The sequence below is a fragment of the Nocardioides bruguierae genome (genome assembly GCF_023656415.1).
Lineage (GTDB): Bacteria > Actinomycetota > Actinomycetes > Propionibacteriales > Nocardioidaceae > Nocardioides > Nocardioides bruguierae.
On the sequence record NZ_JAMOIL010000016.1, the window covers coordinates 1 to 57671 of the forward strand.

Below are 57671 nucleotides of genomic sequence, written 5' to 3' on the forward strand. Positions count from 1 at the left end.
ACACGAAGGCCTCCTTGGTGGCGGAGCGGTTCCTAGACAGCTCCACTCCACACCCGGGAGGCCTTCGTCCACCTACACCTCAGACCGTGTCGTCACACGATCTCGACCAACGTGCCTGGGCATCACACCTAGGAGGCGCGGAGTTGCCCCGAGCACGCCCCGGACACCACGAGGCCCCGGACGCTGCACAGCGTCCGGGGCCTCGTCGCGGACGACGGTGGCACACCGGCGTTCTGTCTCCCGCGTGCGGCATCGGGCGCCGCACGCGGGCAGGTCACGTGAAGAGCGAGACACCGCCCGGGCCGACCAGGAGGCCGACGATGACGAGCACCACGCCCCAGAGGATCTGGCCCCTGAAGAAGTTGACGATGCCTGCGACCACGAGGATCACGGCGAGGATCCAGAGGATGAATGCCAGCATGACTGCTCCTTTCGGTTCCCGGGAGCTCCCTGTCCCCGGGGGTGCGGAGTCGCCCGCGTGGCAGGCGCTCCGCGATGCGCGAGGGCTCCCCTCAGCCTCGCGTCACGATGGGTGGGTCGAGCGCTAGTCCTGCTCGACCACGTGCACGGCCGCCTCCTCGGCGGACGCGGCGGCGCCGTCGATGCCCACGTCGTCGCCGACGAGGTCCTTCTCGGTGTCGGCGGCCAGGCCCTCGTCGGGCGCCACCAGGCGCCCGGCGCTCTCGTCGCCCACCTCGCCGTCGGCGAGGTGCTCCGTCTCGGAGATCTCGGTCGTCTCGGCGTACGGGTCGGGCTCGGGGACCTCCTGCTCGACGCGCTGGTCGAGGGTCTCCCCGGTGGCCTCCTCGTAGGCGGTCGTGCCGTGGTCCTGCGCCGTGGAGTACTTCTCCGGCGGCGAGTACCCGCGGTCGAGGGCGTCGGCGACGTCGTCGTCGGCCAGCGTGTCCTCGGTGGGCAGCTGGTCGCTCTCCTCGACGGAGTGACCCTCGTAGGTCTCCTCGATGTCGTGCGGTCCGGTGCTCATGGCTCCGACACTAGGGCCGCGAACGGGCCCCTCCACTCACCCCGGCGGGCACACCCGGGAGCAGGGTTTGGCGTGCCCGCCGCCTGGATACGACCAGGTCAGAGGTGTTGTCACCAGGCGGACGCGGTCAGGCCTGGTGTGACGCCGGCGGCTCGCCGACACCCGGGGGAGTGAGCATCACGCGCTGGGTCGGCAGGCCCTCCGGGTTGTGCTCGCGCACCCAGCGGATCAGCCCCTCACGCACGTGGCAGCGCAGGTCGTAGAGCGTCGGCGCGTCCACCGCGGTGACGAGGATGCGCACGTGCACCCAGCCGCCGACGGCGTCGGTGATCTGGAAGTGGCCGACGCGGCCGTCCCACATCGCCCCGGCGTCCTCCAGGAGCGGGGTCAGCGCCTCGCGCATGCCCAGGGTGTCGACGCGCCAGTCGAGGTCGAACTCGACGGTGCCCATGAGCTCCGAGGACTTCCTGGTCCAGTTCTGGAACGGGTTGGAGATGAAGTAGGTGGACGGCAGGATCAGCCGCCGCTCGTCCCAGATCCGCACGACCACGTAGGAGAGCGTGATCTCCTCGATCCAGCCCCACTCGTTCTCCACGATCACCGCGTCGTCGACCTTGATCGCGTCGTTGAAGGCGAGCTGGATGCCGGCGAAGACGTTGGCCAGCGTCGACTGCGCGGCCAGGGCCGCGACCACCGAGATGAGGCCGGCCGAGGCCAGCACCGAGGCCCCCAGCGCGCGAACGCCCGGGAAGCTGAGCAGGATCGCGCCGACCGCGATGATCACCACCACCGCGACGGTGAGGCGACGGATCAACAGGATCTGGGTGCGGACGCGGCGGGCCACCCGGTTGTCCTTCACGTCCGTGCGGGCCCGGCCGAGCGTGAGGTCCTCGAGGAAGAGCAGCACGCTGGTCAGCAGCCAGGCGCCGACGCCGATCGAGACGATCCGCAGCGCCAGCTGGGCGAAGGTCCACCACCAGTCCGAGTCGTCGCGCGGGGTGATCGAGTGCACCCACCCGGTCACGCTCAGCACCACGACCATGACCCGGAACGGCTTGCGGCACGCGTCGGCGACCCAGGTGGCGGGCTTCCACCTCCTCCCGGCGACCGTGAGCACGACCCGGGCGCCGATGATGACGGCGAGCCCGAGGAGGGCGAAGACGAGAGCGGCGACCAGGGCGTCGACGAGATCCGGCATGCGCCCCATCGTCGCGGTGCCACCCAAGCGCCCGCGAGCGCCCGTTCGGGCATGGTCGGTGTGCGGGTGGCCGACATCACGCGCCCGCCTCGACCTCACGTTGACCGAGGTCACACCGCCGGGTTGACTGGCGCGCGTGGCCATCGTGATGGGAGTCGACTCCAGCACCCAGTCGACCAAGGTCGTCCTCGTCGACGCGGACGACGGCACCGTGCTCGAGCAGCGGTCGGCACCGCACCCCCCGGGCACCGAGGTGGACCCGCGGGCCTGGCTGGCCGCCTTCGACGAGGCCTCCGCCGGGCTGCTCGAGCGCGCCGAGGCCGTGGCGGTGGCGGGGCAGCAGCACGGCATGGTGGCGCTGGACGCCGCCGGCGAGCCGGTGCGCGACGCGCTGCTGTGGAACGACACCCGCTCCGCCTCGTCCGCGGTGGACCTGATCGCCGAGATGGGCGGCCCCGCGGCGTGCGCGCAGGTCACCGGCTCGGTGATGGTCGCCTCGATCACCGCCTCGAAGCTGCGCTGGATGCGCGACCACGAGCCCGAGAACGCCGCGCGCACCGCCTCGGTGCTGCTGCCGCACGACTACCTCTCCGCGCACCTGGCCGCGTCCGGCACCGAGCCGTTCACCGACGCCGGCGACGCCTCGGGCACCGGCTACTTCGCCACCGCCGAGGGCCGCTGGCGCCCGGACCTGGCCGCTGCCGCGCTGGGCCACGAGGTCGCCCTGCCCCGGGTCGTCGGGCCCGGCCAGGTGGCCGGTCGCACCGCCGCCGGGCAGGTGCTGGCCGCCGGTACCGGGGACAACGCCGGTGCGGCGCTCGGGCTGTCGCTGGCCACCGGCGACGTGCTGCTCTCCGTCGGCACCTCCGGCGTGGCCTCGACGATCAGCTCCTCCCCGATCGCCGACCCCACCGGCACCGTGACCGGCTTCGCCGACGCGGCCGGTGGCTTCCTGCCGATGGTCACCACGATCAACGCCGCGCGCATCCTCGACCTCCAGGCCGTCTGGCTGGGGGTCGACGTGCACGCGCTGGCCGACCTCGCGCTCCAGGCCCCGCCGGGGGCGAACGGCGTCGTGCTCTCGCCCTACTACGGCGGTGAGCGCTCACCGAACCGCCCCGACGCCGTCGGGACGTGGACGGGCCTGCGCTCCACCACCACCCGCGCCGACCTGGCACGCGCCGCCTTCGAGGCGCTCGCCTGCAGCCTCGCGGACGGCGTCGAGCAGCTGTCGGCCCTGAGCGGTCAGGACGCCGGCAGGGTGCTGCTCGTTGGCGGTGCCACGCGCAGCCCCGCGCTGCAGCAGATCCTCCCCGCCGTCCTCGGTCGCCCGGTCGAGCTGCCGCCGCCGGGGGAGTACGTGGCCCTCGGCGCCGCGCGCCAGGCCGCCTGGGCGCTGTCGGGCGCGGACGAGCCGCCGTCGTGGCCGATGCCCGGGCTGCAGGTGCTCGAGGCAGAGCCGACCCCCGCCGTCCGGGAGGCCTACCTCGCGCTCAAGGCCGCCGTGGAGCCCTGGGCTTGATCGCTGGGCCTGATCGCTGGGCCTGATCGTCGGGCCGGACCCGGGCCGGACCCGGGAGCCTCAGACCACCTCGGCCAGGTCCACCTGCTCGGCCGCCACCAGCAGGCTGCCCAGCAGGCTGGCGCGCTCGCCGAGCGACCCGACGGCGACGGGGGTGAGCGCGACGGCGTCCAGCGCGTGCCGACGCAGGCCGATCCGCGCGCTCTCCAGGACCAGCTCGCCGGCCTGCCCCATGCGCCCGCCGATCACCACGATGGCGGGGTTGAAGAGGTTGACGATGCTCGCCAGGGCCCAGCCGAGGTGCAGGCCGGCGTCCTCGATCGCGCGTCGGGCGGCGACCGAGCCCTCCTCGGCGGCGCTGACGATCTGGGGGAACCCGGCGTCCGGGAGCTGGCCGGCCATCATCTGCTGGACGGTCTGGATCGAGGCGTAGGCCTCCAGGCAGCCGCGGCTGCCGCAGCGGCACAGCGGGCCCTGCTCGTCCAGCGTGAGGTGGCCGATCTCGCCGGCGCTGCCGCTGGCGCCGCGGAAGAGCTGGTCGGCGACGATCAGCCCGCCGCCGACGCCGTGGCTGATCTTGACGAAGAACGAGCTGTGCAGCCCTCGGGCGACCCCGAGCCGGTGCTCGGCGAGCGCGCCCAGGTTGGCGTCGTTCTCCAGGGTCACGGGCACCGAGAACGCCGCCCGGGCGGCCGCGAGCGCGTCCACGCCCTCCCAGCCCGGGAAGATGTTGGCCGACCCGACGCTCTGGCCCTGGATGGGCGCGGCCAGGCCCAGCGTGACGTGGCGCAGCGGGGCCTGCGGCACCTGGCCGAGCAGCGCCTCCAGCGTCGACCGCGCCGCCGCGAGCGCGCGGCCGTGGTCGGGCTCGGGCGCGAGGGCCACCCGCTCGGAGACCAGGAGCCTCCCGGAGAGGTCGCCGACCGCGACGGCCACGTGCTCGTGGCCGAAGTCGACCCCGGCCACGTACCCGGCCGTGGGGGAGAGACGGACGACGGACCCGCGACGCCCACCGCCGGCCAGGGTCTCCAGCACGCCGGCGGCGGTGAGGTCGCGGACGATGTTGGAGACCGTCGCCGGCGCCAGCCCGGTCTCGCGGGCCAGGCTCGCCTGGGAGAAGGCAGTGGGCGGCACCGGTGCGTCCTCGGCGGACGCGCTGCCGTCCGCGACCGCGTCGTCGTCCACCGCCAGCCGACGCAGGACGTCGAGCACGCGACGTCGGTTCGCCGTCCGCAGGGAGGACGGGGAACCAGGAGCCTGAACCATGAGCGAACTGTGACGCACGTCTCTCCTTCAAGCAAGCCGCAACGTTCAACACCTGAACGTTAGTCGCCGAGAGAGCGGTAACGAGGTCGTTATGCGTTCACGTCTTGACGAATATCGATGTGACGGCCAACACTCCTCCTGGGCGCCGGGTCGTGGTGCCCGTCACACGAAGGAGTTCTCTGCCTTGACCAGTCGTCTTTCCCGTCTCGCCCTCATCGGGGCGACCGTGGCGCTCGGCGCCAGCACCTTCGCCGCCTGCGGCGCCAACGAGGCCACCACCGACTCGGGCTCCGGCTCCGACTCGGCGTCCGGCGCCACCATCGCGCTCCTGCTGCCCGAGTCGAAGACCACTCGCTACGAGGCCTTCGACAAGCCGCTCTTCGAGGCGGCCGTGGCCGACCTCTGCTCCGACTGCACCGTCGACTACTACAACGCCGACCAGGACGAGTCGAAGCAGCAGCAGCAGCTCACCACCGCGCTGAACGCCGGCGCCTCCGTGATCGTGCTCGACCCCGTCAACGGCGCCGGTGCCACCGGGATGGTCTCCGAGGCCCAGGGCCAGGACGTCCCGGTCATCGCCTACGACCGGTTCATCGAGGGCGCGGACTACTACATGTCCTTCGACAACGAGACCGTCGGCAAGATGCAGGCCGAGGCCCTCGTCGACGCCATGGGCGGTTCCGGCGACATCCTCATGCTCAACGGTGCCCCGTCCGACCCGAACGCCGCGCAGTTCAAGGCCGGCGCCCACTCGGTGCTCGACTCCACCTCGGGGGTGACCATCCTCGAGGAGTACGACAACCCCGACTGGAGCCCCGAGAACGCCCAGCAGTGGACCACCGACCAGCTGAGCAAGTACGACCCCTCCGAGGTCGCCGGCGTCTACGCCGCCAACGACGGCCAGGCCGGCGGCGTCGTCGCGGCCTTCACCGGCTCGGGCGTGGCGCGCGACGCGCTGCCCCCGATCACCGGCCAGGACGCCGAGATCGCCGCGATCCAGCGCATCCTCGCGGGCGAGCAGGCCATGACCATCTACAAGCCGATCCCGATCGAGGCGGAGACCGCCGCCGAGATCGCGGTCGACCTGGCCACCGGCGAGGACGTCCCGGACACCACCGACACCGGGGTCGACCAGTCGACCTACAACGACGTGGCGTCGTTCATCTTCACGCCCATCGCGGTGACCCAGGACAACGTGGCCGACACGATCATCGCCGACGGCTTCTACTCCGCCTCCGACATCTGCACCGGCGACTACGCCGCCGCGTGTGAGGCGGCTGGCATCTCCTGATGACCACCGCTGCTGCGCCGGTGAGGGAGAGCGTGCTCTCCCTCACCGGCATCAACAAGAGGTTCGGCGCCGTCCAGGCGCTGACGGACGTCCACCTGGACGTGGCGGCCGGCGAGGTCGTCGCGCTGGTGGGCGACAACGGCGCGGGCAAGTCGACCCTCGTCAAGGTCATCTCCGGCGTCTACCAGCCCGACGAGGGCGACATCACCTTCGCCGGCCGCAAGGTCACCGTGGGTGGCCCGAGCGAGGCGCAGGCCCTGGGCATCGCCACCGTCTTCCAGGACCTCGCCCTGTGCGACAACCTGGACGTGGTGGCCAACCTGTTCCTCGGTCAGGAGAAGCGCCGCGGCGGTCTCATCGACGAGGTCGAGATGGAGAAGGAGTCGTGGCGCCTGCTGCGCACCCTCTCCGCCAAGATCCCCTCGGTGCGCATCCCGATCGCCGGGCTCTCGGGCGGTCAGCGCCAGACGGTCGCGATCGCCCGCTCGCTCATCGGCAACCCCAAGGTGGTCATGCTGGACGAGCCGACCGCGGCCCTGGGCGTGGCCCAGACCGCCGAGGTGCTCAACCTCGTCGAGCGGCTGCGCGAGAACGGTCTCGGGGTCATCCTCATCAGCCACAACATGGCCGACGTCCAGGCCGTCTCGGACCGCATCGCGGTGCTGCGGCTGGGCCGCAACGCCGCGGAGTTCGTCACCAAGGAGACGAGCACCGCCGAGCTGGTCGCGGCCATCACGGGCGCCTCGGACAACGTCGTCACCGCTCGCGCGGCGCGCACCGGCGCCGCCGACGGTTCGAAGGGAGGCCCGGCATGAGCCAGGCACCGACCGAGCCCACCGCCTCGTCCGTGGCCGCGGACGCCTCCGACGAGCGGCTGATCCAGAGCCAGGGCATCGGGGGCGTCCTGTCCGGCTTCGTCAACCGCGTGCGCGGTGGCGAGCTGGGCATGCTCCCGGTGATCGTGGGCCTGATCGTGATCGCGATCGTCTTCCAGCTCAACGAGCCGACGTTCCTCTCCTCGCGCAACCTGGTGTCGATCACCCAGTTCGCCGCCCCCGTGGGCGTCATCTCGCTGGGCATCGTGCTGGTCCTGCTGCTGGGCGAGATCGACCTCTCGGTGGGCTCCGTCTCCGGCTTCGCGGCCGCCTCCATGGCCGTCCTGATGGACTCCCGTGGCTGGGACCTGCTGCCGGCGCTGCTCGTCGGCATCCTCGTCGGCACCGCGATCGGCTGCCTCTACGCGCTGCTGTACACGTGGATCGGCGTGCCGAGCTTCGTGTTCTCGCTGGCCGGCCTGCTCGCCTTCCAGGGCGCGCTGCTGTTCGTCCTGGGGGACAAGGGCACCGTGGTGCTCCCGCAGGACTCGGCGCTGCGCAGCTTCGCCCGCGAGAAGTTCCTCTCCGACGGGCAGGCCTACGTCCTGCTCGTGGTGATCGTGGTGGCCTACGTGGTCAGCAACCTGCTGACCATCCGGCGTCGGCGGGCCGCGGGCCTCACCCCGCCGTCCCTGCCCCTGGTGCTGGTGAAGGCCGGCCTGCTCCTCGTGGGGCTGGGCTACCTCACCTACTACCTCGGCATCGACCGCGGCTGGTCGTACCTGCCGGTGCTCTTCGCGCTGCTGGTCTTCCTCGTGGACCTCGCGCTGCGGCGCACCACCTGGGGCCGGCACGTGTTCGCCGTGGGCGGCAACGAGGAGGCGGCCCGTCGCTCCGGCATCCGGGTGCCGGCGATCTACGTCTCCGTGTTCGCGCTCTGCTCCACCTTCGCGGCGCTCGGCGGCATCCTGATCGCGGGCCAGCTCACGAGCGTCTCGCAGAGCTCCGGCACCACCGACACCAACCTCACCGCCATCGCGGCGGCGGTCATCGGTGGCACCAGCCTCTTCGGCGGCCGCGGCTCGGCCTGGTCGGCGATGCTCGGCATCGTCGTGCTCCAGTCGATCCAGTCGGGGCTGAACCTGATGAACGTGGACTCCTCGGTCCGCTTCATCGTCACCGGCGCCGTGCTGCTGCTGGCGGTGGCCATCGACTCGGTCTCCCGCAAGGCACGGACCAGCTCCGGGCGCGGCTAGCGACGCGCACCGGTCCCCGGCACGAGCCCGAGGGCGGGCAGGACGACGAGGGCCGGGTCGGCAGGGAGACCTGCCGGCCCGGCCCTCGTCGCCGTCCGGAGTCGTGCTGGGAGTCGTGCTGGAGGGGTGCCGCTCAGGCCACCCACTCCTTGAGCTGGGCGATGGTCGCGGCCGGGTCCTGCGTGGCCGGCATGACCTGGAGGTTGGTGACGCCGGCGGCGCGGAACGCCTCGATCCGGTCCTTCACGTAGCCCTCGGGGCCGACGAGGTTGCCGGCCTCCAGCCAGGCGGTCGGCACGGCTGCCTCGGCGTCCTTCTTGTGCCCGGCCAGGTACAGCTCCTGGATCTTGGTGGCCTCCTCCTCGAAGCCGTAGGAGCAGGCGAGGTCGAAGTAGAAGTTCTTGCCCCGCGCGCCCATGCCGCCGACGTAGAGCGCGTACATGGGGCGGGCGAGGTCGAGCATGGGCTGCACGTCGTCGCCGATGCAGACCATGCCGCCGGTGCTGATCTCCAGCGGGGCCAGCGAGGCGTCCCGCTTGGCGGCGCCCTTCGCGAGGGCGGCGCCCCAGACCTCGTCCGCCTTCTCGGGCAGGAAGAGGAAGGGCAGCCAGCCGTCGGCGACCTCGGCGGTCATCGCGACGTTCTTCTCGCCCAGCGCGGCGACGTAGATCGGGATCGTGTCGCGCTCGGGCCGGGTGAGGATCTTCAGCGGCTTGCCCAGCCCCAGGCCCTGGTCGGCCGGCAGCGGCAGGCTGAAGATGCCCTCGCTGGTCAGCGGCTCGCGGCGCAGCCCCGAGCGCACGAGGCGGATCACCTCGCGGGTGCGGCCCAGCGGCTTGTCGTAGGGCATCCCGTGGAAGCCCTCGATGACCTGCGGGCCGCTGGCGCCCAGACCGAGCACGGCGCGCCCGCCGGAGACGTTGTCCAGGCCGGCGGCCGTCTGCAGCAGGGCGCCCGGGGTGCGGGAGTAGACGTTGAGGATGCCCGAGGCGATCTCGATCGTGTCGGTCTTGGCGGCCAGGTAGCCCATCAGCGTGGGGGAGTCGAAGCCGTACGCCTCGGCCACCCACACGGTGTCGAGGCCTGCCTTCTCCAGCGCGGCGACCTGGTCGGCCGCCTCGCGCGGGTTGCCGGCGTACATGAGGGGCATGGACAGCTTCACGGGTGACCTCGCTGTGACTTGCTGGGCGGGTGGGGCCGGGGGTGGGACTGGGTGTCGCCCGACGCCGTGGCCGGACGAGGCGGGGCCGGCGCGCCCGACGTGGCGCGCGTCACCCGCGACCGTGACAGTAGCACTGTCACGGTCCCGCTCGGGAGAGCCGCGAGCGGCGCTCAGCCCACCGGGCGCGCCAGCGCCTCGACCTCCTGCGCGCCCGGCAGCGTCCGCACCAGGTCGCCGGGGAGCAGCACCTTCGAGCGCCGCAGGCCCGAGCCCAGCACCACCAGCGGCGCCTGCGCGACGGCGGCGTCGACCAGCACGGGCCAGCCGGACGGCAGACCGAGCGGGGTGATGCCGCCGTGCTCCATGCCGGACTCCGCCACCGCCCGCTCGTGCGCCAGGAACGAGCACTTGCGCACGTCGAGCAGCCGCTTGACCGCGCCGTTGACGTCCGCCCGGGTGTCGGCGCGCACCACGCACGCCGCGACCCGTTCCTCCCCGGCCCGTCTCCCCGCGACCACCACGCAGTTCGCGCCGGCGGCGTCCGGCAGGCCCAGGGCGGCGTTGAGCGCCGCCGTGTCCGCGAGGTCGGGGTCGATGCCGACGACCAGCGCGCGGCCGGCGTCCGCCCACCCGCGCAGGGCGGCGGTGACGGGGTCGGCCAGGAGGTCGGGGCGCTCGAGGGCGGGCACCGGGTCGAGGGCCAGCAGGGCCGGGTGGTCGGTGAGGGCGGGGAGGGCGTCGAGCGGGTCGGTCACGCCCCCATCCTGCGCGAGCGCCGGTGAGGCAGGCCCCGGTGAGGGAGATGTCGGCCGGCGGGGCGTGTGAGGCAGCGCGCACGCTCGCCGTCCACCTCTCACCTCGCGTTCACCTCGCTGTCGTCGCGCTGTCAGGGTCCCCGCGCACGTTGGGTGGCGTGACTGAGAAGCTCCGCGCGCGTCACCCGCTCCACCGCACCGGTTCCCTCGCCGTGACCCCGGCCGTTGTCGGGCACCGTGGGGCGAGCGGCTACCGGCCCGAGCACACGCTGGAGTCCTACCGGCTCGCCATCGCCCAGGGCGCCGACGACATCGAGCTCGACCTGGTGGTCAGTGCCGACGGTGTCCTCCTCGCCCGGCACGAGCCGGACCTCGCCTTCTCCACCGACGTCGCCTCCCGCCCCGCACTGGCCGACCGGCGCAGCGTCCGGGTGATCGACGGGGAGCCGGTGGAGTCCTGGTTCGCCGACCAGCTGACGCTGGCGGAGATCCGCACGCTGGGGGCGGTCGAGCGGTTCGCGGACGTGCGCCCGGGCTCCGCCGAGCACGACGGGGCGTTCGGCGTCCCGACCCTGGACGAGGTCCTCAGCCTCGTCGCCCGGGAGACCGCGGCCCGCGGCCGCACGGTGGGCGTGCGGCTGGAGATCAAGGACGCCGCCTACTTCGCCTCCCGGGGGCTGCCCATCGAGGAGCCGCTGCTGGACTCCCTGGCCCGCTTCGGGCTCGACCACGCCCGCTCGCGCGTCACGATCATGTCCTTCGAGCCGACGATCCTCCAGCGGCTCGCGCCGCTGACCCGGGTGCCGCTGGTGCAGCTGCTGGACGAGCCGCACCTGCGCCCGGCCGACCTGGAGGCGGCGGGGGACCCCCGCACCTTCGCCGACCTGGGCAGCCCGGCCGGGCTCGCGCTGATCGAGCGCTACGCCGACGGCGTCGGCCCCCGGCACACCTGGCTCGTGGACGAGGTGGTGGGCCCCGACGGCAGCGCCGCCGTCGTCCCCACCGACTTCGTGCGGCACGCGCACCGCGAGTGGCTCACGGTCCACACCTGGACGCTGCGCCCGGAGAACCGCTTCCTGCCCGCCGCCTTCCGACGTCCGGACGACGCAGCCGGCCAGGGTGACCTGGCCGGCTACGCGCAGCGGCTGCTGGAGTACGGCGTCGACGCCCTCATCACCGACGCCCCGGACGTGTGCCTCGCGGCCCGGGACGCCGACGTTCAGGAGTCGTTGGCGGGCTGAGCGCCGGCAGCGACGGGCTGCCCGGACTGCCCCGACTTCTCCGTGGCGGCCGGGGCCGGCGGGGTGCCGGTGGCCCCGGCCCAGCCGAGGGTGGCGGGGGCCTGCGGCACCAGCAGCCAGGCGGCCACGTAGACCACGACGAGGACGCCGGCGCCGAGCACGGTGCCGGCCACGACGGCCAGGCGTACCAGGTTGGCGTCCACGTCCAGGTGCTCGGCCAGGCCGCCGCAGACGCCTCCGGCGATCTTGTCCTCCTGCGAGCGGTACAGCTTCCTCATCGTCCTTCTCCTGTCTCATCGGTGGTCTCGTCGGTGGTGCCCGGCGGCGCCTCGTCCGGGTGGTCCCAGGCGCTCAGCGGGCGGGTCTCGTCGGGGGCGGCGGGCTGCTGGGTGGGCTGCTGGGCCTGGTACTCCTCCCACGCCTGCCGGCGGTGGCGGAGGTCCTCCTCCTCGAGCCAGTGGCGGTAGGCCTCGCGGTGGGCCTCCTCGGCGCGCTCGCGCCGCCGTCGTCCGCCGAGCACGGCGGTGAGGAGACCGGCCACGCCGGCCAGGACCCACGGCAGGGGCAGCAGCCAGCGCAGGTCGCCGCGCTCGACGACGTCGGCCTGGACGAGGGCCCAGGTGGCGGCGAGGCCGAGGAGCACGAGGCCCATGACCAGGTGCGTGACGTTGACGGGATGGGTGCCGCCGGTGGGCTCCTGCGGCTCGCGCAGGTCGGGGGCGGGGTGCGTGCTCATCGGGTGGTCACCTCGATCCGGCCCAGCTCGACGCTCGCGTCGATCGTGAGCAGCGGGGCCTCGGGGGCGGGGGAGAGGACGGGGCGGGAGACCGGCACGGACGCGGCCGTGCCGTCGCCCTCGGGGTCGTAGACCCGGCGGGTCAGCGATCCTTCGGTGTTGATGCCGTCGTAGGTGACGCCGAGCAGGTCGAGCTCGCCGGCGCCGTTGACGGCGCCCGTCACGTCGACGGCCAGGCCCTCGGGGACGACGACGAGCAGCTCGCCGACGCCCAGCTCGAGGTCCAGGGTGCGACCGTCGAGCCCGGCCAGCTCGTCCGCGGAGAGGCCCGTGAGGTCGACCTCCATCTGGCCGAGGTCCTGGGAGTAGGAGTCACCGAGCTCGGTGGCCGCGACCGGGGCGACCGCGGTGCGGGGCGCCTCGATCCGCTCGACCGCGCCGCTGACCAGCGTCGCGACGGCGAGCAGCAGGCCCAGGGCGATGACGCCGCCCGCCCGACCCCAGAAGGCACCCACGAGGAGCACCACGGCCGCCACGACCACGCCGAGGGCCGGGTACGCCGAGCCCGGCACGTCGAGGCCGGCGACGTCCACGACACCGAGGACGCCCCAGGCGAGCAGCAGCAGCGCCAGGGTGGGGCCGAAGAGCAGCGGGCCGCGCTTGCGCGGGTCCCGCGGGGGCAGGGGCGGCTGGAAGGGGCGGTAGGCCGCGCCCTCGGCCGCGGGCGAGGTCACCGGCCCGGTCGCGGGGCCCGTCGCGGGGCCCGTCGCGGGGCCCGTCGTCCCGACGGCGTACGCCGTCCCGGGCTGCTGAGGGCCCGCCTGGGGGTGCGAGGGCTGGGGGTGCGAGGACTGGTGGTACGGCGAGTTCTGCGGGGGCTGGTCCCCCGAGCGGCGGGTCACCAGCCACACCACCAGGGCGGCGAGCAGCACCAGGCCCCAGGGGACGTCGAAGACCCCGAGGCTCGTGTCGACCAGGTCGGCCACGAGGGCCAGCGCGGCCACGGCGAGGGCCAGGGTGAGCGCCACGGTGCGGCTCCGGTCGTCCAGCCGCAGGGTCGCGGGACGGCCGTCGTCGGTGGGCAGCAGCAGCCAGCCGGCCAGGTACAGCAGAAGCCCGGCACCGCCGAAGAACGCGAGCACGACGAACCCGACGCGGAGGATGACCGGGTCGACGTCGAGGTGGCGGGCCAGTCCGCCGGCCACGCCGGCGACGGTCTTGTCGGAGGTGGAGCGGCGCAGGCGGCGCAGGTCGCGGACCTGGGCGCCGGTGACGCGCGGTCCGCCGTCCTGCGGGCCCGGGCCAGGGGCGGCCGGGCCGGGGGTGGCCGGGCCGGGCGCGGACTCGCCGCGGGCGTCGCTGCCCGGGGCGTCGGGGCTGGTGGTGTCCATGGCTCCACTCTCCAGCGCCGGCGACCCCACCACCATCGGGGACGACCCTGGTCCGGCACCGTCCTCGACCCCGAGGACCTCCGGCCCGGGCCCCGGGGCCGCCCCTCGGTGGTGGAGGGGGTCGCCCCTCGTCTCGGTGATGACCCTGAGTCCCGGGCAGGCAGGACCAGGGGCCTCACCGGTCCCGCGCGCGCCCGTGTGGTGGGAGAGTGGGAGCACCATGACGAGCACCGAGCCCCGACCCGCGGCACCGGCGGAGCAGCCACCCCCGCCCGGCGCGGCGCCCGGTCCTGTGCCCGGTCCTGTGCCCGGTCCTGTGCCCGGTCCCGCGCCCGGTCCGTGGGCCGCCACCCGCCGCGCCTACCGCGACACCGAGGCACCGGTGCTCGGCGGCGTGGCCGCCGGCCTCGCCCACCACCTGGGGCTGGGCGTGCTGACCGTGCGGGTCGCGTTCCTCGTCGCCGCGGTGCTCGGCGGCCTCGGGGTCGCGCTCTACGCCGGCCTCTGGCTCTTCCTCCCGCCCGCGCGCGAGGCGGCGCTGGCCCCCGGGCTCGCCGGGCACGAGCGCACCGGCCGCCGCCAGGGTGCCGGACGACGGATGGCGGACGTCGGCCCGCTCGTCGCGCTGGCCGCGCTCGGCGTCGGCGTGCTGCTCCTGCTCGAGGCGGTGCTCGGCCGGGCCGCGGTGTTCTGGCCGCTGGCCGTCGCGGTCGTCGGCGTCGCCCTGCTCTGGCGCCAGGCCGACGAGGCCCAGCGCGAGCGGTGGCTCGACCCCCGCTCGGGGCTCGACCCCGTCCGGATGGTCTTCGGCAACGGCGGCTGGGCCGCCTACGCCCGGGTCGCCGCCGGCCTGCTGCTGGTGCTCGCGGCGCTGGGGTGGTTCGTGCTCAGCGACGGCTCCCTGGCCGGCGCGTGGGACCTGGCGCTCGCCGCCGGGCTCGGCGTCGCCGGCATCGCCGTGGTGGTCGGGCCGTGGGTGCACCGCCTGGCCAGCGACCTCGGCGCCGAGCGCGAGGAGCGCGTGCGCAGCCAGGAGCGCGCCGACATGGCCGCCCACCTGCACGACTCGGTGCTCCAGACCCTGGCGCTGATCCAGCGCTCCGCGGACGACCCCGCCACCGTCGCCCGGCTCGCCCGCGCCCAGGAGCGGGACCTGCGCTCCTGGCTCTACGCCCAGGACGAGACGGGTGCCGAGACGCTGGCCGGCGCGCTGCGCGCCCTGGCTGCCGACACCGAGGGACGCTTCCCGGTGACCGTCGAGGTGGTCGTCGTCGGGGACGCCCCCTGGTCCGAGGGGCTGCGGCCCGTCGTGGCCGCGGCCGGCGAGGCGGTGGTGAACGCCGCGAAGCACGCCGGCGTCGACCGGGTCGACGTCTACGCCGAGGTCGGGGCGCGCGAGGTCGAGGTCGACGTCCGCGACCGCGGTGCCGGGTTCGACCCCGACGCGGTCGCCGAGGACCGGCTGGGCCTGCGTCGCTCCGTGCACGAGCGGATGGCCCGGCACGGCGGCCGCGCCGTCGTCCGCACCGCCCCCGGCGAGGGCACCGAGATCCGGCTGTACCTGCCCCTGCCCGACCCCGCCCCAGGAGACGACCGATGAGCAGCACCCCCACCCCCGGCACCGGCCCGGCCCGCGTGGTCGTGGTGGACGACCACGCCATGTTCCGCGCCGGCGTGCGCGCCGAGCTCGGCCATGCCGGCGCGGGCGTGGTGGAGGTGGTCGCGGAGGCCGCCGACGTGGACGAGGCGGTCGCGGCCGTCGAGGCCCACCAGCCCGACGTCGTCCTGCTGGACGTGCACCTGCCCGGCGGCGGGGGAGCGGAGGTGATGCGGCGTGCGCGCACCGAGGCCCGGTTCCTCGCGCTCAGCGTCAGCGACGCCGCCGAGGACGTCATCGGCACGATCCGCGGCGGGGCCCGCGGCTACGTCACCAAGACGATCACCGGGGCCGAGCTGGTCGACGCGATCCGCCGCGTGCGCGACGGCGACGCCGTGTTCTCGCCCCGGCTGGCGGGCTTCGTGCTCGACGCGTTCTCGGGCACCTTCGAGGTCGCCCAGATCGACACCGACCTCGACCGGCTCACCGAGCGCGAGCGCGAGGTGATGCGGCTGATCGCCCGCGGCTACGCCTACAAGGAGGTCGCCTCGGAGCTGTTCATCTCGGTGAAGACCGTGGAGACCCACATGTCCAGCGTGCTGCGCAAGCTCCAGCTCTCCTCGCGCCACGAGCTGACCCGGTGGGCCAGCGACCGACGGCTCCTCTGAGCCCCCTACGCTGAGCGCATGGAGATCCTGCGGCACGCCCTGCTCGTCCTTCACCTGCTCGGCTGGGCCGCGCTCTTCGGCGGGCTGCTCGTGCAGGCCCGCGACCCCGAGAAGAAGGTCAACGCCGCGATGCGCGACGGCATCGGCACCGCGTTCGTCATGGGCCTGGGCCTCGTCGGCGTGCTGGAGGCGGGTGACGACCCGGTCAACCACGCCAAGATCGGCGTGAAGCTCGTCGTGGGCCTGGTGCTCCTCGTGCTGGTGATGGCGAACATGAGGAAGCCGTCGATCCCGCAGGGCCTGTGGGTCGGGCTGCTCGGCCTCACGATCCTCAACGTCTGCGTCGCCGTCTTCTGGTGACGCACCCGCACTGACACGCACCCCCGGCGACGCCGGGTCGCCTCTCCGGGCGGCCCGGCGTCGCTGCGTCCGGAACCTCTTGGCAGGCCCCTGACCTGCGACGACGGGTGTCGCACAAGCGCCGCGCCGGGTAAAGAAAACCGGCACCGGTGTTTCAGCCTCCTCTCAGGCGGTAACCGTGGGGGCAGGGGTGAGACCGCGTCCGGCCGGGAGACCGGCCCTCTCGGAACGCCGTCGTCACCACGTCCTCGTCGATCCCCCTCGACGCCACGCCCGACCGCGCCCGCGGTGGCGGGGTGCCGCGGCGCGCCCGTCGGGGGCGCCGCCCCACCACCGACACGCCAGCCGGCAGCCCGCCAGCCCGAGACCCGCCCGTCCCAGACCCGGAGGAGACCGCGCGAGCCATGTCCACCAGCACCCAGCCCACCCCCAGCCTCCACATCGACGGCACGTGGCGCGCGGCCGCCGACGGCGAGACGCGGGAGATCCGCTGCCCCGCTGACGGCAGCCACGTCGTCACCGTCGCCGAGGGAGGTGCCGCGGACGCCGAGGCCGCGGTCCTGGCCGCCCGCCGTGCGTTCGACGAGGGCCCCTGGCCCCGGACGCCGGCCCCCGAGCGCGCCGCCCTCCTGCACCGCCTCGCCGACCGGCTCGAGGCCGAGAAGGACGAGGTCGCCCGCCTGGAGTCCCTCGACACCGGCAAGCGGTTCGTGGAGTCGCAGATCGACGTCGACGACATCGTCACCGTGTTCCGGCACTTCGCCTCCCTGGCCCAGGCCGAGGCCGGCCGCGTCGTCGACCCCGGAGTCCCGGACGTCTCCAGCCGGGTCGTGCACGAGCCGATCGGCGTGTGCTCGCTCATCACCCCCTGGAACTACCCGCTGCTCCAGACGTCCTGGAAGGTGGCCCCCGCGCTGGCCGCCGGCTGCACGTTCGTGCTCAAGCCCAGCGAGATCACCCCGTCCACGTCGATGTGGCTGCTGCGCACCCTGGCCGACCTCGGCCTGCCCGAGGGCGTGGCCAACCTGGTCACCGGCGCCGGCGACCGCGTCGGCCCGACGCTGACCGAGCACCCGGCCGTCGACCTGGTCTCCTTCACCGGCGGCATCGTCACCGGCCGGCGGATCATGGCCTCGGCCGCGCCGACCGTGAAGAAGGTCGCCCTGGAGCTGGGCGGCAAGAACCCCAACGTCGTCTTCGCCGACGCCGACCTCGACGCCGCGATCGACAACGCGCTCACGGCCGTGTTCCTCGACTCCGGCCAGGTCTGCTCCGCGGGCGCCCGGCTGGTGGTGGAGGAGAGCATCCACGACCAGGTCGTCGACACCCTCGTGCGCCGGGCCGAGGGCATCCGCCTCGGCGGCCCCTTCGACGACGACGCCGAGACCGGCCCGCTCATCTCCGCCGCGCACCGCGAGAAGGTCGAGGCCTACGTGGCCGCCGCGGTGGCCGAGGGGGCGGTGCTGCGCACCGGCGGCGAGCGCCCCACCGGCGGCGCCTGGGACGACGGGTTCTACTTCCCGCCCACCATCCTCGACGCCTGCTCCTCGGCGATGACCTGCGTGCAGGAGGAGTCCTTCGGGCCGGTGCTCACCGTCGAGACCTTCTCCGGCGAGACCCGCGAGGAGGCCGAGGACGCCGCCGTGGCGATCGCCAACGACACCATCTACGGCCTGGCCGGCGCCGTGTGGAGCGCGGACGGCGGCCGCGCCGAGCGCGTCGCCCAGCGGCTGCGCCACGGCACCGTCTGGATCAACGACTACCACCCCTACGTCGCCCAGGCGGAGTGGGGCGGCTTCAAGCAGAGCGGCACCGGCCGCGAGCTCGGCCTCGCCGGGCTCGAGGAGTACCGCGAGACCAAGCACATCTGGCACAACACGCGACCGGCCCGTGCGGGCTGGTTCACCGACCGGACGGAGGACGGGCAGTGAGCGAGAAGTACGACTACGTGATCGTCGGGGGTGGCTCGGCGGGCTCGGCCCTGGCCAACCGCCTCTCGGCCGACCCCGGCACCAGCGTCCTGGTGCTCGAGGCGGGCCGCAGCGACTTCCGGCTGGACCCCTTCATCCACATGCCGGCGGCGCTGCCGTACCCGATCGGCAACAAGCTCTACGACTGGAAGTACGAGTCCGAGCCCGAGCCGCACATGAACGGCCGCCGCGTCTACCACGCCCGCGGCAAGGTGCTCGGCGGGTCGTCCTCGATCAACGGGATGATCTTCCAGCGCGGCAACCCGATGGACTACGAGCGCTGGGCCGGCGACCCCGGCATGGAGCACTGGGACTACGCCCACGTGCTGCCGTACTTCAAGCGCATGGAGACCCGGATGCTCGCCGACGGCAGCGTCGGCGCGGACGCCTGGCGCGGCGGGTCCGGGCCGCTGGTGCTCGAGCAGGGCCCCGCCACGTCCCCGCTGTTCAACGCGTTCTTCGAGGCCGCCCAGCAGGCCGGCCACCCGCTGACCGACGACGTCAACGGCTACCGCCAGGAGGGCTTCGCCCGGTTCGACCGCAACGTGCACCGCGGCCGCCGGCTCTCCGCGGCCCGCGCCTACCTGCACCCCGTGCGCTCGCGGAAGAACCTGACCGTGCGCACCCTGGCGATGGTCACGGGGCTGCGCACCCAGGGCAACCGGGTCACCGGCGTCGAGTACACCCGCGGCACCCGCAAGGGTCGCTCGAGCGTCGTCGAGGCCGGCGAGGTCATCCTGTGCGGCGGCGCCATCAACACCCCGCAGACGATGCAGCTGGCCGGCATCGGCCCGGCCGACCACCTGCGCAGCCTCGGCATCGACGTCGTCGCCGACCTGCCCGGCGTCGGCGCCAACCTGCAGGACCACCTCGAGGTCTACATCCAGCACGCGGCGAAGCAGCCCGTCTCCATCGCCCCCTGGCTCAAGCACCGGCACAAGCCGCGCATCGGGGCGGAGTGGCTCTTCGGCCGCAGCGGCGTCGGCGCGTCCAACCACTTCGAGGCGGGCGGCTTCATCCGCTCCAACGACGACGTGGCCTACCCGAACCTGATGTTCCACTTCCTGCCGATCGCGATCCGCTACGACGGCTCGCAGCCGGCCTCGGAGCACGGCTACCAGGTGCACATCGGGCCCATGTACTCCGACGTGCGCGGCTGGCTGAAGATCCGCAGCACCGACCCGTACGAGCACCCGGCCATGCAGTTCAACTACCTCTCGACCGAGAACGACCGGCGCGAGTGGATCGAGATGATCCGCAAGGCCCGCGAGATCCTCGAGGCCCCGGCCTTCGCGCCGTTCTCGGCCGGAGAGATCTCGCCCGGCCCGTCGGTCGAGACCGACCAGGAGATCCTGGACTGGGTGGCGCAGGACGCCGAGACGGCTCTGCACCCCTCGTGCACCGCCAAGATGGGCACGGGCGAGGACGCGGTCGTCGACCCGTCCTCGATGAAGGTGCACGGCGTCGAGGGCCTGCGCGTCGTGGACGCCTCGGTGATGCCCTACGTGACCAACGGCAACATCTACGCCCCCGTGATGATGCTGGCCGAGAAGGCCGCCGACCTGATCGCCGGGAACACGCCGCTGCCCGCGCTCGACGCGCCGTTCTACCGGCACGGCACGGGCATGCCGCTCTACCCGGAGGGCGACCCCCGCAACGCCGCGGCCCCCGGCACCGTCCGCGCCGGCCGCTGAGCCGCACGCCCGCCCTCCCCACGACCAGCAGGAGGTACTCGTGACCGCCATCGACACCCCGCCCACCCCGTCCGCCGACGCGGCCGGGCCACCGGAGGACCAGAAGGACTGGACCCTCGACAAGCCCGTGTTCCTCACCGCCGCGGCGATCACCCTCGCCGTGACGGTGTGGTGCGTGGCCTGGCCCGACCACGCCTACTCGACCCTGGAGTCCGTGGTCGGCTGGGTGTCGACCTGGTTCGGCTGGTACTACGTCGCGCTGACCACCAGCGTGCTGCTCTTCGTGCTGGGCCTGGGCTTCTCCCGGTTCGGGCGGGTCCGGCTCGGCCCCGAGCACTCCCGGCCGGAGTTCTCCACCGGCGCCTGGGCCGCGATGCTGTTCGCCGCCGGCATCGGCACCGACCTGATCTTCTACGCCGTCTACGAGCCGGCCTTCCAGTACCTCAACCCGCCGGCCATCGAGGGCGGCACCACCGAGGCCGCCCGTGAGGGCACCGTGTGGACGCTGTTCCACTACGGCCTCTCGGGCTGGGGGATGTACTCGCTCATGGGCATGGCGCTGGCCTACTTCGCCTACCGGCAGGGCCTGCCGCTGGCGGTGCGCTCGGCGCTGTACCCGATCTTCGGCACGAAGGTGAACGGCCCCATCGGCACGACCGCCGACACCGCCGCCATCCTGGGCACCATCTTCGGCGTCGCCACCTCGCTCGGCATCGGCGTCGTCAGCCTCAACGTGGGCCTGGAGATCGTCTTCGGCCTCTCCGTCGGCCTGCCCGTGCAGATCGGCCTGGTCGTGCTGGCCATCGCCATCGCCACGCTCTCCGCGGTGACCGGCGTGGACCGCGGCATCAAGCTCATCTCGCAGTTCAACGTGCTGCTGGCCATCGTGCTGGCCGCCTACGTGCTGGTCACCGGCCGCACGGCGCACCTGCTCAACTCGCTGGTGCAGAACGTGGGCGACTACGTGACGATGTTCCCGGGCATGACGAACCGGACGTTCGCCTACACCGACACCGGTGACTGGATGAGCTACTGGACCCTGTTCTTCTGGGCCTGGTGGATCGCCTGGGCGGCCTTCGTCGGCATGTTCCTGGCCCGCATCTCCCGCGGCCGCACCATCCGCCAGTTCGTGGCCGGCGCGATGATCATCCCGTTCAGCTACATCGTCATGTGGATCGGGATCTTCGGCAACGCCGCCCTCGACGAGCTGCGCAGCGGCAACACCGACCTGGCGGACGTGGTCAACGACGCCAGTGGCCCCGACACCGCCCTGTGGTCGCTGCTCCAGCAGTACCCCGGCTTCACGTTCGTCGCCGGCGCGTTCATCCTCATCGGCCTGCTGTTCTACGTCACCTCCGCCGACTCCGGCGCCCTGGTGATGGCGAACCTGTCGAGCCGCCTCAAGAGCGCCAACCACGACGCCGGCCCGTCGCTGCGGATCTTCTGGGCGGTCGCCACCGGCGCGCTGACGCTGGCCATCCTGGCGGCGGGCAACATCTACGCCCTCCAGTACGCCACCGTGATCATCGGCCTGCCGTTCGCGTTCGTGATGATCGGCGTCATGTGGGGCCTGTGGAAGGCGCTCTCGGCCGAGGGTCACCTCGCCGACAGCCGCCGCGGCGCCATGCCCGGCGTGCTCTCGGGCCGCAGCACCCCGAGCGAGCGCGAGCGCGGCTCCTGGCAGTCCCGCCTGCGCCGGTCCATGGACTTCCCCGACCAGCGCCGCGCGGACACCTACCTCTCCGAGACCGCCGTCCCGGCCCTCGAGGACGTGGCGGGCGAGCTGCGCGAGCAGGGCGTCGAGGTCGTCGTGGAGTCCGTGGTCGCCGAGCCCGAGCCGGGCACGGAGTCGGCCGACGAGGGGGTCGCCGAGCCCGCCGTCGTCCTGCGTGCCGGCGTGGGGGAGCGTCCCTTCGTCTACCGGCTCCAGCGCACCCGCGCCGCCACCCCGAGCTACGGCGGCCGGATGTCGCGCGGCGACGACTGGTACTTCCGCCTCGAGGTGCACCTGCGCGAGGGCGGGCAGGGCTACGACGTGATGGGCTACAGCCGCGTGCAGCTCATCGACGACGTGCTCGACCAGTACGAGCGGCACCTGGAGTTCCTGCGGCTGGGCGGCAGCACCGTCTGAGGCGACCCGCCCACGCCGCACGCACAGCGCCCCACGACCCGTCCTGGGTCGTGGGGCGCTGTCGTGGGCGCTGTCGTGGGGCACCGTCGCATGCGGGGTCAGGACCGGTGGTGCACCTCCTGGAGCCGGTAGACCGGCGTCTCGATGCCCTCGTGGCGGGCCTTGAGCTGGAGCGCCAGGTAGAGGGAGTAGTGCCGCGACTGGTGCAGGTTGCCGCCGTGGAACCACAGGTTCTGCTGCTGGGTCGGCTTCCACATGTTGCGCTGCTCGCCCTCCCACGGGCCGGGGTCCTTGGTGGTCTCCGAGCCGAGGCCCCACACCTTGCCGACCCGGTCGGCGACCTCCTGGCTGATCAGGTCGGCGCACCAGCCGTTCATGGAGCCGTAGCCGGTGGCGTACACGACGAGGTCGGCGGGCAGCTCGGTGCCGTCGGCGAGCACCACCGCGTCCTCGGTGAGGTGGTCGACCTGCCCGTGCGCGAGGTGCACCTCGCCGTCCGCGACCAGCTCGGCGGCACCGACGTCGATGTAGTAGCCCGAGCCACGGCGCAGGTACTTCATGAACAGGCCCGAGCCGTCGTCGCCCCAGTCGAGGTCGAAGCCCGCCGCCTCGAGCCGGGCGTAGAAGTCGGCGTCGACCTCGGCCATCTTCTCGTAGGCGGGGATCTGGAACTCGTGCATGATCCGGTACGGCAGGGAGGCGAAGACCAGGTCGGCCTTCTCCGTGGTCATGCCGGCCGCGAGCGCCCGCTCGGAGTAGAGGTCGCCCAGGCCGTGCTCCATCAGGGAGGCGCTCTTGACGATGTGCGTGGAGGAACGCTGCACCATCGTCACGTCGGCGCCGTGCTCCCACAGGGCCCCGCAGATGTCGAAGGCCGAGTTGTTCGAGCCGATGACGACGGCTCGCTTGCCCGCGTAGGCGTCGGGGCCGGGGTGGGCCGAGGAGTGGTGCTGGTCGCCGCGGAAGACCTCCATGCCCGGGAGGGACGGGAGGTTCGGCTTGCCCGACATCCCGGTGGCCATCACCAGCTGGGTGGGGCGCAGCGTCAGCGCCTCCCCGTCCCGCTCGACCTCGACCGTCCACTGCCCGGTCTCCTCCGAGAAGGACGCCGACGTCGCGACCGTGGAGGACCAGTACGGCACCTCCATGACCCGGGTGTACATCTCCAGCCAGTCGCCCACCTTGTCCTTGGGGGCGAAGACGGGCCAGTTGTCCGGGAACTTCAGGTACGGCAGGTGGTCGTACCAGACGGGGTCGTGCAGGCACAGGGACTTGTACCTGTTGCGCCACTGGTCGCCGGGCCGGGCGTGCTTGTCGATCACCAGGGCCGGCACGCCGAGCTGGCGCAGGCGCGCGCCCAGGGCGATGCCGCCCTGCCCGCCCCCGACGACGAGGACGTAGGGCTGCTCGGTGCGGCCCAGGGCGGCGTCCTCGGCCTCGCGCCGCTCCAGCCAGGACGAGCGGTCGCGCCGGGCGCCGTGCTCCGCCCCCATCGGGCGGCGGGTGCCGCGGGGCTCCTCGTGCCCGACGAGCTCGTACATCGTGGTGAGCATGGTCCACGCGCGGTCGGCGCCGTCCTCCTCGCGCAGCCGCAGCAGGCCGCGGCACCGGCCCACGGACGTGGTGAGCCCGAACCAGGCGGTCACGACGCCGCCGTCCTCGCTGGCCTCCTCCTCGAGGACGAGGCCGTGCGGGTCGACCCGCTCCAGGGTGTGCTCCAGGAGGTCGGCGACCCCGGCGCGGTCCTCGACGGTGGTGAGGTTCCACGAGAACGCGACGAGGTCGCGCCAGAAGCTGGTGGTGGCGAACATGCCGGCCGCGGCCCGGACGTCGCGGGCGGCGAGCGCCGCCTCGAAGTCGCCCAGCCAGCGGGTGGCCCGCTCGCTCGGGGTGGGCGCCGCCGCGGTGTCGGCGGGCCTGTCGAGGATCTCGGTCATGGGTGCTCCCTTCGCTCACCGGGCTGCCCTGCTCGGTGTGACCGGCAGCACACTCCGGGGCGTGCCGGTGGCGGAACCGTTGCGACGTGTTGCAGGCTCCACGGGGCGATTCTCCTGTGGCGTGCGTCACGGTGGCGCTCTACGCTCACCGCATGCCCACCCGGTCTCCCGCGTCCGACCCGCGGTTCGAGGCCGTCGCGCCCGGCACCGACCTCGGCGTGCGCGCCCGCGAGCTGCGCCGCATCCGCGACGCGGTGCTCGGTGGCGGACGCGCTCCGTCGCGGCCCCGGGCCCTGGTGGCCCGCTCCTGGCGGCGCGTCCTGGACGTGGGCCTGGACCCGGACGGCGACAACGCCCGCGACCCGCTCGGCCCGGCCGCGGTCGAGGAGGCCCGGCGCGCGAGCCGGCTCTCCCTCGTGGTCGACGAGCTGCGCCTCGTCCTGGGCAGCGTCGCGGACGCCTCGCACTTCCTCGTGGTGATCACCGACGCCGACGGCGTGGTGCTGTGGCGCGACGGCGCCGCCGGCGTCCGCCGCAAGGCCGACGACCTGGGTTTTGCCGAGGGGGCGACCTGGACGGAGCGGCAGGTCGGCACCAACGCGATCGGCACCGCCATCGCCGAGGCGGCGCCCGTGCAGCTGTTCTCGGCCGAGCACTTCGAGGCCCAGCAGCACCCCTGGTACTGCACGGCCGCCCCGGTCCACGACCCGCGCGACGGGTCGCTGCTGGGGGTCGTGGACGTCAGCGGCCCGGCCCTGACCCTGCACCCGGCGATCGGCGGGCTGGTGGCCTCGGCGGTGCGCCTCGGCGAGGCCGGGCTGTGGCGGCGCCACCACGAGGACCTCGAGCGGCTGCGGCGGCGCACCGAGCACGTGGTCGGCGGCAGCGGGCCGTTGCTCGTGGTGGACGACGAGGGCTGGGTGGCGCACCGCGTCGGGGTCGCCGCCGGGCCGCGGCTGGAGGCGCCCTCGGCGGGGCGGCCGCTGGCCGTGCCCGGCCTCGGGGTCTGCCTGGCCGAGCCGCTCGGCGACCGCCCCGGCGACGGGTGGCTGGTGCGGCCGGCGGCCACGGCGGCGTCCGCCCGACCGCTGCGCGCCCGCCTCCTGGCGGGCCCGCCCGCCGTCCTCGAGGTGGCGGACGGCGGGGGCGGGGCGCCCTGGCGGGTGCAGCTGACGCCGCGGCACGCCGAGATCGTGCGGACGCTCGCCGCGGCCGGGTCCGCCGGCACGGACGCGGCAGGACTCAGCCGCGCGCTGCACGGGGACGCCGAGCACCTGGTGACCGTGCGGGCCGAGGTCTCGCGGCTGCGCCGCGTCCTGGGTGCCCTCGTGCTCAGCGGGCCCTACCGGCTGGCGCCCGAGGTGGTGCTGGAGATCGAGCCTCGCTCCTGAGGTGCTGCTGCCGGGGCCGGGGCCGGGGCCGGGGCCGGTGCCGGGGCTGTGGAGACGACTCGGCCGCGGTCGGCGGCGCGCCGTAGGCTGGAGGCAGCATGAGCGACACCGACTTCAGCCCCTCCGCCAGCGCCGACCTGGGTGGCATGCTGCCCGGGTTCGACCACCTGACCCCGGCCGCGCCGGCCCGCACCGAGCGCCGCGGGCCGACCCGCGAGCAGCTGCTCGAGGGCCTCAACGAGCCGCAGGCGGCAGCCGTCGTCCACGAGGGCGCGCCGCTGCTGGTGGTGGCGGGTGCCGGGTCGGGCAAGACCCGGGTGCTGACCCGGCGGATCGCCTGGCTGATCCAGGAGCGGCGTGCCCACCCCGGCTCGATCCTGGCCATCACCTTCACCAACAAGGCCGCGGCCGAGATGAAGGAGCGGGTGGAGGACCTCGTGGGCAAGCGCGCCCGCATCATGTGGGTCTCGACCTTCCACTCCGCGTGCGTGCGCATCCTGCGCAAGGAGGTCGAGCGCACCGGGCTGAAGTCGAACTTCTCCATCTACGACGCGCAGGACCAGAAGCGCCTCATGACGCTGGTCTGCAACGACCTGGACCTCGACCCCAAGCGCTACCAGCCCAACGCACTGCTGAACTGGGTCAGCGACCACAAGAACGAGCTGAAGGACGCCGAGGCCGCGACGGCGGAGGCGTCCAACAAGCTCGAGGAGACCTACGCGGCCGCGTACACGCTGTACCAGCGGCGGTTGCGCGAGGCGAACGCGCTCGACTTCGACGACCTGATCATGACGACGGTGCACCTGCTCCAGTCGAACCCGGAGGTCCGCGAGACGTACCGCCGCCGGTTCCGGCACGTGCTGGTCGACGAGTACCAGGACACCAACCACGCGCAGTACGCGCTCGTGCACCAGCTGTGCGCGGACCCGTTCGACGCCGGCACCCTCGCGGGCGGGGACGCCGGGGCCGAGGCGTCCGCGGAGCGCGTGCCGCCCGCCGAGCTGATGGTCGTGGGTGACGCCGACCAGTCGATCTACGCCTTCCGCGGCGCCAACATCCGCAACATCCTCGACTTCGAGCAGGACTTCCCCGACGCGACGTCGATCCTGCTCGAGCAGAACTACCGCTCCACCCAGACGATCCTCACCGCGGCCAACGCGGTCATCGGCCACAACAAGGGCCGCAAGGAGAAGCGCCTGTGGTCGGACGCGGGCGCGGGGGAGAAGATCGTCGGCTACGTCGCCGACGACGAGCGGGACGAGGCACGCTTCGTCTCCTCCGAGATCGACGCGCTCACCGACGCCGGCGGCCGCCCGGGCGACGTCGCGGTGTTCTACCGCACCAACGCCCAGTCGCGGATCTTCGAGGAGACGTTCATCCGCACCGGCCAGCCCTACAAGGTCGTCGGCGGCGTGCGCTTCTACGAGCGGCGCGAGGTGCGCGACGCCCTGGCCTACCTGCGGGTCCTGGCCAACCCGGAGGACCAGGTCTCCCTGCGCCGCATCCTCAACACCCCCAAGCGCGGCATCGGTGACCGTGCCGTGGCCTGCGTCAACGCCTACGCCGAGCGGGAGTCGATCACCTTCTGGCAGGCGCTGCAGCGCGCCGAGGAGGCCCCGGGCCTGGCGACCCGCTCGCTGTCGTGCATCCGCACCTTCACCGACCTGCTGCTCGAGCTGGGGCAGATGGTCGCGGCCGGCGAGCGGGCCGACGTCATCCTCGAGACCACCCTGGACCGCTCCGGCTACCTGGTGGCGCTGGAGGAGTCCGAGGACCCGCAGGACGCCACCCGGCTGGAGAACCTGGCCGAGCTCGTGGCCGTGGCCCGGGAGTTCTCGGAGGACCCGCAGGCCGGCCCCTCGGCGGACCCCGCCGACGTCGACGCGGGCACCGTGGCACCCGGGCTCGGGGACTTCCTCGAGCGGGTGGCCCTGGTGGCGGACGCGGACCAGATCCCCGACGACGAGGAGAACGGGGACGGCGTCGTCACCCTGATGACGCTGCACACGGCCAAGGGGCTGGAGTTCCCCGTCGTGTTCCTCACCGGCATGGAGGACGGCGTCTTCCCGCACTCCCGGGCCCTGGGTGACCAGCCCGAGCTGGAGGAGGAGCGGCGGCTGGCCTACGTCGGGATCACCCGCGCCCGGCAGCGGCTGTTCCTCTCGCGGGCGATGGTCCGCTCCGCGTGGGGGGCCCCGGCGCACAACCCGGCGTCCCGCTTCCTCGACGAGCTGCCCGTCGACCTCGTCGACTGGCGCCGCACCGAGGCGGCCCAGGCCGCGTGGTCGCGGCCGGACCTGTCGAGCCAGTGGGGCAGCCAGGGGCGGACCTACGGCTCGGGGGAGTCCTCGGGCACGTTCGGCTCCCCGACGGCGGCCGGCCGCCGCAACTTCTCCGCAGCCGCGGCCCGGGCGGACGCGGCAGGCAAGGCCAAGGCGGCCAAGGTCGTGCCGAACCTCGACCCGGGCGACCGGGTCACCCACGACTCCTTCGGCCTCGGTACGGTCGTCTCCGTCGAGGGTCAGGGCGACAAGTCCGTGGCGTCCATCGACTTCGGCTCCGCCGGCGTCAAGCGGCTCCTCCTGCGCTACGCCCCCGTCCAGAAGTTGTGAGGTCGTGGCCCCGAGGAACGAGGGGCCACGACACCGAACAAGGTCGAGGGAGCGCCACGGCTGAGCCTGCGAAGCCGTGACGCGCGGCTCGAGACATCCCGCACGTGCGCAGGACGTGCGCCGACGCCGGTGGTCTCGAGGAAGGACGGAGTCCTGTCGCGACACCGAGGTGCCGGTGGGCGAGAAGACGTCAGGGCGTGATGCCGTGCTCGACGAGCGCGGCGTAGGGGTCCACCGGGTCGCCGCCACCGGGGCGGACCTCGAGGTGGAGGTGGGGGCCGGTCACGTTGCCGGTGGACCCGATGGTGCCGATGGTGTCGCCGGCGGTGACGACCTGGCCGACGGTCACGTACTGCGTGGTCTGGTGGGCGTACCAGATCTCGGTGCCGTCCTCGAGCGTCACGACGGTCTTGTAGCCGTAGGCGCCGTCGTAGCCGGCGAAGGTGACGGTGCCGGAGGCGACCGCGTAGATCGGCGTGCCGGCGTCGGCGGCGAAGTCGAGGCCCGTGTGGTAGCTGGCCCAGAGGCCGTACTCGCCGAAGCGGGCGGTGAGCCGGTAGCCCGAGACGGGCAGGATCCACATGTTGGCCAGGTCCTCGGACCGCTCGCTGGCCTGGTCGTCGATCGACTGGAGGGCCTCGGCGCGCTCGGCGGCAGCCTCGGTCACGGCCTCGGAGTCCTCGTCCGTGGTGGCGTCCGCGTCGGCGTCGGTGAGGCCGACGGCCTCGCCGAGCGACGTGGCCGCCCGGTCGGTGCTGCGGGAGACGACGTCACGGTCGTTGCCCACGACGGTGCCGGTGTTGCCGACCAGCGCGGTGACGCTGTCGGGGGCGCTGGTGTCCGGGACGACGTCGGACTGGCCGGACCACACGACGCCGCCGACGGTGACCGCGAGCGTGGCCAGGCCGGCCACGAGCGGGACGCCGGGCAGGCGGGTGCGCGGCTTGCGGCCGCGGGCGGCTCGCCGGCGGCCGGGCTCGGCCGCGCGCAGCAGCGGGAGGACCTCGGTCTCCTCGGCGGCGAACGAGGTCGAGTGGTCGCGCGGCTCGAGGTCGGCCAGCACGGCGGCGATGACGCCGGTGTCCAGGGACGAGGTGCCCGTGCCGGTGTCGACGCTGGTGGCCGGTGCGGGACCGTCCACGATCGCGGCGATCTCCTGCGTGGTGGGCGCGGTCGCGGGGACCGTCGCGGCGTCGACCTCGAGGAGGGCGACCTCGCTGCGCACGACCGGCAGGGCCGCGGGGCTCGTGGCGGGGGTGTCCTGCACCATCCGGCGACGACCCACGTAGGAGCGTGCGGCCTCCTGCGGGGCGGGAGCCACCGGCGCTGCGGGCGCGGGTGCCGCGCGCCGGCGTCCGACGTAGGGGGCTGCCGGGGCCGCGGGCTCCGCGGCAGGTGCGGCGGCACGCCGCCGTCCGACGTAGGGGGTCGAGGTCGCTGAGGTGGGCTCGACGGGGGTTCCGGCGGTGGAACCTTCCGGTCGGTGCTGGCCCATCTGCTGCGTGCTCCCCGGGGTGTCGGTTGGCTGGTGCGGTGCAAGGAGGGGGGTGGGTGTGCCCCTGTGTGCCGAGCACCCGAGTGGGTGACGGCCTCGCCGACCATAACGGATGGGCCCACACGTGCGGGAACTGTGGGGACCAGTCTTTACCCAGGCTTGTCGATGGCTGGGCGCACTCTCGTGCCGATTTTCACAAGCCCGTCACGCGGCTGGAACGACACGGTGACGTGGGTCACGTCACTCGGGGCGGTCTCGTGGCGTCGGACACCCCGGTCTATCGTCGCGGGCGAACGACATCGCCCGCCGCCTGGCGCGGGCCCGTCACCGGGTCCACCCCGTCAGGCGACGTCGCGGCGTCAACGATGACGACGAGGCGGCCGCTCCCAGAAGGCTGCCAAGACGAGAAGACGGTGGATCAGTGGATCTGATGGAGTACCAGGCGAAGGAGCTCTTCGCCAAGCACGGTGTCACCACGACGCTCGGCAAGGTCGTGGAGACCGCCGAGGCGGCCAAGGCCGCTGCCGAGGAGATCGGTGGTGTGACCGTCATCAAGGCCCAGGTCAAGGCCGGCGGCCGCGGCAAGGCGGGCGGCGTGAAGCTCGCCAAGACCGCGGACGAGGCGTTCGAGTACGCCTCCGACATCCTCGGCATGGAGATCAAGGGCCTCACGGTCAACCGCGTCCTCGTGACGCCGGCGACCCCGCCGGTGGAGGAGTACTACTTCTCCTTCCTGCTCGACCGCGCGAACCGCCAGTACCTGTGCATCGCCTCGGTCGAGGGCGGCGTGGAGATCGAGGAGGTCGCCAAGACCAACCCCGACGCCGTCAAGCAGATCCCGGTCGACCCGGGCACGGGCGTCGACGAGGCCAAGGCCCGCGAGATCGCGACCGAGGCCGCCTTCCCGGAGCCCGTCTTCGAGCAGGCCGTGACGATGATCCAGGCGCTCTACACGACCTTCGTCGAGGAGGATGCCACGCTCGTCGAGGTCAACCCGCTCGCCCGCCTCGCGGACGACAAGCTGGAGGCCCTCGACGGCAAGGTGTCGCTCGACGACAACGCCTCGGAGTTCCGTCACCCGCACCACGAGGAGTTCGTGATCCGGGAGGAGGCCGACCCGCTCGAGGCGAAGGCCAAGGACCTCGGCCTGAACTACGTCAAGCTCGACGGCCAGGTCGGCATCATCGGCAACGGCGCGGGTCTCGTCATGAGCACCCTCGACGTGGTCGCCTACGCCGGCGAGGCCCACGGCGGCGTCAAGCCCGCCAACTTCCTCGACATCGGTGGCGGCGCCAACGCCCAGGTGATGGCCAACGGCCTCGACGTCATCCTCAACGACCCGCAGGTCAAGAGCGTGTTCGTCAACGTCTTCGGCGGCATCACCGCCTGCGACGAGGTCGCCAACGGCATCAAGGGCGCGCTGGAGATCCTCGGCGACGCGGCCACCAAGCCGCTCGTGGTCCGCCTCGACGGCAACAACGTCGACAAGGGCCGCGCGATCCTCGACGAGCTGGCGCACCCGCTGGTCACCCTCGTCGGCACCATGGACGGTGCGGCCGACAAGGCCGCCGAGCTGGCGAACGCCTGAGAGAGATAGAGAGCAGAGAACAGTGAGCATCTACCTCAACGCCGACAGCAAGATCATCGTCCAGGGCATCACCGGTGGCATGGGCTCCAAGCACACCACCCTGATGCTGCAGGCCGGCTCTAACATCGTCGGTGGCGTCAACGCCCGCAAGGCCGGCACCACCGTCGAGCTCAACGGCACCACGCAGCCCGTGTTCGGCACGGTCGAGGAGGCCATGAAGGAGACCGGCGCCGACGTGTCGGTCGTCTTCGTGCCGCCGGCCTTCACCAAGGCCGCCTGCATCGAGGCCATCGACGCCGGCATCGGCCTGCTCGTGGTCATCACCGAGGGCGTCCCGGTGCAGGACACCGCCGAGGTCTGGAGCTACCTCCAGTCCGAGGCGAACCACGCCGGCACCCGGATGATCGGCCCGAACTGCCCCGGCATCATCACGCCGGAGGAGTCCCTGGCCGGCATCACGCCGCACACCATCGCGGGCAAGGGTCCGATCGGCCTCGTCTCGAAGTCGGGCACCCTGACCTACCAGATGATGTACGAGCTGAAGGACTTCGGCTTCTCCACCGCCATCGGCATCGGTGGTGACCCGATCATCGGCACCACCCACATCGACGCGCTCGCCGCGTTCGAGGCCGACCCGGAGACCAAGGCCATCGTCATGATCGGTGAGATCGGTGGTGACGCCGAGGAGCGTGCCGCCGCCTTCATCAAGGACAACGTCACCAAGCCGGTCGTCGGCTACGTCGCGGGCTTCACCGCCCCCGAGGGCAAGACGATGGGGCACGCCGGTGCGATCGTGTCCGGCTCCGCCGGCACCGCGCAGGCGAAGAAGGAGGCCCTCGAGGCCGTCGGCGTGAAGGTCGGCAAGACGCCGTCCGAGACCGCCGAGCTCATGCGGGAGATCATGAAGGCTCTCTGAGCCTGCTGGTCCCCAGCAGCACCGCACGGCCCCCGGAGCACCGCTCCGGGGGCCGTTCTGCGTCCTGCCCCTGAGAGACCCTGAAAGGTGCTGCCGACTCGGCGGGGGGGATGGGAGAGAGGGGGTCAGGACAGCTGGTCGAGGACGGGGCGGGTGGCCGCCTCGGCAGCGGCGAGCGTCTCGTCGGTCTTCGCCGCCGACGACTCCCCCCACGTCTGCACGAGCGTGACCAGCACCTGCTCGCCGACCTGGTCGACCCGCTGGACGACGAGGTAGGAGAAGTCGTCGGCGCCGTCGGCGGTCCGGGTGACGGTGGTCAGGTCACCGTCGGAGCCGACCACCTCGGTCCGCGCGTCGGCGGTCTCGCCGCCGCCCCCGGTGAAGCCCTCGGTGGTGCAGGCGTCGGCCAGGTCGGCGGCGGCCGCCACGGCCGCGGTCGCGGCGGCCTCGTCGGCGTAGGTCAGCAGCAGGCGCTGCGTCCCGTCCCCGGGGTCCCCGGTGCGAGCGTGCTCCGCCCGCGTGCCGTCGACCGGCACGCCCTGGTCGCAGTAGTACCAGCCGATCCGTTGGCTCCGCGGGACGGATCGGTAGCCGCCGACCGTCAGGTCCACCTGGGACCCCGCCGCCGGCCTCGAGGGGGAGGAGGTGGAGTCGGTGTCGGCGTCCTCCTGGCCACCCCCGACCTCGAACAGCGGCTGGAGGGGCAGCTGGGCGAGCTGGATGGACGCCAGCCCCGCCGGGACGCCGGCGTTGCCGGTGCCCTGGGTGTACCGGGCGTCGAGCAGCAGGGCCCGCCCCGAGCGGACGAGCACGACGACGTAGCCCTCGCCACCGTCCATCGGCTCGACCAGGGTCCAGACCTCGTCGACCCGGGAGTCGGCCAGGAACCGCTGCGTCAGCGTCGGGTCGTCGATGCGGGCGTCGTCGGCGTCACCGGTCAGCGACTCCACGCAGCCGTAGACCCGGTCGGTCTCGTTGTCCGCGGCACGTGCCGCGGCGTCCTCGTCGGCGTAGACGGCCAGGAGCCGCTGCACCCCGCCCTCGCTGGGGTCGGTGTAGGTGGCCAGGCGCGAGTCGGAGGCCCCGTCCAGGAGGCTGGAGGGCTCGCAGGCGTCGATCTCGTAGCCGAGCCGCTCGGCGGCCCTCACGGCCCCCACGGTCAGGGTGCCGCCGTCGGTCTCGTCGGGCATGCCCTCGGTGAGGGGGAAGCCGGGCGGGATGACGTCTGCCTGCTCGGACGTGCCCGAGGCGGCCGTGGGGGAGACCGCGATCGGGGTCTGTGCGGCACGCGGGGTGCCGCCGGCGAGCGCGAACGGCACGCCCACGGCGAGGACGACGGCCGCCACGGTGCCGCTCACGGCGACCGCGGTGCGGCGCCGACGCAGCACGTCGCCGCGGCGGCGGACGTCGGCGGGGGCGGGGGTGCGGACGGTCGACGGGTCCTCGCGGAGCAGGTCGAACAGGTCGTCCGTGCGGTGGTCAGCCACGGTGCGCTCCTTCGTGCTGGGTGTCGGGCTCGTCGGCGAGCAGGGCCCCCAGGGCGGTGCGACCACGGCTGAGCCGGGCCTTGACGGTGCCCTCGGGGGCGCCGACCTCGCGGGCGACCTCGCGCACGGGCAGGTCGGCCAGGTGGTGCAGCACCAGGGCGCGGCGCTGGTCCTCGGGCAGCCGCGCCAGGGCCGCGAGCAGCGCCACGCGCCGCTCGTCGGGCGGGGGAGCGGTCACCGGGGTGGCGACGGCCCGGTCGGCGGGCCGGCGTCCGCGCACCACCCGTCGCCAGCGGCTCACGGCCAGGCGGTGGGCGGTGGTGCGCACCCACGCCTCGGGGTGCTCGGCGGCGCTGAGCCGCCGACGGTGCGCCCAGGCCCGGGCGAACGCCTCCTGCACGCACTCCTCGGCCTCGTCGCGGCTGCCGATCATGGCGTGCACCTGACCGACGACGCGGGCGTAGGAGGCGGCGTAGAAGTCGTCGAACTCGACCTCGTCCATCTCACGTCCTCTGCTGCGGGCCGCACTGACGGGGCGGCCCGGTGGTCCCGAGAGCCCTCCGAGCGAGGGTCTCACCGAGTACTACGCCGCAGGGGCGTGGCCGGTTGCGTGGGCGAGGAGGAAATCCCTCAGCGGGCGCGGACGCCGGCGCGCAGCCGGGAGAGCGCCCGCTCGGCGAGCGCGAGGAACGAGCCCTGGGTGACGGTGCGCTCGCCCGCGGCGACGAAGCCCACCTGGGCCACCGCGCCGCCGTGCCGCACGACGGCCATGTCGTAGACGATGGTGCGGCGCGCGGTCACCTCCACCGAGACACGCCACACGGAGACCTCCTCGCCGCGCCGACCCTGGCCGGTGACGCGCTCGCGCAGCAGCGTCACCTCGGTGCCGGGGTCCCGCTCCTCGCAGGAGGACATCTGCGAGCGGATGCGGTCCACCAGCGCCTCGGCGCGGCCCACGGGCAGCTCGCCGACGGTCTCGGTGAGCCCGAACTCGACGGGCAGGCGGGAGGCGTCGGGGATGAGGAAGGTGCGGGTGGCGTTGCGGGTGAACCGGGCACCGCGGAACCGGCCGGAGAAGGACGTGGCGTCGCAGCGCGTGGAGGCGTCGTTGACGCTCACCCGGCGGTCGGGGTCGGAGCCGACCCAGTCGAAGCGGACCTTGGCCACCGGCGGGAGGTCGGCGTCCACGATCATCGTGGGCACGTCGGCGACCGGCACCGGGTCGGCGGCCGCGGCCGCGACCTTCTCGCTGCACGCGCCGCCACCGTCGAGGTCGCAGACGTCGTCGACGGCCGAGGCGAGGACGCGGGCCCCTGCGGGGACGTCCTCCACCGTCTCGCCGTCGCGCTGGGTGGCCACCACGGTGAGGTAGCGGCCGGTGCGCGCGACGCCCAGCACCGTGGTGGAGACGCTGCCCCAGTCGCGCAGCACGACCTGGAGCGCCTCGTTGCCCACCCCGGAGACCTCCCGGACGGCCATCAGCTGGGTCCGGGCGTCGGTGCAGCCGGAGAGCCACTCCGACCAGGTCTCGAAGGAGTCGGCCGCCACGGCCGCGTCCGCGGACTGCTCCGTCATCTGCGTGGTGGTGCGCACGGTGCCCCGCGCCGGGGCGGAGCGGAAGGTGCGGACGAGGGCGTCCTCGACCTCGGTGTCGGCGTAGCGCACCTGCTGGCAGGAGAGGACGAGGCCGTCGCCGTCGACGTTGTGGTCGGTCTCCAGCACCTTCCAGCCACGGCCGGTGAGGGTGCCCTGGAGCTGACCGGCGGTGAGCATCGCGTCCTCGGCGAGCTCGGCCGGCTCGGGGTCGGCCGACGCCGAGCCGGAGGCCGAGGCGTCGGCCGAACCCGCGGCGGCGGAGGCGTCCCCGGAGCGCGGGGCGGCGGTGCTGACGCCGGACAGGGAGCGGTCCAGCGACGGACGGGCGCCCTCGGGGTCGTGGACGACGAGGCCGGTGACCGCGACGGAGGCCACGACCAGTGCCACGCCCGCCACGAGGTGGCCACGGCGCCGGGTCGCGCCGCTGCGGCGCAGGCGGGCCGGGCGGGTCCACCGGACGTCGTCGAGGCCGGCCACGAGGCCGCGCAGCATGACGGGCACCTGGGTGCTCGGCTGGTCGGCGGCCAGGGCGACGGCGGCGGTGCCGAGCTGGAGGTCACGGGTGAACTGGTCGGTGGTGACGCCCACCTCGCGGGCAGCGTCGGTGATCGAGAGCCCGGCCAGGTGGCTCATCACCAGCACCCGTCGCTGGGTCCAGGAGAGGCCGGCGAGGGCCTCGAGGGTGGTGCGCACCCCCTCGTCCAGGGACTTCTCGCGGTGCCAGACGTGCGTGCGCTGCCGGCGGTGGGCAAGCGCCCACGCCCGCGGGCGCACCCAGGACTCCGGCGTCGCACCGTCGGCGGTGATCCTGCGCCAGTGGTGCCACGCCTGCACGGTCGTGTCGCGGACGGCGCTGCGGGAGGCCTTGAGGTCCCCCGTCAGGGCGTAGGCCTGGAGCAGGAGCCGCTCGCGGGCCTCGGCGTAGAAGTCGTCGAAGTCCTGCTGGTCGGTCATGGCCGGTCCAGACTACGGGCGGCCCCCAGGGACGCGGGAACCGGCGTGCCGTCGCCGTCCGGGGCCCCGGCCGAGGGAGCATGGGGGCGTCATGACGCCTCCCGAGACCTCCACCCTGTCCTCCCGCACCCAGCGCCGCCCGTCCGGGGCCGCGGCACGGGGGCGCGGCGCGTCGAGCCACCCGGGACGCCCGGGACGAGGCGGACGTGGCGGACGACCCGCGCGTCAGCGCCCGCTGCCGCTGGTCGCGGGCGTCGCCGGGGTGCGGGCCGCGGGGCTCTCGCTGGTCGTGTGCCTGGTGCTGGGCCTCCTCGGCTGGTTCCTGGCGGACGCCGGCCTGCACGGCGCCCCGCGCGACGCGCTGCGCGTGGGCGCGCTGGGCTGGCTGATGGGCCACGGCTCGGGCGTCCAGGTCGAGAACACCCCCGTCACGCTCGTGCCGCTCGCGGTCACCCTGCTGGCCGCCTGGGCGACCTGGCGTCGCGCCGTGCGCGCCGGCGAGGCCCTGGCCGGCCACGGGCCGGACGCCGACCGCCTGGCCGACGGCGAGCGCGACTGGACCGTGGCCGTCGCCTCGGGCTGCTTCACGCTCGGCTACCTGCTCGTCGCGCTGGTCACCGACACCGTCGCGGCCACCGCCGACACCGACCCCGACACCGGCCGCGTCGTGCTGGTCTCGCTGGTGCTCAGCCTCGGCATCGGCCTGCCGGGCCTGGCGGTGGGCTCCGGCCGCGCCGCCGTGCTGGCCGCCCGGCTGCCCGACTCCGTGCGCGGCCTGGTCGGCGTCACGCGTCGCGTGCTCGGCCTCTGGCTGGGGCTGTGCACCGCCGTCGTCCTGCTGGCCGTGGCGACCGACTTCTCCACCTTCGCCAACATCCTCTCCCAGCTGCACGTGGACGCCGGAGACGTCACCGCCTACCTGGTCGTGTGCCTCCTGCTGCTGCCGAACGCGGCGCTGTGGGCCAGCGCCTACCTGCTCGGCCCCGGCTTCGTGGTCGGCACCGGCACGGTGGTCAGCCCGGCCGCGGTCGTGCTCGGCGCGCTGCCGATGTTCCCCCTGCTCGCCGCCCTCCCGGACGCCGGCACCCCCGGCGCCTGGCAGGGCGGGCTGCTCGTGCTCGCGCCCCTCGTGGCCGGCGCGGGTGCCGCGCTGGCCCAGCGCCGCGACCCGGTGCCCGGCGTCGTGGACGCCACCCTGCGCGGCGCGCTGGGCTCGGTCCTCGCCGGGCTGCTGCTGGGCCTGGTCACCGCCCTCTCCGGTGGCGCCGCGGGCCCCGGCCGCATGGCCGAGGTCGGGCCGTCGGCCGTCGACGTCCTGGCGCACGCCGTGCCCGCCCTCGCGCTGGGCGGTGCGGTCGGGGCGCTGGTGACCCTGCTGCTCCAGCGCCGCCGCGGCTGACGCGGCGGGCTGGAACTACAGTCCTGCCCGTGAACGACGCCTCCGCACGCCCCCGTCTCGTCGTGCTGGTCTCCGGCTCGGGGACCAACCTCCAGGCACTGCTGGACGCGGCCGCCGACCCGGCCTACGGCGCCGACGTCGTGGCCGTGGGCGCCGACCGGACGGACATCGCCGGCCTCGAGCGCGCCGAGCGGGCCGGCGTCCCGACCTTCGTGGAGCGGGTCAAGGACCACCCCGACCGCGGGTCCTGGGACGAGGCGCTCACCGCAGCCGTCGCCGCGCACGAGCCGGACCTCGTCGTGCTCGCCGGCTTCATGAAGCTGGTCGGCCCCGCGTTCCTCGCGGCCTTCGGCGGTCGCACGCTCAACACCCACCCGGCGCTCTCCCCGTCCTTCCCGGGGATGCACGGCCCCGCGGACGCGCTGGAGTACGGCGTGAAGGTCACCGGCTGCACGCTCTTCGTGGTCGACGAGGGCGTGGACACCGGCGTGATCGTGGAGCAGACGGTCGTGCGGGTCGAGGAAGACGACACCGTCGAGAGCCTGCACGAGCGGATCAAGACCGCCGAGCGGGGCATGCTCGTGGAGCAGGTCGGCCGCCTGGCCCGCGAGGGCTTCCGCGTCGACGGACGCCGCGTCGTCGTCGGGGCCTGAGCACCGGTAGGCTGACCGCACCACGACTGGCGCAGGTGGGCCACCACCAGGGAGTGACGTCGGGAGCATCGAACGCCTGGGTGCTCCTCCTCGCATCCGACGCAGGAGAGACGCATGTCTGACCCCGTCCTGACCATCGACCCCACCGCCGGCGACGGCCGCGTCCCGATCAAGCGGGCACTGGTCTCGGTCTACGACAAGACCGGCCTGGAGGGCCTCGTCCGCGGGCTCGTGGACGCCGGCGTGGCGCTGGTCTCCACCGGCGGCTCCGCCCGCCTCATCGAGTCCCTCGGGCTGCCCGTCACCAAGGTGGAGGACCTGACCGGCTTCCCCGAGTGCCTCGACGGCCGCGTGAAGACGCTGCACCCGCGCGTGCACGCCGGCGTGCTGGCCGACCGGCGCCTCGACGCCCACGCCGCCCAGCTGGGCGAGCTGGGCGTGGAGCCCTTCGACCTGGTGGTCGTGAACCTCTACCCCTTCACCCAGACCGTCGCCAGTGGCGCCGGCCCGGACGAGTGCGTGGAGCAGATCGACATCGGCGGCCCGTCCATGGTCCGCGCCGCCGCGAAGAACCACCCCAGCGTGGGCATCGTGACCAGCCCCGAGGCCTACGACGACGCGCTCGCCGCCGTCGCGGCCGGCGGCTTCACCTACGCCCAGCGCAAGCAGCTGGCCGCCCAGGCGTTCGCGCACACCGCCGCCTACGACGTGGCCGTCGCCTCCTGGATGGGCAACGTGCTCACCGACACCTCCGAGGGCACCGGCTTCCCGGCGTTCGTCGGCGCGACCTGGGAGAAGTCCTCCACGCTGCGCTACGGCGAGAACCCGCACCAGGCGGCCGCGCTCTACACCTCGGCGTGGGGTGCCGGCCTGGCCCAGGCCGAGCAGCTGCACGGCAAGGAGATGTCCTACAACAACTACGTCGACGCCGACGCCGCCCGCCGTGCGGCCGGTGACTTCGACGAGCCGGCCGTGGCGATCATCAAGCACGCCAACCCGTGCGGCATCGCGGTGGGCAGCGACGTCGCGCAGGCCCACGCCCGCGCCCACGCCTGCGACTCGCTCTCGGCGTTCGGCGGCGTCATCGCCGCCAACCGCCCCGTCTCGGTCGCCATGGCCGAGCAGGTGGCCGAGGTCTTCACCGAGGTCATCGTGGCCCCCGGCTACGAGGACGGCGCCGTCGAGGTGCTGGCGCGCAAGAAGAACATCCGCATCCTCGTGTGCCCCCTGCCCGGCAAGGGCGAGGTCGAGATGCGGCCCGTGTCCGGCGGCCTGCTGATGCAGCAGCGCGACCACGTGGACGCCGTCGTCGACGGTGGCGGGGACGACCCGTCCGCCTGGACGCTGGCCGCCGGCGAGCCCGCCTCCGCCGAGGTGCTCGCCGACCTCGCGTTCGCCTGGAAGGCCTGCCGCGCCGCCAAGTCCAACGCGATCCTGCTCGCCAAGGACGGCGCCTCCGTCGGCGTCGGCATGGGCCAGGTCAACCGCGTCGACTCCTGCAAACTCGCCGTGGAGCGCGCCAACACGTTGGCCGAGGGCGAGGAGCGGGCCCGCGGCTCGGTCGCCGCCTCGGACGCCTTCTTCCCCTTCGAGGACGGCCCGCAGATCCTCATCGACGCCGGCGTCACCGCCATCGTGCAGCCCGGCGGCTCGGTGCGCGACGAGCTGACCGTCGAGGCCGCCAAGGCCGCGGGCGTGACCATGTACTTCACCGGCACGCGACACTTCTTCCACTGAGCGGGGGCCTGACATGACTGCACAGAAGCTGGACGGCTCGGGGACCCTCAAGGCCATCAAGGCCGAGCTGAAGGTCCGCGTCGAGAAGCTGAAGGACGCCGGCGTCACCCCGGGCCTGGGCACGATCCTGGTCGGCGACGACCCGGGCTCGCACTGGTACGTCGGTGCCAAGCACAAGGACTGCGCCGAGATCGGCATCGAGTCGATCCGCGTCGACCTGCCCGCCACAGCCACCCAGGCCGAGGTCGAGGCCGAGGTGGACCGGCTCAACGCCGACGACGCCTGCACGGGCTTCCTCATCCAGCAGCCCACCGGCCTGGACGAGTACGCGCTGCTCTCCCGCGTCGACCCCGACAAGGACGTCGACGGCCTGCACCCGGTCTCGCTCGGACGCCTCGCGCTCAACGTGCCCGGCTCCCTGCCCTGCACCCCGGTCGGCTGCCTGGAGCTGCTGCGCCGCCACGGCGTCGCGCTCGCCGGCGCCGAGGTGGTCGTGGTGGGCCGCGGCCTCACCGTCGGCCGCCCGATGGGCCTGCTGCTCACCCGCCGCAGCGAGAACGCCACCGCCACGCTGTGCCACACCGGCACCCGGGACCTGGCCAAGCACGTGCGCGAGGCCGACGTCGTGATCGCCGCGGCCGGCGTGCCCGGCATCATCACCGGCGACATGGTCAAGCCCGGTGCCGCGGTGCTGGACGTCGGCGTCAGCCGCGTCGACGGCAAGATCGCCGGCGACGTGGCCGCCGACGTGTGGGACGTCGCCGGGTGGGTCTCGCCCAACCCGGGTGGAGTCGGCCCGATGACGCGCGCCATGCTGCTCTCCAACGTCGTGGAGATGGCCGAGCGCCAGGCCGGCCTGGCCTGAGAGGAGCACCAGCAGTGGACCAGCCGGCCTCCGACGACCCCGCGGTGCCCAGCACCGAGGAGATCGCCGAGGAGATCGCGGCCGTCGAGCCGCGGCGCAAGCCCTCCACCATCGGTGGCGCGTTCTACATCCTCGTGCTGCTGGTGGCCGTGGGGTCGCTGGCCTGGGCCGCGCTGGGGGAGTGGCGCGCCGGCATCACGGTCTTCGCCGGCGCGCTGCTCGCGGCCGCGGCGCTCCGCCTCGTCCTGCGGGAGGTGGACGCGGGCATGCTCGCGGTCCGCTCCCGCTGGATCGACGTCACGCTGCTGAGCGCGACGGCGCTGGCGGTGCTGGCGCTCGTGCACTCGATCCCGGTGCCCATGGGGGGCTGAGACGCCCACCTGCCCCGCACGCACGACACGGGCCCCGCCCCTCCGCGAGGAGGGACGGGGCCCGTGGTGCGTGCGGGTGGGGCCGAGCCTCAGATCAGCCCGAGGCCGGTGACGGCCTCCTTCTCCTCGACCAGCTCGGCGGTCGTGGCGTCGATCTTCGAGCGCGAGAAGTCGTCGATCTCGAGGCCCTCCACGATGCTCCAGTCGCCGTCCTTCGTGGTGACCGGGAAGGAGGAGATGATGCCCTCGGGCACGCCGTACTCGCCGCGGGAGACGACGGCCATGGAGACCCAGTCGTCCTCGGCGGAGCCGTAGAGCCAGTCACGGGCGGCGTCGATGGTGGCCGAGGCCGCCGACGCGGCCGAGGACGAGCCCCGGGCCTCGATGATCGCGGCCCCGCGCTTGGCGACGGTGGGGATGAAGGTGTTCTCCAGCCAGTCCTGGTCGCCGACGGCCTCGGCGGCGTTCTTGCCGGCCACCTGGGCGTGGAACAGGTCGGGGTACTGGGTGGCCGAGTGGTTGCCCCAGATCGTCATCCTCGAGATGTCGGTGACGGGCGCACCGGTCTTGGCGGCGAGCTGGGAGATCGCGCGGTTGTGGTCCAGGCGGGTCAGCGCGGAGAAGCGCTCGGCCGGGATGTCGGGGGCGTTGCTCATCGCGATGAGGGCGTTGGTGTTCGCCGGGTTGCCGGTCACGCCGATGCGGACGTCGTCCGCGGCCACCTTGTTCAGCGCCTTGCCCTGAGCGGTGAAGATCGCGCCGTTGGCCTCGAGGAGGTCGCTGCGCTCCATGCCGGGGCCGCGCGGGCGCGCGCCGACGAGCAGCGCGAGGTTCACGCCGTCGAAGACGGTCTCCGCGTCGTCGCCGATCTGCACCCCGGCCAGGCCGGGGAACGCGCAGTCGTCGAGCTCCATGACGACGCCCTCGAGCGCCTTCAGGGCAGGGGTGATCTCCAGCAGCCGCAGTTCGATCGGGCGGCCGCCGGTGAGGGCGCCGCTCGCGAGGCGGAACAGGAGGCTGTAGCCGATCTGGCCGGCGGCACCGGTGACGGCGACCTTCAGCGGGGTGGTGCTCACGTCGTCTCCTCAAGTAGGCGTGACGGGCTTCTCGTCGCGGGCTCCCGTCGAGGTCCGGCCGCGCGCGGCGGCCGGGGCAGGAGCCTCGTGGCGAACCTAGCAGTGTGTGACCCGCGTCGCGTGTGCCGAAAGGTGTCTGTTCGCACACCACCGACCCTGGCGCACCCGCGCGGACGGGCACCCGGGTCGCCGGGCGCCCGCCCGGCCGGTCGGTGCCCGGGTTGGGTCTGCTGCGACGATGGGGTCGTGCGCCTCGTCCGGACCCGCCCCGCCGCCCGCGTCGGCACTCGCACAGGTCGTGCGCGCGCCACGGTGCTGGGCGCCGCGCCGGCCCTGCTGCTCCTCCTCGGCGGTTGCGCCTGGATGGAGCCCCCGCAGGTCGCGGAGGCCGGCGTCGACACCCTCACCTCGCCGCTGCCCGACCTGGGCTCGCGCGCGTGGGTCGAGGGCCTGACCCACCCCGACCTCGCCGTGCCGGCCGCCGGCACCACCTTCGACGACGGCTCCGTGCTCCGCCTCGCGGAGGGGACGACCGACGTCGACGGCGTCGCGGCCTCGGCGCTGGTGCGGACCGACGCCGACGGCGCCACCAGCACCACCTACCTGGCCCAGGACGCGAGCGGCAACGTCTGGTGGCTCGGCCAGGACGACTCCGAGGACGCGGCCGCCGACTGGCGGGCGGGGGAGGACGGTGCCGAGGCCGGCCTGCTGCTGCCGGCCGAGCCCCGCCGGGGTGACGGCTGGGCGACCGCCGGCGAGGCGGTGCCGGACGCCGGCGTGGCGACCGTCGTCAGCCTGGACGGCCAGGTCGTGCTCGCCGACGGCGCCTACTCGGGCGCCCTGGTCGTGCGCACCGTCAGCGACGGCGCGAGCACGACCTCCTACTACCTGCCCGGCACCGGCCTGGTCGCCTACACCGCCGGCTCGGACGTGGTCGGCGCCGTGGACCCGACCGGCTCGGGCCTGTCAGGCTGAGGCCGGACCCCGGTCCGCCCGGCCCGTCCGGTATCTTGACGTCAAGAAAGTTTCGCCCTCGATCGCTCCAGGAGCTGCCCGCACCATGGCCAAGATCATCTACACCCACACGGACGAGGCACCGCTCCTCGCGACCTACTCGTTCCTGCCGATCATCCAGGCCTACGCCGCGAAGGCCGGCGTGGACGTCGAGACCCGCGACATCTCGCTGGCCGGCCGCGTCCTCGCCCAGTTCCCGGAGCACCTGACCGAGGAGCAGCGCATCGGCGACGCCCTCGCCGAGCTCGGCGAGCTGGCCACCAAGCCCGAGGCCAACATCATCAAGCTGCCGAACATCTCGGCCTCCGTCCCGCAGCTGAAGGCCTGCGTGAAGGAGCTCCAGGCCAAGGGGTACGCGATCCCCGACTACCCGGAGAACCCCACCACCGACGAGGAGAAGGCCGCCCGCGCCGCCTACGACAAGGTCAAGGGCTCGGCCGTGAACCCGGTCCTGCGCGAGGGCAACTCCGACCGTCGCGCGCCCGGTGCGGTGAAGAACTACGCCAAGAAGTACCCCCACCGCATGGGCACCTGGAGCGCCGACTCCAAGACCGACGTCGCCACCATGGGCGAGAACGACTTCTTCTCCAACGAGAAGTCCGTCGTGCTCGAGGCCGCCGACACCCTGACGGTGACGCACACCGGCGTCGACGGCACCGTGACGGTGCTCAAGGAGTCGATCCCGGTGGAGGCCGGCGAGGTCGTCGACGCCACCTACATGGACGTCGCCGCGCTGCGCCGCTTCCTGACCGAGCAGATCGCCCGCGCGAAGGCCGAGGACGTCCTCTTCTCCGTGCACCTCAAGGCCACGATGATGAAGGTCTCGGACCCGATCATCTTCGGCCACGTCGTGCAGGCGTTCTTCCCGACCCTGTTCGAGCAGTACGGCGAGCAGCTGGCCGCGGCCGGCGTCTCGGCCAACGACGGCCTCGGCGGCCTGCTGTCCGGCGTCGAGTCCCTGCCCGAGGGCGAGGCCATCAAGGCCGCCGTCACCGCCGGCCTGGCCGACGGCCCGCGCATGGCGATGGTCGACGACCGCAAGGGCATCACCAACCTGCACGTCCCCTCCGACGTCATCATCGACGCCTCGATGCCGGCGATGATCCGCATCGGCGGCCACATGTGGGGCCCCGACGGCAAGGAGGCCGACACCCTCGCCGTCATCCCCGACTCCTCCTACGCCGGCGTCTACTCGGCCGTCATCGACGACTGCAAGGCGCACGGCGCGCTCGACCCGGCCACCATGGGCTCGGTGCCGAACGTCGGCCTCATGGCCAAGAAGGCCGAGGAGTACGGCTCCCACGACAAGACCTTCGAGATCCCGGCCGCCGGCACGGTGACCGTCACCAACGCCGCCGGCGACGTGCTCATCTCCCACGACGTGCAGCCCGGCGACATCTGGCGCGCCTGCCAGACCAAGGACGCCCCGATCCGCGACTGGGTGAAGCTCGCCGTCACCCGCGCCCGCGCCACCGGCGACCCGGCCGTCTTCTGGCTGGACGAGGAGCGCGCCCACGACGCGAACCTCATCGCCAAGGTGAGGGAGTACCTGCCCGAGCACGACACCGAGGGTCTGACCATCGAGATCATGGCGCCGGCCGCGGCCTGCACCTACTCCCTCGAGCGCATCCGCCAGGGCAAGGACACCATCTCGGTGACCGGCAACGTCCTGCGCGACTACAACACCGACCTGTTCCCGATCCTCGAGGTCGGCACGTCGGCGAAGATGCTCTCCATCGTCCCGCTGATGAACGGCGGCGGCCTCTTCGAGACCGGCGCCGGCGGCTCCGCCCCCAAGCACGTCCAGCAGCTGCTCGAGGAGAACTACCTCCGCTGGGACAGCCTGGGTGAGTTCTTCGCCCTGGCCGCCTCGCTGGAGCACCTCGCCGGCTACGCCGACAACGCGGGCGCGAAGATCCTCGCCGACACCCTGGACGCCGCCACGGCCACGTTCCTGGAGAACGACAAGTCCCCGACGCGCAAGATCGGCGGCATCGACAACCGCGGCTCGCACTTCTACCTGGCTCTGTACTGGGCCCAGGAGATGGCGAACCAGACCGCCGACCCGGCCCTGGCCGAGGTCTTCGCCCCGCTGGCCGCGAAGATGGCCGAGCAGGAGGAGACCATCGTGTCCGAGCTCAACGGCGTCCAGGGCAAGCCGGCCGACGTGGGTGGCTACTACCAGCCCGTCGACGAGAAGGCCGACGACGTGATGCGCCCCTCCGCGACGCTGAACGCCGCGCTCGCCGCGCTGTGAGCACCTCCGACGACGACCGGTCCTCCGGCCCCGCGCAGGGGCCGGAGGGCACCGGGCGTGACTCGGCCACCGCCATCGCCGAGGGCTGGGACGGCCGGGCCATGAGCACCCGCGGCTACGTGATCATGGCGCTGATCCCGTTCATCGGCGCCGCGCTGCTGTTCGGGCTGGTCGCGCTCAACGCGCAGCGCACCGGCACGGGCGAGGGCACGGCCGTGCGGCTGCCCACCAACAGCTGGCTCCCGGGCCAGGCCGTCGGCGCGTCCCCGGTCGCCGGTGAGCTGGTGGCGGGCGAGGGCGGCTGCGTCTACCTCGACGCCACCGACGGCACCCGGGTGTGGCCCGTGTGGCCGGCCGGATGGACGGCCCAGGAGTCCGAGAGCGGCGTCATCAGCCTCTACGACGACTCCAGCAGCCTCGTGGCCCGCACCGGGACCTCCGTCACGGCCTCCGGCGAGACGACCACCGACACCGACTACACGGGCACCGCGGCCTGCGCCGCCGGCGCGGACAGCGTGCAGCTGATCGAGTCCGAGGTCGTGCCGGTGGGCTGAGCCCCGGCGGCGGCACCCCCAGCAGCGCCGCCCGGCGCGCGACGTCCCGCGGCCCCGGTCGACCACACGGTCGGCCGGGGTCGCGGCGTTCCGGAGGTGGCCCGGTGGGGCGCAGACCGTCATGTGTCTGAAGACACGGCATTCAGGAATAGCGGTAAACCAGCCCGGCGTTGGACAGTGGACGCACGGCAGTCCGGCTGCCCGTTGCCCGAGGCGCCTCACGCGTCCCGGCGACCACCTCTCGCAGCACCCGCACGACCCCCCCCGCCCGGCACCGTCCGTGACAGGCGCGCCCCGGCGCACCGCACGGGCCGGGCGCAGCACTGCCCGCACCACGGCCGGTACCGCCGGCCTGCACCACGGCCGGCACCGCCGGCCCGCACGACCACCGACCACGCCGGCCTCCGGGCCGGTCCCCACGCGCCCCTCCAGGAGGTGTTTCGTCATGTCGCTCGCCGACGTCCGCACCGAAGACCCCACGCCCACCGGTTCCTTCCCTGTCGTGGCCGCCGACCAGCGGCCCGGCCTGCGCTTCTGGATCGCCGTGCTCGCGCTCGGCACCGGTGGCTTCGCCATCGGCGTCACCGAGTTCGTGGCGATGGGCCTGCTGCCCGAGGTCTCCGCCGGCCTGGGGATCTCGATCTCCCAGGGTGGCCACCTCATCTCCCTCTACGCCGCCGGCGTCGTCGTCGGTGCCCCGCTCATCGCCGCGCTGGGCGCCAAGCTGCCGCGTCGCGGCCTGCTGGTCGGGCTCATGGCCTTCTACGGCCTGGTGAACCTGGCCTCGGCCTCGGTCACCGACTACCGGCTCCTGGCGGTGCTGCGCTTCCTCGACGGGCTGCCGCACGGCGCCTACTTCGGCCTGGCCGCGCTCGTCGCGGCGTCGATGGTCGCCCCCAACCGCCGCGGCTTCGCGCTCTCGATGGTGATGATGGGCATCCCGCTGGCCAACGTCGTGGGCGTGCCGCTGACCACCCTCGTCGGCCAGCAGCTGGGTTGGCGCTGGGCCTACGTGGTCGTCGGCGTGCTCTCGCTCGTCACCGTCGTCCTCGTCCTGCTGGCCGTGCCGCGCATGCCGGGCGACCGCACCGCCACCAGCCGCCGTGAGATCAGCGGCCTGCGTCAGCCGCAGCTGTGGTTCGCCGTCCTCGCCGCCGGCGGCGGCTTCGGCGGCATGTTCGCCCTCATCTCCTACATCTCCCCGCTCACGCAGGACGTCGGCGGGCTCGGCGAGAGCGCCGTCGCGGTGTTCCTCTTCGTGCTGGGCATCGGCATGGTCGTCGGCAACATGCTCGCCGGTCGCCTGTGCGACTGGTCGGTGGAGAACAGCCTGCGGCTGGGCTCGGTCGGCCTCGCCGTCTCCCTGCTGGCCTACTTCGTCCTGGCCCCCACCGGCTGGGGCGCGCTCGTGGCCGCCTTCACCACCACGGTGACGGGCTCGGTGCTGGCGCTGGGCTTCCAGATGCGCCTCATCGACGCAGCGGGGGAGTCCCAGACGCTCGGCGCCGCACTGAGCCACTCCGCGCTCAACATCGGCAACGGCCTCGGCGCCTGGGTCGGCGGCGCCGTGATCGCCGCGGGCTGGGGCTTCCGCTCCCCGCTGCTGGTCGGCTCGCTGCTGGCCGTCTTCGGCCTCTCCGTCGTCGTCCTGGCCGCCCGTGCCCGCTCCGCCGGACAGGCCTCGGGGGCCGTCGAGACCTCCGCCCTGGTCTGACCCGGCCACCACGCACCACCCGCGGGCGCGTCCCCGGCCGCACGGCCGGGACGCGCCCGCGGCCCGTTCCGGACCCGGGGCACCCGGGCCGGGCGTACCCGGAGGCGGGCGAGCGGGCCGGATCGGACAGAATGGGGCCCATGGCAACGACGCAGCCCCAGGTCGAGGTCCCGGCCGCCACGGGAGGCGCGCGACCCCGCGTCCTCTCCGGCATCCAGCCGACCGCCGACTCGTTCCACTTCGGCAACTACCTCGGGGCGCTGCGCCAGTGGGTCGACCTCCAGCGCGACCACCAGCCGTTCTTCTTCATCGCCGACCTGCACGCCATCACGGTCGAGCAGGACCCCAAGGTGCTGCGCGAGCGGGCGCTGCGCTCGGCCGCACAGCTGCTGGCCATGGGCATCGACCCCGAGCGGTCCGCGATCTTCATCCAGTCGCACGTGCCGGAGCACGCCCAGCTCGGCTGGGTGCTCCAGTGCCTCACCGGCTTCGGCGAGGCCCGGCGGATGACGCAGTTCAAGGACAAGTCCGCCAAGGGCGGCGAGGGCGCGGCCAGCGTCGGCCTCTTCACCTACCCGGTGCTCCAGGCGGCCGACATCCTGCTCTACCGCCCGCACTACGTGCCGGTCGGCGAGGACCAGCGCCAGCACCTGGAGCTGACCCGCGACCTCGCGCAGCGCTTCAACAGCCGCTACAAGAAGACCTTCCGGCTGCCCGAGCCCTACATCCTCAAGGCCACCGCGAAGATCACGGACCTCCAGGAGCCCACGGCGAAGATGTCGAAGTCCGCCTCCTCGCCGGCGGGCATCATCGAGATGCTGGACGAGCCGGCGCGCTCGGCCAAGAAGATCCGCTCGGCCGTCACCGACTCCGAGGCGGAGATCCGCTTCGACCCCGAGACCAAGCCGGGGGTCAACAACCTGCTGACCATCTACTCCGCGCTCACCGCCCGCAGCGTCACCGACCTCGTCGAGGAGTACGCCGGCAAGGGGTACGGCGACCTGAAGAAGGACCTCGCCGACGTCGTGGTCGACTTCGTGACGCCGTTCCGCGACCGCACGCTGGAGCTGCTCGACGACCAGGCGTACCTCACCGAGGTCCTGCGCCGCGGCGCCGAGCAGGCCCGCGAGGTGGCGACGGCCACGCTGCGCGACGTCTACTCCCGGGTGGGTTTCGTCGCCCCTCCGGCGTAGAACAGTAGGGACGTGCCCATGCCCACCATCGGAGTCGCGATCGCCGTGCCCGAGCCCTGGGCCAGTCAGCTCCAGGGTTTCCGCACCGATCTCGGCGACCCCTCCGCGTCCCTGATCCCCACCCACATCACAGTCGTGCCGCCCACCGAGGTGCCCGAGGGCGACCTGCCGGCCGTCAGCGAGCACCTGGACGCGGCCGCGGCCAGCGTCGAGGCCTTCGACGTGCACCTGCTCAGCACCGGCACCTTCCGGCCCGTCTCGCCCGTCGTGTTCGTCGCGCTCGAGGACGGGGCGGAGAGCTGCGGCCGGCTCCAGGCCGCGGCCCGCTCCGGCCCCCTGGACGTGCCGCTGGACTACCCGTACCACCCGCACGTGACCGTGGCGCACCACCTCGACGACGAGCGGCTGGACGCCGCCGCGGCCGACCTGGCCGACTTCGAGGCCACCTTCACCGTCGACTCCCTGGCGCTGTGGGTGCACGACGCGGACCGGGGCTGGCAGACGGCCGCGGAGTTCGCGCTGGCCACGACGGGCCCCACGACGGGCCCCACGACGGGCCCCACGACGGGCCCCACGACAGGCCCCACGACGGGGGAGGAGCGCGCATGAGCACCGTGTCGAACGTCAAGGACAGGGCGTCCCAGGGAGTCACCGAGGTGCGCGATCGCGCCCCGTGGCTCGACCACCTGATCCGGATGCAGCAGCACTACGGCAACACCTACGCCGCCCAGCAGGCCGGGGCGATCACCTACTTCGCGTTCCTGTCCTTCTTCCCGGTGCTGGCGATCGCGTTCTTCGTCGTCGGCCTGGTCTCCAACATCTGGCCGAACGCCAACGAGGCCCTGCGCGACGCGATCTCGGCGATGTTCCCCGAGATCATCGGCCCCAACGAGGGGGACCTCCAGCTCAGCGACTTCCGCACCTTCTCCGGCCTCGCCGGCGTGCTGGGCTTCGTCGCGGTGCTCTACTCCGGGCTCGGGTGGATCTCCGCCCTGCGCCGTGCCCTGGGCGCGGTCTTCGAGCAGTCCGACGACGAGCGGCTGGGGTTCGTCCCCGGCAAGCTGCGCGACCTGGCGACGCTGACCCTCCTCGGGCTCACCCTCCTGCTCACCGTGGCGCTCAGCGGCGTCCTGAGCCGCTACGCCCCCGCGATCCTGGGGTTCTTCGAGCTCGACGAGGAGCTCGGCGGGCTCGTCTCCGTGCTCACCTACGTGCTCAGCATGGCGGCGAACGTCGCCCTGTTCTTCTGGATGTTCCGGCTGCTCGGTGGGCACGAGGTGCCGAACCGGTCGCTCGTCGGCGGCGCGGTGCTGGGCGCCGTCCTCTTCGAGGTCCTCAAGCAGCTGGCTGCCCAGGTCATCGGCCTCACGGAGGGCCAGCCCGCCTTCCAGGCGTTCGGCCTCGCCCTCGTGGTGCTGGTGTGGATCAACTACTTCAGCAGGCTGGTCCTCTACGCCGCGTGCTGGGCGTGGACGACGGAGCAGGCCCAGGAGGCCCGTGCGGAGCTCGAGGAGCCCGCGGGGGAGCCGGTGCAGGGCCCGCCGCTGCCCAGCGGCGACGCGAGCCCCGTGCTGGCCGCGGCCGAGGAACCCCGCGGCGGGGGCTGGCGGGCGCCGTTCGCGGCCGGCTCCGCCGTGGCGCTGGCCGCGGTCGCGCTGACGCGTCGCCTCCGTTCCGGCGAGTAGGCCCGGGCAACCACCGAGCCCCCGGACGCCCTCCGGACGCACGAGAGCCCCTCACCCGCGCAGCGGGGGAGGGGCTTTCGTCAGCCGCGAGTCAGTGGCGGTGGGTCAGTGACCGTTCTTCAGCGCGGTGCGCAGGTCCTTGTTCAGCTGGGAGATCACGTCGAGCGGGATCTCCTTCGGGCAGGCGCTGGCGCACTCGCCGATGTTGGTGCAGCCGCCGAAGCCCTCGGCGTCGTGCTGGCCGACCATGGAGACCACGCGGTCCCAGCGCTCCGGCTGGCCCTGCGGCAGCTCACCGAGGTGGGTGATCTTCGCGCCGAGGAACAGCGAGGCGGAGCCGTTGGGGCAGGCCGCGACGCAGGCGCCGCAGCCGATGCACGTGGCGGTGTTGAAGGCACGCATCGCCTTGTCGCGGGGCGCCGGCACCGAGTTGGCCTCGGGGGCGGAGCCGGTGTTCGCGGAGACGTAGCCGCCGGACTGGATGATCCGGTCGAAGGCGGAGCGGTCGACCATCAGGTCCTTGACCACCGGGAAGGCCCCGGCACGCCACGGCTCGATGGTGATGGTGTCGCCGTCGTTGAACGAGCGCATGTGCAGCTGGCAGGTCGTGGTGACCTCCGGCCCGTGCGCCTCGCCGTTGATCATCAGCGAGCACGCGCCGCAGATGCCCTCGCGGCAGTCGTGGTCGAAGGTGACGGGGTCCTCGCCCTTGGCGTTGAGGTCCTCGTTCAGGACGTCGAGCATCTCCAGGAAGGACATGTCCTCGGAGACCGAGTCCAGCTGGTAGGTCTTGAGCGCGCCCGTCGCGGTCGCGTTCGCCTGCCGCCAGATCTTGAGGGTGAGTCTCACTTGTAGCTCCGCTGCTTCATCTCGATGGCGGTGTAGATCAGGTCTTCCTTGTGCAGGACCGGCTGGCCGCCGTCCCCGCCGAACTCCCACGCGGCGACGTAGGCGAACTCGTCGTCGTGACGCAGCGCCTCGCCCTCCTCGGTCTGGGACTCGGCGCGGAAGTGCCCGCCGCAGGACTCGCGCCGGTTCAGCGCGTCGATGCACATCAGCTCGCCGAGCTCCAGGAAGTCGGCGACGCGGCCGGCCTTCTCGAGGCTCTGGTTGAGGCTGTCGGCGGTGCCCAGCACCTTGAGGTTGGACCAGAAGTCGGCCTTGAGCTCGCGGATCTGGTCGATCGCCTTGCGCAGGCCCTCCTCGGTGCGCTCCATGCCGCAGTACTCCCACATGATGTGGCCCAGCTCCTTGTGGTAGCTGTCCACGCTGCGGGTGCCGTTGATCGACAGGAACGTCGAGACGCGCTGCTCGACCGACTCGCGGGCCTCGACGACGGCCGGGTGGCTCTCGTCGATCTTGTCGAACGGGGCGTCTGCGAGGTACTCGCGGATCGTGTTCGGCAGGACGAAGTAGCCGTCCGCCAGGCCCTGCATGAGCGCCGAGGCGCCCAGGCGGTTGGCGCCGTGGTCGGAGAAGTTCGCCTCGCCGGCCACGAACAGGCCCGGCAGGTTCGACTGGAGGTCGTAGTCCACCCAGAGGCCGCCCATGACGTAGTGCACCGCGGGGTAGATCCGCATCGGCGTCTCGTACGGGTTCTCGCCGGTGATCCGGGCGTACATGTCGAAGAGGTTGTCGTACTTCTCCTTCACGCCGTCGATGCCCATGCGGGAGATCGCGTCGGTGAAGTCGAGGTAGACGCCGCGGCGGAAGTCGCCGACCAGCGGGCCGACGCCGCGACCCTCGTCGCAGACGTTCTTGGCCTGGCGGGAGGCGATGTCGCGGGGGACCAGGTTGCCGAAGGAGGGGTAGATCCGCTCCAGGTAGTAGTCGCGGTCCTCCTCGGGGATGTCGCGCGGGTCCTTGTCGCAGTCCTCGCGGTTCTTCGGCACCCAGATGCGGCCGTCGTTGCGCAGCGACTCCGACATCAGGGTCAGCTTCGACTGGTGGTCGCCGGAGACCGGGATGCAGGTCGGGTGGATCTGCGTGTAGCAGGGGTTGGCCATGTAGGCGCCCTTGCGGTGCGCACGCCACGACGCGGTGACGTTGGAGCCCATCGCGTTGGTGGAGAGGAAGAAGACGTTGCCGTAGCCGCCGGAGGCGATGACGACGGCGTCGGCGAGGTGGGTCTCGATCTCACCGGTGACCAGGTCTCGGGCGATGATGCCGCGGGCCTTGCCGTCGACCATGATCAGCTCGAGCATCTCGTGGCGGGTGAACGCCTCCACGGTGCCGGCCGCGATCTGGCGCTCGAGGGCCTGGTAGGCGCCGATCAGCAGCTGCTGACCCGTCTGGCCGCGGGCGTAGAACGTCCGGGAGACCTGCACGCCGCCGAACGAGCGGTTGTCGAGCAGGCCGGCGTAGTCGCGGGCGAACGGGACGCCCTGCGCGACGCACTGGTCGATGATGTTCGCGCTGACCTCGGCCAGGCGGTAGACGTTCGACTCCCGCGAGCGGTAGTCGCCACCCTTCACGGTGTCGTAGAAGAGGCGGTAGACGGAGTCGCCGTCCTCCTTGTAGTTCTTCGCCGCGTTGATGCCGCCCTGGGCGGCGATCGAGTGGGCGCGACGCGGGGAGTCCTGGTAGCAGAACGACTTCACGTGGAAGCCGGCCTCACCCATGGTCGCGGCCGCGGCGCCACCGGCCAGGCCGGTGCCGACGATGATGACGCTCATCTTGCGGCGGTTGGCCGGGTTGACCAGCCGGTTGTTCATCTTGTGCGTGGTCCAGCGGTCCTTGATCAGACCGGCCGGCGCCTTGGTGTCGGCGATCGGCTCGCCCGGCGTGTAGTAGCCGCGGGCGTCGTCGGAGGTCTGGTGCGGGGGCTGGGTCAGCTGCGTGAGACCGCTGACGTCGGCATTGGAAGCCATGTGAGGTGTCCTCTCAGCGGGGGGTCAGTAGGTGATCACGCCGAAGAGCGTGAACAGCGGCACGAGGGAGAACCCGCCGGCGATGACGACGGCCACGACCCAGCCCGCGATCTTGGCGCGCTTGCGCGCCACCGGGGAGGTGGTGAAGCCCAGCGTCTGCATGGCGCTCCAGGTGCCGTGGTGCAGGTGCATGCCCAGGGCGGCCATGGCGATCAGGTAGATGATCGTCAGCCACCAGGTGGAGAAGGAGTCCACGACCAGCTGGTAGGGGTTGTTGGTCTCGCCGCCGGTCACGTTGACCTTGCCGATGGTGAAGTTCAGCAGGTGCCAGATGATGAAGGCCAGCAGCGTGATGCCGCCCCACCGCATCGTCCGCGAGGAGAGCGAGGAGTGGACGTTCTTCTTCACCGCGTACTTGACCCGGCGCGCCTCGTTCGACCGACGCCACAGCTTCGCCGCGCTGTAGACGTGGGCGACCAGCGACACGATCAGCACGATGCGGATCACCCACAGCGCGCCGCTGTAGGGGAGCATCGGCTCGCCCAGCGTGCGCAGGTGCTCGGCGTACTCGTTGAAGGCCACCTCCCCCGCGAACGCGTGCAGGTTGCCGTACATGTGCAGCAGCGTGAAGGCGATGAAGATCAGCCCGCTGCCGGCCATGACGATCTTGAGCGTGATCATCGAGCGCGACGCACGCGCTCCTCGTACGAGAGTCGGTGTTGCCACGGCCGGTAGGTTACCTCTCCCGCGACGTGGCGCTCACCACGGCCTGTGTGACAAACGCCTCTGCCGTGGCGGCCCTGGGCGGGGTTGACCTCCCGGGCGTCCCGGCGTCCGGCCCCGGCGACGAGGTCGGAGGTCCTGCCGGGCCCGGACCTCCCTCACCAGCGGGCGCAAGCGTCCGTCGAGCAGATCACACCGGGTGGCGGGCGTCACTGCCTCGGCCTAGGGTCCCCTCATGAGCAGTCCCCGCCCCACCGACGGCCCTGACCAGGGCACCCTCGCGCTCGCGACCCCCGAGGACGAGCGGCCGGTCGCGGCCTGGGAGGCGGCCGCCTCCGCCGTCCTGCGCAAGGCCCGTCGGCTCGGCGAGGACGACGCCGACGGCCTGGTCTGGCAGAAGCTGACCCGACGGACGCTGGACGGCGTCGGGGTGACGCCGCTGGGCACCGCGGCCTCGGTCGCGGACCTCCCGGAGCGGGAGCGGCCGAGGGTCGCCCGCGGCTGGGACGTGCGCGGGCTGGTCGAGCCGATGCCGGCCGACCTCGCCAGGGAGACCGCGCTGGCGGACCTCGACGGCGGCACCACCTCGGTGTGGCTGCAGCTCGACGAGGAGACGGCCACCGGCGAGGACCTGACCGACGAGCTGGCCGAGCGCCTGGACGGCGTCCTGCTCGACCTGGCCGGCGTCGTGCTCGACGCCCCGGCCGCCCCCCTCGCGGCGGCCGACGCCTTCCTCTCCGTGCTGGGCTCCTCCCTGGAGGAGGGTGTCCTGCCCGCCCGCGGCACCAACCTCGGCTGCCCGGCCGACGCCGACGCCGACGCGCTGGTCGCGGTGGCCCGCCTGGCCCAGAGCGCCGGTGTCGCCGGCGTGGTGGTGGACGGCACCGCGGTCCACGACCGCGGAGCCTCCGACGCCACGGAGCTGGCCCACGTCCTGGCCTCCGGGGTGCGGGTGCTGCGGGTGCTCGAGGCGGGTGGCCTCCCGCCGCTGGTGGCGTCGACGCTGATCGAGCTCCGGGTCGCCGTCACCGACGAGCAGCTCGCCTCGGTCGCCAAGGTGCGGGCTCTGCGTCGGCTCTGGGACCGGGTGCTGGAGGTGAGCACGGGGCACGCCGGCGTGGGGTCGCGCATCCACGCGGTCACGAGCCGGCCGATGATGACGCGCTACGACTCCTACACGAACATGCTGCGCACCACGGTCGCCGCGTTCTCCGCAGGCGTCGGCGGGGCGGACGCCGTCACCGTGCTGCCCTTCGACGCCCCGCTGGGCCGCTCGGAATCCTTCGGTCGCCGCATCGCGCGCAACACCTCCCACCTGCTGGTCGAGGAGTCGCACGTCGCCCGGGTCGCCGACCCCGCCGGCGGCTCGTACGCGATCGAGCGGCTGACCCACGACCTCGCCGAGGCCGCCTGGGCGCTGTTCGTCGACCTCGACACCCCCGATGGCCCGGACCTCGGCCTGCTGGAGGCGCGGATCGCCGCGACGGTGGCCGAGCGCGACACCCAGGTCGCCACCCGGAGGCGTCCGGTCACCGGCGTCTCGGAGTTCCCCGACCTGGCCGAGGACCTGCCCGTGCGGGAGCCGTCGGCCGCGTTCCAGGACGTCGTGGGATGGGCCCGTGCGTACGAGGCGATGCGCGACGAGCCCCCGGCCCGGCACGCCTTCCTCGCGACCCTCGGCCCCGTCGCCCAGCACACCGCCCGCGCCACGTTCGCCACCAACCTGCTGGCCGCCGGCGGGATCGCCGTCGACGTCGCGGGCGCCACCACCGGCCCCGACGACCTGGTCGCGGCCTACGACGGCCAGCCCGTCGTCGTCCTCGCGGGCAGCGACCCGACCTACGAGGAGTGGGGCGCCGCCGCGGCCGAGGCCCTGCGCGCCGCGGGCGCCACCCGCGTGGTGGTCGCGGGCAAGCCGGCCGACCACGCCGACGACTCCTGCGCCATGGGCGTGGACGCGCTCGCGTTCCTGACCCGCACCAGAGCGGCTCTCGGGGCCGCGTTCGAGAGCACCGAGGGGGAGTCGCTGTGAGCGTCCCGACCAGCTTCACCGGCCTGCCGCTGACCGCCGCGCCGGGCGAGCGGGGCACCGGCCCCGACTGGACCATGGGTTGGGGCCAGGACGAGACCTGGACCAGCCCCGAGGGGATCGAGGTCAAGCAGTCCTACGGGCCCTCCGACCTCGCGGGCCTGGACGCGCTCGACACCCTGCCGGGGCTCAGCCCGTTCCTGCGGGGGCCCTACCCGACGATGTACACGACCCAGCCGTGGACGATCCGGCAGTACGCGGGCTTCTCCACGGCCGAGGCGTCCAACGCCTTCTACCGCCGCAACCTGGCGGCCGGGCAGAAGGGCCTCTCGGTCGCCTTCGACCTGGCCACCCACCGCGGCTACGACTCCGACCACCCGCGCGTGCGCGGCGACGTCGGCATGGCGGGCGTCGCGATCGACTCCATCTACGACGCGCGCACCCTGTTCGACGGCATCCCGCTGGACAAGATGTCGGTCTCGATGACGATGAACGGTGCCGTGCTGCCCGTGCTCGCGCTCTACATCGCGGCGGCCGAGGAGCAGGGGGTGAAGCCGGAGCAGCTGAGCGGGACCATCCAGAACGACATCCTCAAGGAGTTCATGGTCCGCAACACCTACATCTACCCGCCGGCGCCGAGCATGCGGATCATCTCCGACATCTTCGGGTTCACCGCCGCGCGGATGCCGCGGTTCAACTCCATCTCGATCTCCGGCTACCACATGCAGGAGGCCGGGGCGACGAACGACCTCGAGCTCGCCTACACGCTGGCCGACGGCGTCGAGTACATCCGCGCCGGCCTCGAGGCCGGCCTCGACATCGACGCCTTCGCTCCGCGGCTGTCCTTCTTCTGGGCCATCGGGATGAACTTCTTCTCCGAGGTCGCGAAGATGCGCGCCGCCCGCGCGCTCTGGGCGCGGCTCGTGCGCCAGTTCGACCCGCAGAACCCCAAGTCGCTCTCGCTGCGCACGCACAGCCAGACCTCCGGCTGGTCGCTGACCGCCCAGGACGTGTTCAACAACGTGGGACGCACCTGCATCGAGGCGATGGCGGCGACCCAGGGCCACACGCAGTCGCTGCACACCAACGCCCTGGACGAGGCGATCGCGCTGCCGACCGACTTCTCCGCGCGCATCGCCCGCAACACCCAGCTGCTGCTGCAGCAGGAGTCCGGCACCACCGGCACCATCGATCCCTGGGGCGGCTCCTACTACGTCGAGCGGCTCACCCACGACCTCGCGGAGAAGGCCTGGGCGCACATCATGGAGGCCGAGGCCGCCGGTGGCATGGCCGCCGCGATCGAGCAGGGCATCCCGAAGATGCGCATCGAGGAGGCGGCCGCCCGCACCCAGGCGCGCATCGACTCCGGCGCCCAGAAGGTCATCGGGGTCAACACCTTCCGCCCGGCCGCCGAGGACCACCTCGACGTCCTGCGCGTCGACAACGACGAGGTCTACCGCGCCCAGGTCGCCAAGCTCGAGCGGCTGCGCGCCGAGCGGGACGCGGGCGAGGTCGCC

The 57671-nt window shown here is 73.2% G+C and carries 47 protein-coding genes and 1 riboswitch (1 of these 48 running past the window's edge); of the genes, 29 read left to right on the forward strand and 18 right to left on the reverse strand.

Going from position 1 to position 57671, the window contains the following annotated elements; all coding sequences use genetic code 11:
* Positions 1–274 precede the first annotated feature (274 nt).
* The 3 genes from M8330_RS13025 to M8330_RS13035 form a co-directional block, all read right to left on the reverse strand.
* On the reverse strand, positions 275–421 hold the full coding sequence (locus M8330_RS13025) for a GPGG-motif small membrane protein (RefSeq protein WP_250827688.1): 147 nt from the start codon (positions 419–421) through the stop codon (positions 275–277).
* 123 nt (positions 422–544) lie between these two features.
* On the reverse strand, positions 545–985 hold the full coding sequence (locus M8330_RS13030) for a DUF5709 domain-containing protein (protein WP_250827689.1): 441 nt from the start codon (positions 983–985) through the stop codon (positions 545–547).
* Between the two features lie 127 nt (positions 986–1112).
* On the reverse strand, positions 1113–2183 hold the full coding sequence (locus M8330_RS13035) for a mechanosensitive ion channel family protein (protein ID WP_250827690.1): 1071 nt from the start codon (positions 2181–2183) through the stop codon (positions 1113–1115).
* Positions 2184–2319: 136 nt separating this feature from the next.
* On the opposite strand from M8330_RS13035, the gene xylB reads away from it, so the two are divergent.
* Positions 2320–3705 carry a xylulokinase gene (gene xylB / locus M8330_RS13040; protein ID WP_250827691.1) on the forward strand — a complete coding sequence of 462 codons (1386 nt, stop codon included), beginning with the start codon at positions 2320–2322 and terminating at the stop codon, positions 3703–3705.
* A gap of 60 nt (positions 3706–3765) precedes the next feature.
* On the opposite strand, the gene M8330_RS13045 is transcribed toward xylB, so the two are convergent.
* Positions 3766–4971 (reverse strand): ROK family transcriptional regulator, encoded by a 1206-nt coding sequence (locus M8330_RS13045; protein ID WP_250053233.1) that lies wholly within the window; start codon positions 4969–4971, stop codon positions 3766–3768.
* 184 nt (positions 4972–5155) lie between these two features.
* Here M8330_RS13045 and M8330_RS13050 point away from each other — a divergent pair, with 184 nt between their 5' ends.
* From M8330_RS13050 to M8330_RS13060, 3 genes are read left to right on the forward strand one after another with little or no spacing between them, the layout of a single operon-like run.
* Positions 5156–6262 carry a substrate-binding domain-containing protein gene (locus M8330_RS13050; protein WP_250827692.1) on the forward strand — a complete coding sequence of 369 codons (1107 nt, stop codon included), beginning with the start codon at positions 5156–5158 and terminating at the stop codon, positions 6260–6262.
* Complete coding sequence (locus tag M8330_RS13055; protein ID WP_250053237.1) at positions 6262–7077, forward strand: ATP-binding cassette domain-containing protein; 816 nt, start codon at positions 6262–6264, stop codon at positions 7075–7077. Before M8330_RS13050 ends, M8330_RS13055 begins: the two co-directional genes overlap by 1 nt.
* Positions 7074–8333: a sugar ABC transporter permease gene (locus M8330_RS13060; protein WP_250053239.1), complete on the forward strand. Its 1260-nt coding sequence runs from the start codon at positions 7074–7076 to the stop codon at positions 8331–8333. Before M8330_RS13055 ends, M8330_RS13060 begins: the two co-directional genes overlap by 4 nt.
* A 133-nt stretch (positions 8334–8466) precedes the next feature.
* Here the strand turns inward: M8330_RS13060 and M8330_RS13065 are convergent, their stop codons facing one another.
* On the reverse strand, positions 8467–9483 hold the full coding sequence (locus M8330_RS13065; RefSeq protein WP_250053241.1) for an LLM class F420-dependent oxidoreductase: 1017 nt from the start codon (positions 9481–9483) through the stop codon (positions 8467–8469).
* Positions 9484–9665: 182 nt separating this feature from the next.
* Entirely contained in the window at positions 9666–10250 is a 585-nt protein-coding gene (locus tag M8330_RS13070) for a YbaK/EbsC family protein (protein WP_250827693.1), read from the reverse strand.
* Between the two features lie 158 nt (positions 10251–10408).
* Here M8330_RS13070 and M8330_RS13075 point away from each other — a divergent pair, with 158 nt between their 5' ends.
* A complete protein-coding gene (locus M8330_RS13075; protein WP_250827694.1) occupies positions 10409–11491 on the forward strand; it encodes a glycerophosphodiester phosphodiesterase family protein in 1083 nt (360 codons plus the stop codon).
* Here the strand turns inward: M8330_RS13075 and M8330_RS13080 are convergent.
* From M8330_RS13080 to M8330_RS13090, 3 genes are read right to left on the reverse strand one after another with little or no spacing between them, the layout of a single operon-like run.
* Positions 11470–11769, reverse strand: a complete 300-nt coding sequence (locus M8330_RS13080; protein WP_250827695.1) for a PspC domain-containing protein — start codon at positions 11767–11769, stop codon at positions 11470–11472. The genes M8330_RS13075 and M8330_RS13080 overlap by 22 nt on opposite strands.
* Positions 11766–12227, reverse strand: coding sequence for a hypothetical protein (locus M8330_RS13085; protein WP_250827696.1), 462 nt, complete (start codon positions 12225–12227; stop codon positions 11766–11768). Before M8330_RS13085 ends, M8330_RS13080 begins: the two co-directional genes overlap by 4 nt.
* Positions 12224–13618 carry a PspC domain-containing protein gene (locus M8330_RS13090; protein WP_250827697.1) on the reverse strand — a complete coding sequence of 465 codons (1395 nt, stop codon included), beginning with the start codon at positions 13616–13618 and terminating at the stop codon, positions 12224–12226. The genes M8330_RS13085 and M8330_RS13090 overlap by 4 nt, the downstream gene beginning before the upstream one ends.
* 316 nt (positions 13619–13934) lie before the next feature.
* On the opposite strand from M8330_RS13090, the gene M8330_RS13095 reads away from it, so the two are divergent.
* The 6 genes from M8330_RS13095 to betT all read left to right on the forward strand — a co-directional run bounded on the left by M8330_RS13095 (position 13935) and on the right by betT (position 22038).
* The gene (locus tag M8330_RS13095) at positions 13935–15218 is read left to right on the forward strand and encodes an ATP-binding protein (RefSeq protein ID WP_250827698.1); all 1284 of its coding nucleotides are present in this window, start codon (positions 13935–13937) and stop codon (positions 15216–15218) included.
* Positions 15215–15883 carry a LuxR C-terminal-related transcriptional regulator gene (locus tag M8330_RS13100; protein ID WP_250053253.1) on the forward strand — a complete coding sequence of 223 codons (669 nt, stop codon included), beginning with the start codon at positions 15215–15217 and terminating at the stop codon, positions 15881–15883. Before M8330_RS13095 ends, M8330_RS13100 begins: the two co-directional genes overlap by 4 nt.
* An 18-nt stretch (positions 15884–15901) precedes the next feature.
* Positions 15902–16243 (forward strand): hypothetical protein, encoded by a 342-nt coding sequence (locus tag M8330_RS13105; RefSeq protein ID WP_250053255.1) that lies wholly within the window; start codon positions 15902–15904, stop codon positions 16241–16243.
* A gap of 404 nt (positions 16244–16647) precedes the next feature.
* On the forward strand, positions 16648–18174 hold the full coding sequence (locus M8330_RS13110) for an aldehyde dehydrogenase family protein (RefSeq protein WP_250053257.1): 1527 nt from the start codon (positions 16648–16650) through the stop codon (positions 18172–18174).
* A complete protein-coding gene (gene betA, locus M8330_RS13115; protein ID WP_250827699.1) occupies positions 18171–19907 on the forward strand; it encodes a choline dehydrogenase in 1737 nt (578 codons plus the stop codon). Before M8330_RS13110 ends, betA begins: the two co-directional genes overlap by 4 nt.
* Positions 19908–19947: 40 nt before the next feature.
* Positions 19948–22038: a choline BCCT transporter BetT gene (gene betT, locus M8330_RS13120; RefSeq protein WP_250827700.1), complete on the forward strand. Its 2091-nt coding sequence runs from the start codon at positions 19948–19950 to the stop codon at positions 22036–22038.
* Between the two features lie 98 nt (positions 22039–22136).
* Here the strand turns inward: betT and M8330_RS13125 are convergent, their stop codons facing one another.
* Positions 22137–23975 carry a flavin-containing monooxygenase gene (locus M8330_RS13125; protein WP_250827701.1) on the reverse strand — a complete coding sequence of 613 codons (1839 nt, stop codon included), beginning with the start codon at positions 23973–23975 and terminating at the stop codon, positions 22137–22139.
* Positions 23976–24127: 152 nt separating this feature from the next.
* Between M8330_RS13125 and M8330_RS13130 the strand changes: the two genes are divergently transcribed.
* Together M8330_RS13130 and pcrA are read left to right on the forward strand one after the other, a co-directional pair.
* Positions 24128–25366, forward strand: a complete 1239-nt coding sequence (locus M8330_RS13130) for a sigma-54-dependent transcriptional regulator family protein (RefSeq protein ID WP_250827702.1) — start codon at positions 24128–24130, stop codon at positions 25364–25366.
* A gap of 146 nt (positions 25367–25512) precedes the next feature.
* Positions 25513–27978, forward strand: coding sequence for a DNA helicase PcrA (gene pcrA, locus M8330_RS13135; protein ID WP_250827777.1), 2466 nt, complete (start codon positions 25513–25515; stop codon positions 27976–27978).
* Between the two features lie 190 nt (positions 27979–28168).
* Here pcrA and M8330_RS22485 read toward each other — a convergent pair whose 3' ends face one another.
* Entirely contained in the window at positions 28169–29299 is a 1131-nt protein-coding gene (locus M8330_RS22485; RefSeq protein WP_250827703.1) for a M23 family metallopeptidase, read from the reverse strand.
* 595 nt (positions 29300–29894) lie between these two features.
* On the opposite strand from M8330_RS22485, the gene sucC reads away from it, so the two are divergent.
* Together sucC and sucD are read left to right on the forward strand one after the other, a co-directional pair.
* Positions 29895–31061 carry an ADP-forming succinate--CoA ligase subunit beta gene (gene sucC, locus M8330_RS13145; protein ID WP_250053271.1) on the forward strand — a complete coding sequence of 389 codons (1167 nt, stop codon included), beginning with the start codon at positions 29895–29897 and terminating at the stop codon, positions 31059–31061.
* 22 nt (positions 31062–31083) lie between these two features.
* Entirely contained in the window at positions 31084–31977 is an 894-nt protein-coding gene (sucD, locus tag M8330_RS13150) for a succinate--CoA ligase subunit alpha (protein ID WP_250053272.1), read from the forward strand.
* A gap of 125 nt (positions 31978–32102) precedes the next feature.
* On the opposite strand, the gene M8330_RS13155 is transcribed toward sucD, so the two are convergent.
* From M8330_RS13155 to M8330_RS13165, 3 genes are all read right to left on the reverse strand, one after another.
* The gene (locus tag M8330_RS13155) at positions 32103–33464 is read right to left on the reverse strand and encodes a hypothetical protein (protein ID WP_250827704.1); all 1362 of its coding nucleotides are present in this window, start codon (positions 33462–33464) and stop codon (positions 32103–32105) included.
* A complete protein-coding gene (locus M8330_RS13160) occupies positions 33457–33966 on the reverse strand; it encodes an RNA polymerase sigma factor (RefSeq protein WP_250827705.1) in 510 nt (169 codons plus the stop codon). Before M8330_RS13160 ends, M8330_RS13155 begins: the two co-directional genes overlap by 8 nt.
* Before the next feature lie 128 nt (positions 33967–34094).
* Positions 34095–36014: a SigE family RNA polymerase sigma factor gene (locus M8330_RS13165; protein ID WP_250827706.1), complete on the reverse strand. Its 1920-nt coding sequence runs from the start codon at positions 36012–36014 to the stop codon at positions 34095–34097.
* Positions 36015–36105: 91 nt separating this feature from the next.
* On the opposite strand from M8330_RS13165, the gene M8330_RS13170 reads away from it, so the two are divergent.
* The 5 genes from M8330_RS13170 to M8330_RS22490 all read left to right on the forward strand — a co-directional run bounded on the left by M8330_RS13170 (position 36106) and on the right by M8330_RS22490 (position 41039).
* A complete protein-coding gene (locus M8330_RS13170) occupies positions 36106–37413 on the forward strand; it encodes a cell division protein PerM (protein ID WP_250827707.1) in 1308 nt (435 codons plus the stop codon).
* 29 nt (positions 37414–37442) lie between these two features.
* Positions 37443–38066, forward strand: coding sequence for a phosphoribosylglycinamide formyltransferase (gene purN / locus M8330_RS13175; protein ID WP_250827708.1), 624 nt, complete (start codon positions 37443–37445; stop codon positions 38064–38066).
* A gap of 12 nt (positions 38067–38078) precedes the next feature.
* Positions 38079–38155, forward strand: a riboswitch (ZMP/ZTP riboswitch).
* 25 nt (positions 38156–38180) lie between these two features.
* Positions 38181–39803 carry a bifunctional phosphoribosylaminoimidazolecarboxamide formyltransferase/IMP cyclohydrolase gene (gene purH, locus M8330_RS13180; RefSeq protein ID WP_250827709.1) on the forward strand — a complete coding sequence of 541 codons (1623 nt, stop codon included), beginning with the start codon at positions 38181–38183 and terminating at the stop codon, positions 39801–39803.
* 13 nt (positions 39804–39816) lie between these two features.
* Entirely contained in the window at positions 39817–40668 is an 852-nt protein-coding gene (locus M8330_RS13185; RefSeq protein WP_250053283.1) for a bifunctional methylenetetrahydrofolate dehydrogenase/methenyltetrahydrofolate cyclohydrolase, read from the forward strand.
* A gap of 14 nt (positions 40669–40682) precedes the next feature.
* On the forward strand, positions 40683–41039 hold the full coding sequence (locus M8330_RS22490; protein ID WP_250053285.1) for a DUF3017 domain-containing protein: 357 nt from the start codon (positions 40683–40685) through the stop codon (positions 41037–41039).
* Between the two features lie 89 nt (positions 41040–41128).
* Here the strand turns inward: M8330_RS22490 and M8330_RS13195 are convergent, their stop codons facing one another.
* Positions 41129–42115 (reverse strand): malate dehydrogenase, encoded by a 987-nt coding sequence (locus M8330_RS13195; protein ID WP_250053287.1) that lies wholly within the window; start codon positions 42113–42115, stop codon positions 41129–41131.
* Between the two features lie 246 nt (positions 42116–42361).
* Here M8330_RS13195 and M8330_RS13200 point away from each other — a divergent pair, with 246 nt between their 5' ends.
* The 7 genes from M8330_RS13200 to M8330_RS13230 all read left to right on the forward strand — a co-directional run bounded on the left by M8330_RS13200 (position 42362) and on the right by M8330_RS13230 (position 50532).
* Positions 42362–43090, forward strand: coding sequence for a hypothetical protein (locus M8330_RS13200; protein WP_250053289.1), 729 nt, complete (start codon positions 42362–42364; stop codon positions 43088–43090).
* Between the two features lie 85 nt (positions 43091–43175).
* Entirely contained in the window at positions 43176–45386 is a 2211-nt protein-coding gene (locus tag M8330_RS13205) for an NADP-dependent isocitrate dehydrogenase (protein WP_250827710.1), read from the forward strand.
* On the forward strand, positions 45383–45940 hold the full coding sequence (locus tag M8330_RS13210) for a hypothetical protein (RefSeq protein WP_250827711.1): 558 nt from the start codon (positions 45383–45385) through the stop codon (positions 45938–45940). The genes M8330_RS13205 and M8330_RS13210 overlap by 4 nt, the downstream gene beginning before the upstream one ends.
* 445 nt (positions 45941–46385) lie before the next feature.
* Positions 46386–47654, forward strand: coding sequence for an MFS transporter (locus M8330_RS13215; RefSeq protein ID WP_250827712.1), 1269 nt, complete (start codon positions 46386–46388; stop codon positions 47652–47654).
* A 140-nt stretch (positions 47655–47794) separates the two neighbouring features.
* Entirely contained in the window at positions 47795–48847 is a 1053-nt protein-coding gene (gene trpS, locus M8330_RS13220; RefSeq protein WP_250827713.1) for a tryptophan--tRNA ligase, read from the forward strand.
* Positions 48848–48865: 18 nt separating this feature from the next.
* A complete protein-coding gene (locus M8330_RS13225; protein ID WP_250827714.1) occupies positions 48866–49456 on the forward strand; it encodes a 2'-5' RNA ligase family protein in 591 nt (196 codons plus the stop codon).
* Positions 49453–50532 (forward strand): YihY/virulence factor BrkB family protein, encoded by a 1080-nt coding sequence (locus M8330_RS13230; protein WP_250053300.1) that lies wholly within the window; start codon positions 49453–49455, stop codon positions 50530–50532. The genes M8330_RS13225 and M8330_RS13230 overlap by 4 nt, the downstream gene beginning before the upstream one ends.
* Positions 50533–50637: 105 nt before the next feature.
* Here M8330_RS13230 and M8330_RS13235 read toward each other — a convergent pair whose 3' ends face one another.
* The 3 genes from M8330_RS13235 to M8330_RS13245 are packed head-to-tail and all read right to left on the reverse strand — an operon-like array spanning position 50638 to position 54128.
* A complete protein-coding gene (locus tag M8330_RS13235) occupies positions 50638–51381 on the reverse strand; it encodes a succinate dehydrogenase/fumarate reductase iron-sulfur subunit (protein ID WP_250053302.1) in 744 nt (247 codons plus the stop codon).
* Positions 51378–53402 carry a fumarate reductase/succinate dehydrogenase flavoprotein subunit gene (locus M8330_RS13240; RefSeq protein ID WP_250827715.1) on the reverse strand — a complete coding sequence of 675 codons (2025 nt, stop codon included), beginning with the start codon at positions 53400–53402 and terminating at the stop codon, positions 51378–51380. The genes M8330_RS13235 and M8330_RS13240 overlap by 4 nt, the downstream gene beginning before the upstream one ends.
* Positions 53403–53426: 24 nt before the next feature.
* Positions 53427–54128: a succinate dehydrogenase cytochrome b subunit gene (locus M8330_RS13245; protein ID WP_250827716.1), complete on the reverse strand. Its 702-nt coding sequence runs from the start codon at positions 54126–54128 to the stop codon at positions 53427–53429.
* Positions 54129–54360: 232 nt separating this feature from the next.
* On the opposite strand from M8330_RS13245, the gene M8330_RS13250 reads away from it, so the two are divergent.
* Both M8330_RS13250 and scpA read left to right on the forward strand, forming a co-directional pair.
* Positions 54361–56157, forward strand: coding sequence for a methylmalonyl-CoA mutase family protein (locus M8330_RS13250; RefSeq protein WP_250827717.1), 1797 nt, complete (start codon positions 54361–54363; stop codon positions 56155–56157).
* Between the two features lie 23 nt (positions 56158–56180).
* Positions 56181–57671, forward strand: the 5' portion of a protein-coding gene (gene scpA / locus M8330_RS13255) for a methylmalonyl-CoA mutase (RefSeq protein WP_372490219.1). It continues 669 nt past the right edge of the window; 1491 of the gene's 2160 nt are visible here — the first part of the coding sequence; its start codon is at positions 56181–56183; its stop codon lies off the right edge, out of view.

Excerpts from the sequence above, each read along its gene's own strand:
- M8330_RS13025 (WP_250827688.1), bottom strand. The coding sequence starts at position 421 with ATGCTGGCATTCATCCTCTGGATCCTCGCCGTGATCCTCGTGGTCGCA.
- M8330_RS13030 (WP_250827689.1), bottom strand. The coding sequence starts at position 985 with ATGAGCACCGGACCGCACGACATCGAGGAGACCTACGAGGGTCACTCC.
- M8330_RS13035 (WP_250827690.1), bottom strand. The coding sequence starts at position 2,183 with ATGCCGGATCTCGTCGACGCCCTGGTCGCCGCTCTCGTCTTCGCCCTC.
- M8330_RS13045 (WP_250053233.1), bottom strand. The coding sequence starts at position 4,971 with ATGGTTCAGGCTCCTGGTTCCCCGTCCTCCCTGCGGACGGCGAACCGA.
- M8330_RS13055 (WP_250053237.1), top strand. The coding sequence starts at position 6,262 with ATGACCACCGCTGCTGCGCCGGTGAGGGAGAGCGTGCTCTCCCTCACC.
- M8330_RS13060 (WP_250053239.1), top strand. The coding sequence starts at position 7,074 with ATGAGCCAGGCACCGACCGAGCCCACCGCCTCGTCCGTGGCCGCGGAC.
- M8330_RS13065 (WP_250053241.1), bottom strand. The coding sequence starts at position 9,483 with ATGCCCCTCATGTACGCCGGCAACCCGCGCGAGGCGGCCGACCAGGTC.
- M8330_RS13080 (WP_250827695.1), bottom strand. The coding sequence starts at position 11,769 with ATGAGGAAGCTGTACCGCTCGCAGGAGGACAAGATCGCCGGAGGCGTC.
- M8330_RS13085 (WP_250827696.1), bottom strand. The coding sequence starts at position 12,227 with ATGAGCACGCACCCCGCCCCCGACCTGCGCGAGCCGCAGGAGCCCACC.
- M8330_RS13090 (WP_250827697.1), bottom strand. The coding sequence starts at position 13,618 with ATGGACACCACCAGCCCCGACGCCCCGGGCAGCGACGCCCGCGGCGAG.
- M8330_RS13100 (WP_250053253.1), top strand. The coding sequence starts at position 15,215 with ATGAGCAGCACCCCCACCCCCGGCACCGGCCCGGCCCGCGTGGTCGTG.
- M8330_RS13105 (WP_250053255.1), top strand. The coding sequence starts at position 15,902 with ATGGAGATCCTGCGGCACGCCCTGCTCGTCCTTCACCTGCTCGGCTGG.
- M8330_RS13110 (WP_250053257.1), top strand. The coding sequence starts at position 16,648 with ATGTCCACCAGCACCCAGCCCACCCCCAGCCTCCACATCGACGGCACG.
- M8330_RS13125 (WP_250827701.1), bottom strand. The coding sequence starts at position 23,975 with ATGACCGAGATCCTCGACAGGCCCGCCGACACCGCGGCGGCGCCCACC.
- M8330_RS13130 (WP_250827702.1), top strand. The coding sequence starts at position 24,128 with ATGCCCACCCGGTCTCCCGCGTCCGACCCGCGGTTCGAGGCCGTCGCG.
- pcrA (WP_250827777.1), top strand. The coding sequence starts at position 25,513 with ATGCTGCCCGGGTTCGACCACCTGACCCCGGCCGCGCCGGCCCGCACC.
- M8330_RS13160 (WP_250827705.1), bottom strand. The coding sequence starts at position 33,966 with ATGGACGAGGTCGAGTTCGACGACTTCTACGCCGCCTCCTACGCCCGC.
- M8330_RS13165 (WP_250827706.1), bottom strand. The coding sequence starts at position 36,014 with ATGACCGACCAGCAGGACTTCGACGACTTCTACGCCGAGGCCCGCGAG.
- M8330_RS13170 (WP_250827707.1), top strand. The coding sequence starts at position 36,106 with ATGACGCCTCCCGAGACCTCCACCCTGTCCTCCCGCACCCAGCGCCGC.
- purH (WP_250827709.1), top strand. The coding sequence starts at position 38,181 with ATGTCTGACCCCGTCCTGACCATCGACCCCACCGCCGGCGACGGCCGC.
- M8330_RS13185 (WP_250053283.1), top strand. The coding sequence starts at position 39,817 with ATGACTGCACAGAAGCTGGACGGCTCGGGGACCCTCAAGGCCATCAAG.
- M8330_RS13205 (WP_250827710.1), top strand. The coding sequence starts at position 43,176 with ATGGCCAAGATCATCTACACCCACACGGACGAGGCACCGCTCCTCGCG.
- M8330_RS13215 (WP_250827712.1), top strand. The coding sequence starts at position 46,386 with ATGTCGCTCGCCGACGTCCGCACCGAAGACCCCACGCCCACCGGTTCC.
- trpS (WP_250827713.1), top strand. The coding sequence starts at position 47,795 with ATGGCAACGACGCAGCCCCAGGTCGAGGTCCCGGCCGCCACGGGAGGC.
- M8330_RS13225 (WP_250827714.1), top strand. The coding sequence starts at position 48,866 with ATGCCCACCATCGGAGTCGCGATCGCCGTGCCCGAGCCCTGGGCCAGT.
- M8330_RS13230 (WP_250053300.1), top strand. The coding sequence starts at position 49,453 with ATGAGCACCGTGTCGAACGTCAAGGACAGGGCGTCCCAGGGAGTCACC.
- M8330_RS13240 (WP_250827715.1), bottom strand. The coding sequence starts at position 53,402 with ATGGCTTCCAATGCCGACGTCAGCGGTCTCACGCAGCTGACCCAGCCC.
- M8330_RS13250 (WP_250827717.1), top strand. The coding sequence starts at position 54,361 with ATGAGCAGTCCCCGCCCCACCGACGGCCCTGACCAGGGCACCCTCGCG.